Annotated in this window: 53 protein-coding genes and 3 pseudogenes (2 of these 56 only partly in view); 27 read left to right on the forward strand and 29 right to left on the reverse strand. The window is 56.5% G+C overall.

Annotated features, from left to right (window positions below; translation table 11 throughout):
- Positions 1–2,249: the 5' portion of a transcription-repair coupling factor gene (gene mfd, locus KGB28_RS02675; RefSeq protein WP_223442026.1), read on the reverse strand. 1,201 nt of this gene lie to the left of the window's left edge; 2,249 of the gene's 3,450 nt are visible here — the first part of the coding sequence; the start codon lies at positions 2,247–2,249; the stop codon falls past the left edge of the window.
- A 363-nt stretch (positions 2,250–2,612) separates the two neighbouring features.
- Here mfd and KGB28_RS02680 point away from each other — a divergent pair, with 363 nt between their 5' ends.
- From KGB28_RS02680 to sthA, 3 genes are all read left to right on the forward strand, one after another.
- A complete protein-coding gene (locus tag KGB28_RS02680; protein WP_046041409.1) occupies positions 2,613–4,076 on the forward strand; it encodes a glyceraldehyde-3-phosphate dehydrogenase in 1,464 nt (487 codons plus the stop codon).
- 220 nt (positions 4,077–4,296) lie between these two features.
- Positions 4,297–5,271, forward strand: a complete 975-nt coding sequence (locus tag KGB28_RS02685) for an FAD:protein FMN transferase (RefSeq protein WP_223442164.1) — start codon at positions 4,297–4,299, stop codon at positions 5,269–5,271.
- A gap of 207 nt (positions 5,272–5,478) precedes the next feature.
- A complete protein-coding gene (gene sthA / locus KGB28_RS02690; protein WP_007984277.1) occupies positions 5,479–6,873 on the forward strand; it encodes a Si-specific NAD(P)(+) transhydrogenase in 1,395 nt (464 codons plus the stop codon).
- Positions 6,874–6,915: 42 nt separating this feature from the next.
- On the opposite strand, the gene KGB28_RS02695 is transcribed toward sthA, so the two are convergent.
- Together KGB28_RS02695 and KGB28_RS02700 are read right to left on the reverse strand one after the other, a co-directional pair.
- Positions 6,916–7,638 carry a glycerophosphodiester phosphodiesterase gene (locus KGB28_RS02695; RefSeq protein ID WP_150724710.1) on the reverse strand — a complete coding sequence of 241 codons (723 nt, stop codon included), beginning with the start codon at positions 7,636–7,638 and terminating at the stop codon, positions 6,916–6,918.
- A gap of 14 nt (positions 7,639–7,652) precedes the next feature.
- Positions 7,653–8,234, reverse strand: coding sequence for a PilZ domain-containing protein (locus KGB28_RS02700; protein WP_150724711.1), 582 nt, complete (start codon positions 8,232–8,234; stop codon positions 7,653–7,655).
- Between the two features lie 94 nt (positions 8,235–8,328).
- Between KGB28_RS02700 and KGB28_RS02705 the strand changes: the two genes are divergently transcribed.
- From KGB28_RS02705 to KGB28_RS02715, 3 genes are all read left to right on the forward strand, one after another.
- Complete coding sequence (locus KGB28_RS02705; protein WP_223442036.1) at positions 8,329–9,579, forward strand: lipoprotein-releasing ABC transporter permease subunit; 1,251 nt, start codon at positions 8,329–8,331, stop codon at positions 9,577–9,579.
- A 7-nt stretch (positions 9,580–9,586) separates the two neighbouring features.
- A complete protein-coding gene (gene lolD, locus KGB28_RS02710; RefSeq protein WP_173677889.1) occupies positions 9,587–10,270 on the forward strand; it encodes a lipoprotein-releasing ABC transporter ATP-binding protein LolD in 684 nt (227 codons plus the stop codon).
- Between the two features lie 63 nt (positions 10,271–10,333).
- Positions 10,334–11,578 (forward strand): lipoprotein-releasing ABC transporter permease subunit, encoded by a 1,245-nt coding sequence (locus tag KGB28_RS02715; protein WP_223442039.1) that lies wholly within the window; start codon positions 10,334–10,336, stop codon positions 11,576–11,578.
- Between the two features lie 106 nt (positions 11,579–11,684).
- Here KGB28_RS02715 and KGB28_RS02720 read toward each other — a convergent pair whose 3' ends face one another.
- Entirely contained in the window at positions 11,685–13,034 is a 1,350-nt protein-coding gene (locus tag KGB28_RS02720; protein ID WP_223442042.1) for a heavy metal sensor histidine kinase, read from the reverse strand.
- Positions 13,034–13,714 carry a heavy metal response regulator transcription factor gene (locus KGB28_RS02725; protein ID WP_007995297.1) on the reverse strand — a complete coding sequence of 227 codons (681 nt, stop codon included), beginning with the start codon at positions 13,712–13,714 and terminating at the stop codon, positions 13,034–13,036. Before KGB28_RS02725 ends, KGB28_RS02720 begins: the two co-directional genes overlap by 1 nt.
- Before the next feature lie 155 nt (positions 13,715–13,869).
- Here KGB28_RS02725 and KGB28_RS02730 point away from each other — a divergent pair, with 155 nt between their 5' ends.
- Together KGB28_RS02730 and queF are read left to right on the forward strand one after the other, a co-directional pair.
- Positions 13,870–14,406 carry a plastocyanin/azurin family copper-binding protein gene (locus tag KGB28_RS02730; protein WP_150755188.1) on the forward strand — a complete coding sequence of 179 codons (537 nt, stop codon included), beginning with the start codon at positions 13,870–13,872 and terminating at the stop codon, positions 14,404–14,406.
- Between the two features lie 61 nt (positions 14,407–14,467).
- Positions 14,468–15,298, forward strand: coding sequence for an NADPH-dependent 7-cyano-7-deazaguanine reductase QueF (gene queF, locus KGB28_RS02735; protein ID WP_150717086.1), 831 nt, complete (start codon positions 14,468–14,470; stop codon positions 15,296–15,298).
- A gap of 172 nt (positions 15,299–15,470) precedes the next feature.
- Here the strand turns inward: queF and KGB28_RS02740 are convergent, their stop codons facing one another.
- Positions 15,471–15,734 carry a DUF4404 family protein gene (locus KGB28_RS02740; protein WP_008020667.1) on the reverse strand — a complete coding sequence of 88 codons (264 nt, stop codon included), beginning with the start codon at positions 15,732–15,734 and terminating at the stop codon, positions 15,471–15,473.
- A gap of 123 nt (positions 15,735–15,857) precedes the next feature.
- Positions 15,858–16,478 carry an HAD family phosphatase gene (locus KGB28_RS02745; RefSeq protein WP_223442045.1) on the reverse strand — a complete coding sequence of 207 codons (621 nt, stop codon included), beginning with the start codon at positions 16,476–16,478 and terminating at the stop codon, positions 15,858–15,860.
- A 202-nt stretch (positions 16,479–16,680) separates the two neighbouring features.
- Here KGB28_RS02745 and KGB28_RS02750 point away from each other — a divergent pair, with 202 nt between their 5' ends.
- The 3 genes from KGB28_RS02750 (at position 16,681) to rssC (ending at position 19,422) form a co-directional block, all read left to right on the forward strand.
- On the forward strand, positions 16,681–17,370 hold the full coding sequence (locus KGB28_RS02750; RefSeq protein WP_150758838.1) for a VacJ family lipoprotein: 690 nt from the start codon (positions 16,681–16,683) through the stop codon (positions 17,368–17,370).
- 388 nt (positions 17,371–17,758) lie between these two features.
- Positions 17,759–18,940, forward strand: coding sequence for a two-component system response regulator RssB (gene rssB / locus KGB28_RS02755; RefSeq protein ID WP_056722032.1), 1,182 nt, complete (start codon positions 17,759–17,761; stop codon positions 18,938–18,940).
- On the forward strand, positions 18,940–19,422 hold the full coding sequence (gene rssC / locus KGB28_RS02760; protein WP_008003418.1) for an anti-sigma factor antagonist RssC: 483 nt from the start codon (positions 18,940–18,942) through the stop codon (positions 19,420–19,422). The genes rssB and rssC overlap by 1 nt, the downstream gene beginning before the upstream one ends.
- Before the next feature lie 202 nt (positions 19,423–19,624).
- On the opposite strand, the gene tal is transcribed toward rssC, so the two are convergent.
- Positions 19,625–20,551 (reverse strand): transaldolase, encoded by a 927-nt coding sequence (tal, locus tag KGB28_RS02765; RefSeq protein WP_223442048.1) that lies wholly within the window; start codon positions 20,549–20,551, stop codon positions 19,625–19,627.
- Positions 20,552–21,021: 470 nt separating this feature from the next.
- Here tal and KGB28_RS02770 point away from each other — a divergent pair, with 470 nt between their 5' ends.
- Together KGB28_RS02770 and KGB28_RS02775 are read left to right on the forward strand one after the other, a co-directional pair.
- Positions 21,022–21,396, forward strand: a complete 375-nt coding sequence (locus KGB28_RS02770) for a hypothetical protein (protein ID WP_223442051.1) — start codon at positions 21,022–21,024, stop codon at positions 21,394–21,396.
- 116 nt (positions 21,397–21,512) lie between these two features.
- Positions 21,513–22,097, forward strand: coding sequence for a hypothetical protein (locus KGB28_RS02775; protein ID WP_223442166.1), 585 nt, complete (start codon positions 21,513–21,515; stop codon positions 22,095–22,097).
- A 38-nt stretch (positions 22,098–22,135) separates the two neighbouring features.
- On the opposite strand, the gene KGB28_RS02780 is transcribed toward KGB28_RS02775, so the two are convergent.
- The 5 genes from KGB28_RS02780 to KGB28_RS02800 all read right to left on the reverse strand — a co-directional run bounded on the left by KGB28_RS02780 (position 22,136) and on the right by KGB28_RS02800 (position 25,538).
- The gene (locus KGB28_RS02780; RefSeq protein WP_223442054.1) at positions 22,136–22,597 is read right to left on the reverse strand and encodes a mannose-1-phosphate guanylyltransferase; all 462 of its coding nucleotides are present in this window, start codon (positions 22,595–22,597) and stop codon (positions 22,136–22,138) included.
- Positions 22,560–23,033 carry a hypothetical protein gene (locus KGB28_RS02785; protein ID WP_223442057.1) on the reverse strand — a complete coding sequence of 158 codons (474 nt, stop codon included), beginning with the start codon at positions 23,031–23,033 and terminating at the stop codon, positions 22,560–22,562. The genes KGB28_RS02780 and KGB28_RS02785 overlap by 38 nt, the downstream gene beginning before the upstream one ends.
- Positions 23,034–23,303: 270 nt before the next feature.
- The gene (locus KGB28_RS02790; RefSeq protein ID WP_223442059.1) at positions 23,304–23,990 is read right to left on the reverse strand and encodes a transcriptional regulator; all 687 of its coding nucleotides are present in this window, start codon (positions 23,988–23,990) and stop codon (positions 23,304–23,306) included.
- 34 nt (positions 23,991–24,024) lie between these two features.
- Positions 24,025–24,768, reverse strand: a complete 744-nt coding sequence (locus KGB28_RS02795; protein WP_223442061.1) for an EAL domain-containing protein — start codon at positions 24,766–24,768, stop codon at positions 24,025–24,027.
- A gap of 29 nt (positions 24,769–24,797) precedes the next feature.
- Positions 24,798–25,538, reverse strand: a complete 741-nt coding sequence (locus KGB28_RS02800; RefSeq protein WP_223442063.1) for a winged helix-turn-helix domain-containing protein — start codon at positions 25,536–25,538, stop codon at positions 24,798–24,800.
- A 522-nt stretch (positions 25,539–26,060) separates the two neighbouring features.
- On the opposite strand from KGB28_RS02800, the gene KGB28_RS02805 reads away from it, so the two are divergent.
- A complete protein-coding gene (locus KGB28_RS02805) occupies positions 26,061–26,894 on the forward strand; it encodes an undecaprenyl-diphosphate phosphatase (RefSeq protein WP_223442065.1) in 834 nt (277 codons plus the stop codon).
- A 53-nt stretch (positions 26,895–26,947) separates the two neighbouring features.
- Here the strand turns inward: KGB28_RS02805 and dusA are convergent, their stop codons facing one another.
- Positions 26,948–27,958: a tRNA dihydrouridine(20/20a) synthase DusA gene (dusA, locus tag KGB28_RS02810; RefSeq protein WP_223442068.1), complete on the reverse strand. Its 1,011-nt coding sequence runs from the start codon at positions 27,956–27,958 to the stop codon at positions 26,948–26,950.
- 102 nt (positions 27,959–28,060) lie between these two features.
- Here dusA and KGB28_RS02815 point away from each other — a divergent pair, with 102 nt between their 5' ends.
- The 7 genes and pseudogenes from KGB28_RS02815 (at position 28,061) to KGB28_RS02845 (ending at position 37,202) form a co-directional block, all read left to right on the forward strand.
- Positions 28,061–29,170: a tyrosine-type recombinase/integrase gene (locus KGB28_RS02815; protein WP_223442169.1), complete on the forward strand. Its 1,110-nt coding sequence runs from the start codon at positions 28,061–28,063 to the stop codon at positions 29,168–29,170.
- Positions 29,171–30,059: 889 nt separating this feature from the next.
- Positions 30,060–30,194, forward strand: a pseudogene (locus KGB28_RS02820) (IS3 family transposase); the annotation flags it as partial.
- Between the two features lie 560 nt (positions 30,195–30,754).
- Positions 30,755–31,120 carry an HD-GYP domain-containing protein gene (locus KGB28_RS02825; RefSeq protein WP_411740569.1) on the forward strand — a complete coding sequence of 122 codons (366 nt, stop codon included), beginning with the start codon at positions 30,755–30,757 and terminating at the stop codon, positions 31,118–31,120.
- A 169-nt stretch (positions 31,121–31,289) separates the two neighbouring features.
- Positions 31,290–32,684, forward strand: a complete 1,395-nt coding sequence (locus KGB28_RS02830) for a diguanylate cyclase (RefSeq protein ID WP_223442071.1) — start codon at positions 31,290–31,292, stop codon at positions 32,682–32,684.
- Positions 32,685–32,769: 85 nt separating this feature from the next.
- Complete coding sequence (locus tag KGB28_RS02835) at positions 32,770–34,020, forward strand: glycosyltransferase family 2 protein (protein WP_411740570.1); 1,251 nt, start codon at positions 32,770–32,772, stop codon at positions 34,018–34,020.
- Position 34,021: 1 nt separating this feature from the next.
- Positions 34,022–36,148: a TolC family protein gene (locus tag KGB28_RS02840; protein WP_223442075.1), complete on the forward strand. Its 2,127-nt coding sequence runs from the start codon at positions 34,022–34,024 to the stop codon at positions 36,146–36,148.
- A gap of 7 nt (positions 36,149–36,155) precedes the next feature.
- Positions 36,156–37,202, forward strand: a complete 1,047-nt coding sequence (locus KGB28_RS02845; protein WP_223442077.1) for an HlyD family secretion protein — start codon at positions 36,156–36,158, stop codon at positions 37,200–37,202.
- Positions 37,203–37,276: 74 nt separating this feature from the next.
- Here KGB28_RS02845 and KGB28_RS02850 read toward each other — a convergent pair.
- Positions 37,277–37,442 (reverse strand): annotated as a pseudogene (locus tag KGB28_RS02850) (DUF3144 domain-containing protein); the annotation flags it as partial.
- A gap of 182 nt (positions 37,443–37,624) precedes the next feature.
- Here KGB28_RS02850 and KGB28_RS02855 point away from each other — a divergent pair.
- The 5 genes and pseudogenes from KGB28_RS02855 to KGB28_RS02875 all read left to right on the forward strand — a co-directional run.
- Positions 37,625–39,055 carry an IS1182 family transposase gene (locus tag KGB28_RS02855; RefSeq protein WP_223442079.1) on the forward strand — a complete coding sequence of 477 codons (1,431 nt, stop codon included), beginning with the start codon at positions 37,625–37,627 and terminating at the stop codon, positions 39,053–39,055.
- A gap of 293 nt (positions 39,056–39,348) precedes the next feature.
- Positions 39,349–39,651 carry an IS66-like element accessory protein TnpA gene (gene tnpA / locus KGB28_RS02860; protein WP_223442087.1) on the forward strand — a complete coding sequence of 101 codons (303 nt, stop codon included), beginning with the start codon at positions 39,349–39,351 and terminating at the stop codon, positions 39,649–39,651.
- A gap of 167 nt (positions 39,652–39,818) precedes the next feature.
- Positions 39,819–41,336 (forward strand): diguanylate cyclase, encoded by a 1,518-nt coding sequence (locus KGB28_RS02865; RefSeq protein WP_223442090.1) that lies wholly within the window; start codon positions 39,819–39,821, stop codon positions 41,334–41,336.
- Positions 41,317–41,517, forward strand: a complete 201-nt coding sequence (locus KGB28_RS02870) for a hypothetical protein (RefSeq protein ID WP_223442093.1) — start codon at positions 41,317–41,319, stop codon at positions 41,515–41,517. The genes KGB28_RS02865 and KGB28_RS02870 overlap by 20 nt, the downstream gene beginning before the upstream one ends.
- A gap of 335 nt (positions 41,518–41,852) precedes the next feature.
- Positions 41,853–42,074: pseudogene (locus tag KGB28_RS02875) on the forward strand (site-specific integrase); the annotation flags it as partial.
- A gap of 55 nt (positions 42,075–42,129) precedes the next feature.
- Here KGB28_RS02875 and KGB28_RS02880 read toward each other — a convergent pair.
- The 8 genes from KGB28_RS02880 to KGB28_RS02915 form a co-directional block, all read right to left on the reverse strand.
- Complete coding sequence (locus tag KGB28_RS02880; protein ID WP_223442095.1) at positions 42,130–43,773, reverse strand: hypothetical protein; 1,644 nt, start codon at positions 43,771–43,773, stop codon at positions 42,130–42,132.
- Positions 43,774–44,039: 266 nt separating this feature from the next.
- Positions 44,040–45,179 (reverse strand): dTDP-4-amino-4,6-dideoxygalactose transaminase, encoded by a 1,140-nt coding sequence (gene rffA / locus KGB28_RS02885; RefSeq protein ID WP_223442098.1) that lies wholly within the window; start codon positions 45,177–45,179, stop codon positions 44,040–44,042.
- Positions 45,180–45,193: 14 nt separating this feature from the next.
- Positions 45,194–45,946 carry a class I SAM-dependent methyltransferase gene (locus KGB28_RS02890; RefSeq protein WP_223442100.1) on the reverse strand — a complete coding sequence of 251 codons (753 nt, stop codon included), beginning with the start codon at positions 45,944–45,946 and terminating at the stop codon, positions 45,194–45,196.
- 17 nt (positions 45,947–45,963) lie between these two features.
- Positions 45,964–46,926, reverse strand: a complete 963-nt coding sequence (locus KGB28_RS02895; RefSeq protein ID WP_223442103.1) for a lysylphosphatidylglycerol synthase transmembrane domain-containing protein — start codon at positions 46,924–46,926, stop codon at positions 45,964–45,966.
- Between the two features lie 133 nt (positions 46,927–47,059).
- Positions 47,060–47,296 (reverse strand): acyl carrier protein, encoded by a 237-nt coding sequence (locus KGB28_RS02900; protein WP_200667110.1) that lies wholly within the window; start codon positions 47,294–47,296, stop codon positions 47,060–47,062.
- Positions 47,297–47,520: 224 nt separating this feature from the next.
- Positions 47,521–48,147, reverse strand: coding sequence for a hypothetical protein (locus tag KGB28_RS02905; protein WP_223442106.1), 627 nt, complete (start codon positions 48,145–48,147; stop codon positions 47,521–47,523).
- Positions 48,147–49,043, reverse strand: a complete 897-nt coding sequence (locus tag KGB28_RS02910; RefSeq protein ID WP_223442110.1) for a DapH/DapD/GlmU-related protein — start codon at positions 49,041–49,043, stop codon at positions 48,147–48,149. Before KGB28_RS02910 ends, KGB28_RS02905 begins: the two co-directional genes overlap by 1 nt.
- 2 nt (positions 49,044–49,045) lie before the next feature.
- On the reverse strand, positions 49,046–49,996 hold the full coding sequence (locus tag KGB28_RS02915) for a glycosyltransferase family 2 protein (RefSeq protein ID WP_223442113.1): 951 nt from the start codon (positions 49,994–49,996) through the stop codon (positions 49,046–49,048).
- A gap of 515 nt (positions 49,997–50,511) precedes the next feature.
- Here KGB28_RS02915 and KGB28_RS02920 point away from each other — a divergent pair.
- Positions 50,512–50,733 carry a hypothetical protein gene (locus KGB28_RS02920; RefSeq protein ID WP_150759122.1) on the forward strand — a complete coding sequence of 74 codons (222 nt, stop codon included), beginning with the start codon at positions 50,512–50,514 and terminating at the stop codon, positions 50,731–50,733.
- 68 nt (positions 50,734–50,801) lie between these two features.
- On the opposite strand, the gene KGB28_RS02925 is transcribed toward KGB28_RS02920, so the two are convergent.
- The 6 genes from KGB28_RS02925 to KGB28_RS02950 all read right to left on the reverse strand — a co-directional run.
- A complete protein-coding gene (locus KGB28_RS02925) occupies positions 50,802–51,563 on the reverse strand; it encodes a transporter substrate-binding domain-containing protein (RefSeq protein WP_411740571.1) in 762 nt (253 codons plus the stop codon).
- 105 nt (positions 51,564–51,668) lie between these two features.
- Positions 51,669–52,604 carry a copper homeostasis membrane protein CopD gene (copD, locus tag KGB28_RS02930; protein ID WP_223442117.1) on the reverse strand — a complete coding sequence of 312 codons (936 nt, stop codon included), beginning with the start codon at positions 52,602–52,604 and terminating at the stop codon, positions 51,669–51,671.
- A gap of 3 nt (positions 52,605–52,607) precedes the next feature.
- Complete coding sequence (gene copC / locus KGB28_RS02935) at positions 52,608–52,991, reverse strand: copper homeostasis periplasmic binding protein CopC (protein ID WP_223442119.1); 384 nt, start codon at positions 52,989–52,991, stop codon at positions 52,608–52,610.
- Between the two features lie 53 nt (positions 52,992–53,044).
- On the reverse strand, positions 53,045–53,908 hold the full coding sequence (locus KGB28_RS02940) for a copper resistance protein B (protein WP_223442121.1): 864 nt from the start codon (positions 53,906–53,908) through the stop codon (positions 53,045–53,047).
- Positions 53,909–53,918: 10 nt separating this feature from the next.
- Positions 53,919–55,625 carry a copper resistance system multicopper oxidase gene (locus KGB28_RS02945; RefSeq protein WP_223442124.1) on the reverse strand — a complete coding sequence of 569 codons (1,707 nt, stop codon included), beginning with the start codon at positions 55,623–55,625 and terminating at the stop codon, positions 53,919–53,921.
- A gap of 79 nt (positions 55,626–55,704) precedes the next feature.
- Positions 55,705–55,954 carry the 3' end of a murein L,D-transpeptidase catalytic domain family protein gene (locus KGB28_RS02950; protein WP_223442127.1) on the reverse strand. The gene runs 479 nt beyond the window's last position, so the window shows 250 of its 729 coding nt (coding positions 480–729); the start codon falls outside the window, past its right edge — the gene reads right to left on this strand; its stop codon occupies positions 55,705–55,707.

Consider the following 55,954-nt stretch of genomic DNA (forward strand, 5'->3'; position numbering starts at 1 on the left):
TCGCTGCGCAGGGCCTTGAGCTGTTCTTTCTGGCGCACGCCGAAACGGTGTTCCTCGTCGATGATCACCAGGCCAAGGTTTTTGATCTTCACGTCGTCCTGCAGCAGCTTGTGAGTGCCGATGACGATGTCGATCTTGCCTTCGGCCAGGTTCGCGACCGCCGCATTCACTTCCTTGGCCGACTTGAAGCGGCTCATTACTTCCACGCTCACTGGCCAGTCGGCAAAGCGGTCGCGGAAGCTGTTGTAGTGCTGCTGGGCGAGCAGGGTGGTCGGCACGAGAATCGCTACCTGGCGACCGCCATGCACGGCAATGAACGCGGCGCGCATCGCCACTTCGGTCTTACCGAAGCCGACGTCGCCGCACACCAGGCGATCCATCGGCTTGGGCGCAAGCATGTCTTCGCGCACCGCTTCGATGGTGGTTTGCTGGTCCGGGGTTTCTTCGAACGGGAAACCGGCGCTGAACGTGGCGTAGTCGGCTTTCGGATCGGCAAAGGCATAACCTTCGCGGGCGGCGCGGCGGGCATAGATGTCGAGCAACTCGGCGGCCACGTCACGCACCTGTTCGGCGGCTTTGCGCTTGGCTTTCTGCCAGGTCTCGGAACCGAGGCGGTGCAGCGGGGCCAGGGCATCGTCGCTGCCGGTGTAGCGGGCGATCAGGTGCAGGTTGGCCACCGGCACATAAAGCTTGGCGCCTTCGGCGTATTCCAGGGCGAGGAATTCGGCGGTCTGGCTGTCGATTTCCAGGGTCGCCAGGCCCAGGTAGCGACCGACGCCGTGGTCGATGTGCACCACCGGCGCACCTTCGCGCAGCTCGGTGAGGTTCTTGATCACGGCATCGTTGTTGGCATCGGCGCGCTTTTCGCGGCGACGGCGCTGCATTACGCGCTGGCCGAACAACGGGCTTTCCGCGACGAGGGCCAGGGCCGGGTCGTCGAGCAGCAAGCCTTCGTCGAGCGGGGCGATGGTGATAGCCAGGCGTTCTTTGCCGGCGACAAAGTCCGGCCAGCTGTCGACGGTTTTCGGTCGCAGCTTCAGACGTTCCAGCAGCTCCAGCAACACTTCGCGGCGGCCTGCCGATTCGGCGGTAAACAGCACACGACCGGGGAACTGGTCGAGGAAATCGGCCAGTGCCGCCATTGGCTGAGTGGCCTTGGCTTCGATGGCCAGGTTCGGCAGCTCCCGAGCGGGGAAGCGCTCGCGACCGCTACCGCTTTCCACGTCCTGTTGACTGGCCACCACACGCGGCCAGTTCTTCAGGCGCGCGAAGCAGTCTTCCACCGGCAGGAACAGCTCTGCAGGCGGTAATAAAGGACGGGACGGGTCGACGCGGCGTTCTTCATAGCGATTGCGCACATCGTTCCAGAAATTTTCCGCGGCTTGCTCGATGCCCGGCAGGGAAAACACTTGTGTGTCCTGGGGCAGGTAATCGAACAGCGTCGAGGTTTCTTCGAAGAACAGCGGCAGGTAGTACTCGATACCGGCCGGGGTAATCCCGCTGCTCAAGTCCTGGAAGATCGGGCAGCGGCGGAAATCGACATCGAAGCGCTCGCGGAACCGCGCCTTGAAACGGGTGACCGCTTCTTTCTGCAGCGGGAACTCCCTGGCCGGCAACAGCTTGACCGAGTCGACTTTGTCGATCGAACGCTGGTTCTCCGGGTCGAAGGTGCGCAGGGTTTCGATTTCGTCGTCGAACAGATCGATGCGATACGGCAGCTTGCTGCCCATCGGGAACAGATCGATCAGGGAACCGCGAACGGTGAACTCGCCGTGTTCATACACCGTATCGACGTAGCGATAACCCGTGGCTTCAAGCCGGGAGCGCATTTGCTCGACGTCGAGCTTCTGGCCGATATCCAGCACCAGGCTGCTGCCAAGCAGGAATTTGGTCGGTGCGAGGCGATGCAGGGCAGTCGTGATCGGCACCACCAGCACGCCATGGCTCAGTTCCGGCAGCCGGTACAGGCTGGCGATGCGCTGGGAAATGATGTCCTGGTGCGGTGAGAACAGGTCGTAGGGCAGGGTTTCCCAGTCGGGAAAGTGCAATACGGGCAAATCCGGGGCGAAGAAACCCAGCTCCTGTTCCAGCCGTTCGGCACTTTGGCTGTCGGCGGTCAGCAGCAGGGTAAAGCGCTTGGCAGCGCTGGCGGCCTCGGCAATGGCCAGGCTCAGGGCGGCACCGGGCAGGTTGCCCCAGTGCTGTTTACCTGCCGCGGCAGGGAGAAGCGGTAGACGCAGAACGGGCACGGAAGGTTGAGCTCCAAGCGTTGCGACAAAGTCGGCAATTGTAGCGGTCAACGATGCCGCCTGTCAGTTGCTGACTGCGTCTAAAGCGCTGGTTGGGCGAAATGTAGTGGTAAAGACAAAATTCGGCGGTTTTTTACCTAAAATTACTGAATATGTAGTGGCAAAAACAACGAGTGTTACGGAGGGTTACGGACAAGGAAGCGTGACCACCAAAAAATTGACTGCGCTGAAAGCCCCGGTTTTATTGGGCTGGCGCGATGCGTGATTTTTTTGAACGACGATTTGTTACGTAAAGCACGACGGGCGCGCATTGCTACGGCGCTCACTCGGCGGCATAATGTAGCCCCTTTTTTCTGCCCCTACATGTGGAAGGTTCCCGTGACTCAGAAGCCCGACCAGTGTCTTGGTGAATGGATCGACCGTGAAGCACTCGCAGAAGCGATGATTCCGCTTATCGGTCAGCTCTACCGCAATAACAACGTGGTGAGCTCGATCTATGGCCGCAGCCTGATCAATCGTTCAGTCATTGCGATTCTCAAAGCTCACCGCTTTGCTCGTCACCGTCAGTCCGACGAAAGCGAGCTGTCCGTCCACGAAACATTCCCGCTGATCAAGGCGATGAGCGAGCTCAAGCTCGGCGCCGCTTCGGTGGACCTGGGCAAGCTGGCGGCCAAATTCAAGGCCGAAGGCAATGGCCGTACTGCCGAGCAGTTCGTCCGTGAAGAGCTGGCTGACGTGGTTGGCCAGCAAAACGCATCCGCCCGCAAAGGTACCGACGTTGTCCTCTACGGCTTCGGTCGTATCGGCCGTCTGCTGGCGCGCATCCTGATCGAGAAGACCGGTGGTGGCGACGGCCTGCGCCTGCGCGCCATCGTTGTCCGCAAGGGCGCCGAGAACGACCTGGTCAAGCGTGCCAGCCTGCTGCGCCGCGACTCGGTCCATGGCCCGTTCGATGGCACCATCACTATCGATGAAGCCAACAACACCATCACCGCCAACGGCAACCTGATCCAGGTTATCTACGCCAAGAGCCCGGCCGAAGTCGACTACACCCAGTACGGCATCGAAAACGCTCTGATCGTCGACAACACCGGTGTATGGCGTGACGCTGACGGCCTGGGCCAGCACCTGGCCTGCCCGGGCGCTGCCCGCGTGATCCTCACCGCACCTGGCAAGGGCGCGCTGAAGAACATCGTGCATGGCATCAACCATGGCGAAATCACCCCTGACGACAAGATCATTTCGGCGGCTTCCTGCACCACCAACGCCATCGTGCCGGTGCTCAAGGCAGTCAACGACAAGTACGGCATCATCAACGGCCACGTCGAAACCGTTCACTCGTTCACCAACGACCAGAACCTGATCGACAACTTCCACAAGGGCAGCCGTCGTGGCCGCGCCGCGCCGCTGAACATGGTAATCACCGAGACCGGTGCCGCCACCGCAGCCGCCAAGGCGCTGCCAGTGCTCAAGGGCAAGTTGACCGGCAACGCGATTCGCGTTCCTACGCCGAACGTGTCGATGGCCATCCTGAACCTGAACCTGGAAAAGGCCACCACTCGCGAAGAGATCAACGAGTACCTGCGCCAGATGGCCATGCACTCGGATCTGCACAAGCAGATCGACTACGTGAGCTCCCAGGAAGTGGTTTCCACCGACTTCGTTGGTTCGCGCCACGCAGGCGTAGTGGACGCTGAAGCGACCATCACCCAGGATAACCGCGTTGTTCTGTACGTCTGGTACGACAACGAGTTCGGTTACAGCTGCCAGGTGGTTCGCGTGATGGAAGACATGGCCGGTGTAAACCCGCCAGCATTCCCGCGCTAAGCCTTTAGCTGCACATGAAGCGCCCCGACCTTGGTCGGGGCGTTTTTGTTTGTGCTGCTTTTGTCTGTTGAGGGGGTGTTGTTCGGACTGGCCTCATCGCGAGCAGGCTCGCTCCCACAGTTCTGTCGCATAATGGCTGGTCTTGGCGGCGTGTCAGGGATTCTTGGAGAGGCGGGATTTATTGAAATGGCGGCTGCATGGCCTTGGGGCTCTGATCATCATGCTGTCCGCCTGCGGCAACGGCGACACTCTGGAAACCTTCGGCGGCCCGACCATGGGCAGCACTTATTCGATCAAGTATGTGCGCCATGCCGGCCTTCCGGCGCCGGACGAGGTCCGCGTCCAGGTTGAGCAGATCCTCGCTGACATTGACCGGCAAATGTCCACCTACCGCAGCGACTCGGACATCGAGCGCTTCAATGTATTGCCGGCCGACGGCTGTCAGGCAATGCCGGCGTCGATCCTCGAATTGGTCCGGGTGGGCGAGTTAATGTCAGTGCAAAGCGACGGCTCCTACGATCTGACGGTGGAGCCGTTGCTGAACCTCTGGGGATTCGGTCCACAGGCCCGCGGGGAAAAAGTCCCGACCGCCGAAGCCCTCGCCGAAGCCCGCAAGCGCGTCGGCCATGAACACTTGCGCATCGACGGCGACCAGTTGTGCAAGGACGCCGCCGTCGAGGTCGATTTCAACAGCATCGCCGCCGGTTATGCGGTGGATACGATTGCCGCAAAACTTGAGGCGATGGGCATCCACGATTACCTCGCCGAAGCGACAGGCGAGCTCAAGGCGTCCGGCAAGAAGGCTGACGGCTCGCCATGGCGCATTGCCCTGGAAGAGCCGCGGGATGACCGGCAGGTTGCCGAGCGCGTGATTGTTGTCGACGGCTATGGACTGTCCACCTCCGGCGACTATCGTAATTACTTCGAGCAGGACGGCCAGCGTTTTTCCCACACCTTCGATGCGCGCACCGGTGCGCCGGTCTCACATAACCTGGCGTCGGTCACAGTGATTCATCCTTCGGCGTTGATGGCCGATGGCTTATCGACGCTGTTGCTGATTCTCGGCCCGGAGCGCGGTTGGGACTACGCAGAAAAACACGATATCGGCGCATTTTTTGTGATTCGTGCCGATACAGGTTTCGTCACGCGCAGCAGTCACGCTTTTGAACGCCTCAGTGGCGAAAAAACCGAATGATTTCGGCGATTTGAGCATTGAAAACTGGCGTTGTAGCGCAGTCAAAAGTAGCCTACGACGCGACCAAGGGTTAATGTGCGCGGCGTTGACGCTTCTATAGACTGTGTCCGGGTTCTGCACTGGCCCCAAATTGTTCCTTCATGCCACGCATTGGCGTGATTTAGCCGCAGGTGCCGAGGGTGCCGCGGCCTGTTCTGAGGAGTACGCATGGCTGTCTACAACTACGACGTGGTGGTGTTGGGTTCCGGCCCGGCGGGGGAAGGCGCGGCAATGAACGCCGCCAAGGCAGGGCGCAAGGTGGCGATGGTCGATAGCCGTCGCCAGGTCGGCGGCAACTGCACTCACTTGGGCACCATCCCGTCCAAGGCACTGCGTCACTCGGTGCGGCAGATCATGCAATTCAACACCAACCCGATGTTCCGGGCCATTGGTGAGCCGCGCTGGTTCTCCTTCCCGGACGTGTTGAAAAGCGCCGAGAAAGTCATCTCCAAGCAAGTCGCTTCGCGTACCGGCTACTACGCCCGTAACCGCGTCGACGTGTTCTTCGGCACCGGCAGCTTCGCTGACGAGCAAACCATTGAAGTGGTCTGCGCCAACGGCGTGGTCGAAAAACTGGTGGCCAAGCACATCATCATTGCTACCGGTTCGCGTCCTTATCGCCCGGCGGACATCGATTTCCACCACCCGCGTATCTACGATAGCGACACCATCCTCAGCCTCGGCCACACCCCGCGTAAACTCATCGTTTACGGCGCCGGCGTGATCGGTTGCGAATATGCCTCGATCTTCAGCGGTCTGGGTGTATTGGTTGAATTGGTGGACAACCGTGGTCAACTGCTGAGCTTCCTCGACTCGGAAATTTCCCAGGCCCTGAGTTATCACTTCAGCAACAACAACATCACCGTTCGCCACAACGAAGACTACGACCGCGTCGAAGGCGTGGACAACGGCGTGATCCTGCACCTCAAGTCCGGCAAGAAGATCAAGGCTGACGCCTTGCTCTGGTGCAACGGCCGTACCGGCAACACCGATCAGTTGGGTCTGGAAAACATCGGCGTGAAGGTCAACAGCCGTGGCCAGATCGAAGTCGACGAGGCGTACCGCACCTGCGTGCCGAACATCTATGGTGCCGGTGACGTGATCGGCTGGCCGAGCCTGGCCAGTGCCGCCCACGACCAGGGCCGTTCGGCCGCTGGCAGCATCGTCGATAACGGCAGCTGGCGTTTCGTGAATGACGTGCCGACCGGCATCTACACCATTCCGGAGATCAGCTCGATCGGTAAGAACGAGCAGGAGCTGACCCAAGCCAAGGTGCCGTACGAAGTGGGCAAGGCCTTCTTCAAGAGCATGGCGCGGGCGCAGATCGCCGGCGAGCCGCAAGGCATGCTGAAGATCCTGTTCCACCGCGAAACCCTGGAAGTGCTGGGCGTTCACTGCTTCGGTTATCAGGCGTCGGAGATCGTGCACATCGGTCAGGCGATCATGAACCAGCCGGGCGAACTGAACACGCTGAAGTATTTCGTCAACACCACGTTCAACTACCCGACCATGGCCGAAGCCTATCGGGTAGCCGCGTACGACGGCCTCAACCGGCTTTTTTGACGGGCTCCGGCCGGTGGCCTGAGCCGGCCGGGGAGACCGATTTCAGCAATTCTCGAGCGTGGCGGTGGCCAAACCGGGAAAGTCTGTAATCAGGCTGTCAACGCCGAAGTCGGCGAGTCTGCGCATCAGCGCAGGCTCGTTGACGGTCCACACCGACACATGCAGCCCCTGACGCTGCGCCCTTTGCAGGCGTTCCGGCGTGCACAGGGTCCAGTTCAGCGCCAGAATCTCACAGCCATAGCTCGCCGCGACCTTCAGCGGGTCGAGCCAGGCGTACTCGGCCACCAGCCCGCGGGACACGTCCGGCACCAGTTCCAGCGCGGCCTTCAATACTTCGCGTGAACTCGAGGTGATGGTCACCTTGTCCATCAGCCCATGACGCTGCACCATTTCGCGAATCGCCAGCACAGTGGTCGCGGCACGCATCCTCGATGCGCTTTTGACTTCCAGCTGCCAGTGATCGAAGTCGCATGTCTCGAACAGTTGTTCCAGCGTCGGAATCGGGCACGGCTTGACCCAGCCCGGGCCACCCTTGCGTGCGTCATAAGTTACAAGCTCAGCCGCCGTGTGTTCGACGACCTTGCCGCGACGGTCTGTGGTGCGCTTGAGGGTCGGGTCGTGGATGACCATCAACTCGCCGTCCATGGACAGGTGCAGGTCCAGTTCGCAGCGACGCACGCCGTGCTTGAGACATTCCTGAAAGCTGGTCAGGGTGTTTTCCGGTGCTTCGCCCTTGGCGCCGCGATGGCCGTAGATGAGGGTCACGGTTCTTCCTTAAATTAATTGCCTGATTCGAGTTGGTCGCGGGCCAGGCGTCGTTCCTGGGCCTGCTTCTGCAAGATGTGGCGGGCCAGGAGCTGGCGCTGGGCGTCGGTCAGGTGTTCGAACTCGGTGCCAACGTCATAGCCGTCGCCCTTGCGGTCGCAATGGGTGACGCGGGCGCGCAGCAGCAGGCCCAGGGCTTGCGGCATCAGCACCAGCTTGACCGACAGGCGTGCGCCGGCGGCAATGGGCGACGGATGCTGAAAGTCGATGCCGCCTTCGGAGATGATCACCGGCTGCGGTTCGCCGATCTGCCCGAGCACTGTCAGAGCGATGACCTGACTCAGCAAATCGATGCGTTTGTTCTGGGATTTGAGGAACGCCGCGAGGTTCCGGTCGCGTTCGCTGATCTGGCGCAACAGGTGTTGCGACTCGAATTCGCTCAGGTGCAGTTCGCTGAGCAAGTTGAAGAGTGGGGACGCATCCTGCAACACTTCTTGGCCAGCGGCTTCGGGAGCGGACAGGGGCCGAATTTCCAGTGCGATCGTATCCTCGATACGGTAGTATTCGCGGCGATCTTCTTCATCTAATGTCGACATGGCGAACCCATGGTAGCGGCGGTGGTCTGAGTGTAAAGCTGGTTATCGACCCCCGCCACAAGGACGTTCCTTTTCCCTCCGAACAAGCCCCGACATGTTCAGACCTCTCTTCGTATTTATCGGCACGCGTTACACCCGTGCAAAACGTCGCAATCATTTTGTGTCATTCATTTCCCTGACTTCGATGATCGGGCTCGCCCTTGGCGTGGTCGTGATGATCGTGGTGCTGTCGGTGATGAACGGCTTCGATCATGAGATGCGCACCCGCGTGCTGGGCATGGTGCCCCACGCGACCATCGAGTCCGGTGAGGCCATCAGCGATTGGCAAAGCCTGGCCGCCAAGGTCAAGCAGAACCCGCAGGTGACGGCCGTTGCGCCGTTTACGCAAATGCAGGGCTTGCTGACCAACAACGGCAAGGTCTCGAAAGTCCTGCTCAATGCCATCGACCCGGCGCAAGAGCGCCAGGTGTCGATCATCGATCAGTTCATGACCCAGGGAAAACTCGACGACCTGGTGCCGGGGGAATTCGGCATCGTCATCGGCGACAAGGCCGCGGCCAAGCTCGGGGCCGCGATCGGCGACAAGCTGACCTTCGTCGCGCCCGAAGTCACCGTGACCCCGGCCGGGATGTTCCCGCGCATGAAGCGCTTTACCGTGGTCGGCATCTTCCATGTCGGCGCCGGTGAGCTCGATGGCTATCTTGGCGTCACCAACCTGCAGGATCTGGCCCGGCTGCACCGCTGGAAACCGGACCAGGTCCAGGGCCTGCGCCTGAAGTTCGACGATCTTTTCCAGGCACCGCGTACCGCGTGGAGCATCGCCCGCGATCTCGGTGAAGACCGCTACTACGCCCGCGACTGGACCCGCACCCACGGCAACCTGTACCAGGCGATCCGCATGGAGAAAGCCATGATCGGCCTGTTGTTGCTGCTGATCGTCGCGGTCGCTGCGTTCAACATCATTTCCACGCTGGTGATGGTGGTGAACGACAAGAAGGGCGACATCGCGATCCTGCGCACGCTGGGCGCCACGCCAGGCACGATCATGCGCACGTTCATGGTGCAAGGCACCGTCATTGGCGTGGTCGGCACGGCCATTGGCGCCGTGGTCGGGATCTTCGCCGCGCTGAACGTCAGCGCCGCGATCTCGGCCCTCGAAGGCCTGATCGGGCACAAGTTTCTCAACGCCGACGTGTACTTCATCGATTACCTGCCCTCGCAAGTGCAGAGCCAGGACGTGGTGATGGTCTGTTCTGCGGCGTTGATCCTGAGTTTCCTCGCCACCCTGTATCCAGCCTGGCGTGCCGCGCGCACCCAGCCTGCGGAGGCGCTACGTTATGAGTGAGTCGGGCATGAGTGATAAAGCAATCTTGAGCTGCCGCAGCCTGGGCAAGTCCTACGAGGAAGGCCCGGAGTCGGTGGAAGTGTTGGCCGGCCTGCAACTGGAGTTGCACCCGGGAGAGCGTGTGGCGATTGTCGGCAAGTCGGGCTCGGGCAAAAGTACCTTGCTCAATCTGCTGGGCGGCCTCGATACGCCGACCAAGGGCAGCGTCTGGCTCGACGGCGAAGAGCTGTCTGCGCTGAGCGAGAAGAAACGCGGCCTGCTGCGTAATCGCGCCCTCGGCTTCGTGTACCAGTTCCACCACCTGCTGCCGGAATTCACCGCCCTGGAAAACGTCTGCATGCCGCTGCTGATCGGCAAGACCGCGATCCCTGAAGCGCGTCAACGTGCCACGGCGTTGCTGGAGCGGGTAGGGCTGGGCCATCGCCTGGAGCACAAACCGGCCGAATTGTCCGGTGGTGAGCGTCAGCGTGTGGCCATCGCCCGCGCCCTGGTGAACAATCCGGGCCTGGTGATGCTCGACGAACCGACCGGCAACCTCGATTCCCACACCGCCCAGGGGATCCAGGACTTGATGCTGGAACTCAGCACCTCGATGCGCACGGCGTTCCTGGTGGTGACCCACGACATGAACCTGGCCCGCCAGATGGATCGCGTCCTGCATTTGCAGGAAGGCTGCCTCACTCCTATCTGATTGGCTGAAACCCGATGCCTGAAAAGGCGTCGGGTCATTTATTTCCATACGGTGCCCCAGCGAATGTTCAGACCGTTATCGATCTTTATCGGCACGCGCTATACCCGCGCCAAGCGCCGCAATCGCTTTGTTTCCTTCATCTCGATGACCTCGATGATCGGTCTCGCCCTCGGCGTACTGGCGATGATCGTGGTGCTGTCGGTGATGAACGGCTTCCAGCGCGAAATGAGCTCGCGCATCCTCGGCATGGTGCCCCACGCCACCATCGTCGGCGTCAATCCGATTGATGACTGGAAGCCCGTGGCAGCGGCCGCGATGAAAAACCCGGAAGTGACGGCGGCGGTGCCGTTCACCGAGATGGAAGGCATGCTGTCCTACAAGGGCACGATGCAGCCCATCCAGGTCAGCGGTGTCGACCCGGCGCTGGAAGGCCAGGTGTCGATCGTCGCCAAGCACATCGTTCAGGGGAGCCTCGAAGCCCTGAAGCCGGGCGAATTCGGCGTGGTGATCGGTGAGATCACGGCGCGCCGCTTCCGCTTGAACGTCGGCGACAAGATCACCATGATTGTGCCGGAAGTCAGCAGTGCGCCGGGCGGCATTACTCCGCGCATGCAACGGCTGAATGTGGTTGGCGTGTTCAAGGTCGGTGCGGAGCTGGACGGCAGCATGGCGCTGATCCACATGGCCGATGCCGCGCAAATGCAGCACTGGGAGCCGAATCAGGTGCAGAGCGTGCGCCTGGCGGTGAAGGACCTGTATGCGGCGCCGCAAGTGTCGAACGACATCGCCACGGGGCTGGGCGCCGCCTACAAGGCTGACGACTGGACCCACACCCAGGGCAGCCTGTTCAGCGCAATGAAAATGGAGAAAACCATGATCGGCCTGCTGTTGCTGATGATCGTCGCGGTGGCGGCGTTCAACATCATCGCGACCCTGATCATGGTGGTGAACGACAAGGGGGCGGACATCGCGATCCTGCGCACCATCGGCGCCACGCCACGGCAGATCATGGCGATCTTCGTGGTGCAGGGCACGGTGATCGGCATTGTCGGCACCTTGATTGGCGGTGTGTTGGGCGTGATTGCCGCGCTGAACGTCAGCCAGATCGTGGGCTGGATCGAGCGGGTCAGTGGACAGCACATCTTCAGTTCCGACGTGTATTTCGTCAGCAACCTGCCGTCTGAACTGCAAGGCGCGGATGTGGCATTGATCTGCACGGCGGGCTTTGTCATGAGCTTCCTGGCCACGGTTTACCCGGCGTGGCGGGCGGCGAAGATCGAGCCGGCTCATGCGTTGCGTTATTCGTAATCTGATATACCGCTTTCGCGAGCAGGCTCGCTCCCACAGTTGACCGAGTTGATTCCGATCTAATGTGGGAGCGAGCCTGCTCGCGAAGGGGCCGGAACTGCCGGCCTCAATCCCCCCTTGGCAACTCGATCACAAACCGCGTCCACCCCTTCTCCGATTCACAACGAATCTGCCCGCCATGGGCGCGGATGATCGATTGAGTGATCGCCAGTCCCAGTCCCGCATGTTCGCTACTGCCTTCACGACGCGCAGGATCGGCCCGGTAAAACCGGTCAAACAAGCGCGGCAATAGATCTTCGGCAATCTGTTGGCCCGTGTTTTCAACGGTCAGGCGCAATTCCTTTGGCTGATCGACGATTCGCACCCGAACCTCGCCATCGGCCGGCGTGAACCGCAGCGCGTTGTCCAGCAGGTTCGACAACGCCCGCCGCAACATGCTGCGATCACCTTCGATGCGGGCATTGCCGTCACGACTCAGTTTTACCTGCGCGTCTTCGGCCAATGGCGCAAAGAACTCCAGCAGCAGATCCGCTTCCTCCGCCAATTCCAGTGGCTCGCATTTGGGCATTAACAAGCCGTGATCGGATTTCGCCAGATAGAGCATGTCGTTGACTAATTGCGCCATCCATTGCAGTTCCTCGAGGTTGCTGTGCAGGGCTTCGCGGTAGTCCTCGATGGGGCGCGGGCGGGTGAGGGTGACCTGGGTGTGGGTCAGCAGGTTCGACAGCGGCGTGCGCAGTTCATGGGCAATGTCGGCTGAGAATGCGGACAGGCGCTGAAACGAGTCGTCGAGGCGTCCGAGCATGGCGTTGAAGTTGTGGGCCATTTCCGCCAGTTCCGGCGGCATGTTTTCTTCAGGCAAGCGCGAGTTCAGCGATTGCGCGGAAACACCGCTGGCCACCGCACTGATCCGCCGCAACGGGCGCAAACCGCTGCGTGCCGCCCAGGCACCCAGCAGTGCGGTGGCCAGGGCTGACAGGCCGACGGTCAGCCAGATCAAATGCTGCATGCGTTGCAGAAAGTGCTGGTGGTGGGTGATGTCCAGCAGCAAGGTCAGTTGCGGTGACTCGGGTTTTCCCGCGAAAAGCGGCGCATTGAGGACTCGGTAATCCATGCCTTCATGGCTCACCGTCGACAACCCGGGCTGGCGCGGCAATGCCTGGGGAATGTTGGTCGAACTGTCATACCAGCGCTGGCCGTCGCTGCCGGTAATTCGCAGGGACAGGTCAGCCTGCCGGCTCAATTCCTCTGCCAGTTTCACCTCGCTGTCACTCGACTGAAGGTCGTGCAGGGCCCGACGCAAGCCAATCAACTTGCCGTCCAGCAGTTGCTGGTCGAGTTCAACGAAGTGCGCCTCACTGGCGCGGCTGAACAGCACCCCGGCGAACAACGACACCACGGCGGTGCACGCGGCAAACAGCAGCGCCAGGCGGCTGCTCAAGGACAGCTGGCGCATTAGGCGGGGCGCTCTTCAAGGACGTAGCCCATGCCGCGCACGGTGTGAATCAGTTTGTTGGGGAATTCATCGTCGATCTTCAGGCGCAGACGACGGATCGCCACCTCGATGACATTGGTGTCGCTGTCGAAATTCATGTCCCAGACCTGGGACGCAATCAGCGACTTGGGCAGGACTTCGCCCTGGCGGCGCAGGAGCATTTCCAGCAGGGCGAACTCCTTGGCGGTCAGGTCGATACGCTGGCCGCTGCGTTCGACCCGGCGCCGGATCAGGTCCAGGCGCAAATCGGCCAGTTGCAGGCTGGTCTCCTGGGGTGTGGCGCTGCCGCGACGCAACAGGCTGCGGACCCGGGCCAGCAGTTCGGAGAAGGCAAACGGCTTGACCAGATAGTCATCGGCGCCCAGTTCGAGGCCGTGAACCCTGTCCTCCACGGCATCACGGGCGGTCAGAAAAAGTACCGGCGTGTCCAGGCCGGCGCTACGTACCGCTTGCAGAATCTGCCAGCCATCACGCCCCGGCAGCATCACATCGAGGATCAGCAGGGCATATTCGCCGCTGAGGGCCAATTGCTGACCGGTGTTGCCGTCAGCCACCAGTTCGGTGTTGAACCCGGCCTCGGCCAGGCCCTGGCGCAGGTAATGGCCGGTTTTCGGTTGGTCTTCGACGATCAGCAGTTTCATGGGCGACTCTTGGCAAGTGGAACGAACGCTTTATACCGTGGGCAGCGTTCATACAGGGCAACCTGACAAAGTTGTAATCTGGCTGTCAGGTTGCGGGCAGTGGCAGCAGTTTAGAGTTTTGCCCATGCTGAGCCTTATCTTGTTGGAGTATGACGATGTTTTTACGCAAATCCGTGGCGCAAATCGTTTGTTTGCTGGCGCTGAGTTCACCGGTGTGGGCGGACGCCGGGCATACCTTCGATTTCGGTCAGCCGGCCCCGGCGGCCAAGGCGACCCGCAGCATCGAGGTGGTGATGGAGGACATGTCCTTCACGCCGCAGTCCATCGACATCAAGGCCGGGGAAACCGTGCGCTTCGTGCTGGTCAATAAAGGCCAGTTGTTGCATGAGCTCAACCTGGGGGATGCGGCGATGCACGCCAGACACCAGCAGGAAATGTTGCAGATGCAACAGAGCGGCATGCTGACGCCCACCGGCATGAAGGCAATGGACCACGGCAACATGGCCGGCATGGATCACAGCAAAATGGACCACGGCATGAAGCATGACGATCCGAACAGCGTGCTGGTGGAGCCGGGCAAGACCGCCGAGCTGACCTGGACCTTCAGCAAGGCCACCAATCTGGAATTTGCCTGCAACATCCCCGGTCATTACCAGGCCGGCATGGTCGGCAAATTGACTGTCAGTCAGTAAGCACTCAAAGGCGGGAGCAAAGGCTGATAGAATCCGCTGATTCTTCAGTCAGGTTTCCGCCATGCATCCCGCAGCCGAACACTCGCCGCTGGGCAAGTCCAGCGAATACATCGCCACCTACACGCCGTCCTTGCTGTTCCCGATCCCGCGCACCGCGAAGTGGGCGGAACTGGGCCTGACGGCGCAAACCCTGCCGTATAAAGGCGTGGACTTCTGGAACTGCTTCGAGCTGTCCTGGTTGCTGCCGTCGGGCAAACCGGTGGTGGCGATCGGCGAATTCAGCATTCCGGCGGATTCGCCGAACATCATCGAGTCGAAGTCGTTCAAGCTGTACCTCAACTCCCTGAACCAGACGCCGTTTGCCGATACCGCGAGCCTTGAAGCGACGCTGGCCAAGGACTTGTCGGCGGCTGCCGGCAAGCCGGTGGGCGTGCGTATTCGCAGTCTCAAGGATGTCGAGAGCGAAGGCGTCGTGGCCTTGCCGGGCGTGTGCATCGATGAGCTGGATATCAGCGTCAGCAACTACGAGCATCCACGGCCGGAACTGCTGCGTTGCGATGATTCGCGCATTGTCGAAGAGAGCGTGCACAGCCATTTGCTCAAGTCCAACTGCCCGGTCACCAGCCAGCCGGACTGGGGCAGCGTGGCGGTGGAGTACCGTGGCGCGGCGCTGGATCACGCGAGCCTGCTCGAGTACATCGTCAGCTTCCGCCAGCACTCGGACTTCCATGAGCAGTGTGTAGAGCGGATTTTCCTCGACCTGCAGCGGTTGCTGAAACCGGAGAAACTGACGGTGTATGCGCGTTATGTGCGTCGTGGCGGGCTGGATATCAACCCGTACCGTAGCACTGAAGAGGTGCAGCTGCCGAACCATCGCCTGGTCCGCCAGTAACGAAACCCTGTGGGAGCGAGCCTGCTCGCGAAAGCGTTATGACATTCAACATCAATGATGACTGACACACCGCTTTCGCGAGCAGGCTCGCTCCCACATGGGGCTGTATTACCAAGCGCAGAAATGAAAAAGCCCTGCTGGCGATAGCAGGGCTTTTTTGCATCAGCAGGGTTCAGATCCCCATGTTGGCCAAGGCCTGCCCGATGTTGCGCAGGGTGCCGGCAAGGGTAGGGTGTTCGAGTTCGAAACGTTCCACGGCCAGGTTGACGCCATCGGCGAGGCTGGAATCCTGGGTTTTGGTTTCGAGCTCAAGCTTCAACTCGATCTGTTGCATCAGTTCGTGTAGCTCGGCGCGTTCGGCATCAGACAATGGAGGATTCTGTTCCAATTGCTCGCGCAGGGCATTGAGCTGTTCTTGCAGTTCGCGGGCAGGCATGGCGTTCTTCCTTCTATCGATTGGCACTGGCATAGACCCTGGCGGCACGCCAAGGCGGCGCGCCAAAAGGTCGATGGCTGATCTTTAGATTAATCCACTCGCGCCCAATGTGCATGATCTCGATCAGGGCTTTTCGCCCTTGAGCCGACGCAAGCTGATATCGGCCAGGCAGGTGTCGAGTTCACCGAGGTGATCGATCACCGAATGCACGCCCAGGCCGAACAGTTGCATCGTCGCCTTGGCGCGTTTGATGTCGCGCTCCTGCGGGGTCAACATTTGCCATTGCTCGGGCGTCATCCCGCACAGCGAGCCGCAAGACGCCAGGCCGATGGTCCACAACCCGGCATTGAGACCCGCTTGCAGCAAGCGGGGTTCGCCGCTCACCAGCACGCAGCCGTCGAGTCGCTCGACGTTCAGGGTCATCAAGGCTTGCCAGCAGGCATTCGGGGCAGGCCATGGGGTATTTGTTGCTGGATGTTGCGAGGGTTTGATCCATTCCGGCAGCGCAGCGGCCAGGGATTGGCTGAGGGCAGGGGGCAGCTCATCGAGCCAGGCGCAGGGGATTTGCTGGCGCTGCAAGCTGCGCAGGCTATCCAGTGCGCCGGGTGTGGCCTCGGCGTGTTCGGCCGAGTGGCTGCCGTGCCGGTGCGTGTGCGCGCCGAAATCCACCAGGCAGCCACTCAGGCCGAACAGTACGGCGGTCAGGCTGGGTGCGGTTTGGGGCAAGGCTTCGGCGAGCGGCATGTGGACGTCCCTGAAATAGCCTGAAGGCTAGTGGGTGACGGTGACAGTTGAGTGACATGGATTTGAATCGCCCACTTTGGGCACGATTCCTTCGGTGTGGATTCCGTGCAAAGTGCCTTAAACGGCGTTTACGCCTTATACTTGCCAACTTATTGCCTGGGCCAAGTGCCCGAGCCGGTACAAACCAAGGAGTTTTTTTTCTATGCGCTGGAGCAATCATCTAGCCAGGATTTGTGTATGCGCCAGTGTGATGCTGGTTCCGTTCGTTGCCCAGGCAGCCACGGAAGAGGATCCTTGGGAAAGCGTCAACCGCCCGATTTACAAGTTCAACGATGTGCTCGACACTTATGCGCTGAAGCCCCTGGCCCAGGGCTACCAGTACGTGACGCCGCAGTTTGTCGAAGACGGTGTTCATAACTTCTTCCGCAACATCGGCGATGTGCGCAACCTGGCCAACGATATCCTGCAGGCCAAACCTCACGCCGCAGGCGTTGATACCGCACGAATCATTTTCAACACCACCTTCGGTTTGCTGGGCGTCATTGATGTCGGCACCAAAATGGGCCTGCAGCGCAATGACGAAGACTTCGGTCAGACGCTGGGTTACTGGGGTGTCGGCAGTGGCCCTTACGTGATGCTGCCCCTGCTGGGGCCAAGCACCTTGCGTGATGCGCCGTCCAAGTACGTCGACAGCTATACCGGTGCTTATCGTTACGTAGACGACGTTCCGGTGCGTAACTCGTTCCACGCACTGGACATCGTCGATACCCGTGCCAACCTGCTGTCGAGCGAGAAGCTGATCACCGGCGACAAGTACACCTTCATCCGTAATGCGTACTTGCAGAACCGTGAATTCAAGGTGAAAGACGGTCAAGTTGAAGACGATTTTTAACCTCGACCGGTAAATTGAGAGGGCGGCCATCAAGGCCGCCTTTTTTGTCTGCGAAGACCTGCATGCGGATAAAACCGCGCTTTTCGCTGCAGTCCCGAGCGGTTTGACTCATGGGTTCCATCCTTCCATTGGGTTACGGATTTGCCTGTTCTTATAACTCTCGGTGATTTGACAAATAAAGACGTCAAGCGACCATCGGCGTGAGCTTGAAACGCCCCGCGGATGGGAGTACCGTCTGCGCCTTAGAAGGGCACCTCTGGAGTACATGTGTGTAGGGCAAATGCTCGAAAGCGGTGCGACAGAGAGGCTAGAAAGCGAATCCAGTAGTCAGTGCCGGGCCAAAGTCCCCGCCTGCTACGCCAACCTAATTCTGGCGCCGTTTGCCCACATGCCAAAAACCAGTGCCACGCTGCTGATAATCGATGATGACGAAGTAGTGCGCGCGAGCCTCGCCGCCTATTTGGAAGACAGTGGTTTCAGCGTCTTGCAGGCCAGCAATGGTCAGCAGGGTCTTCAGGTATTCGAGCAAGACAAGCCCGACTTGGTCATCTGCGATCTGCGCATGCCGCAGATGGGCGGACTCGAACTCATTCGCCAGGTGACCGAACGTTCGCCGCAAACGCCGGTGATCGTAGTGTCGGGTGCCGGCGTGATGAACGACGCGGTCGAAGCCCTGCGCCTGGGCGCAGCGGACTACCTGATCAAGCCTCTCGAAGATCTGGCCGTGCTCGAGCACTCTGTGCGCCGGGCCCTGGATCGTGCGCGCCTGTTGCTGGAGAACCAGCGCTACCGCGAGAAGCTGGAGAAGGCCAACCGCGAGCTCGAAGCCAGCCTGAACCTGCTCCAGGAGGACCAGAACGCCGGTCGCCAGGTGCAGATGAATATGCTGCCGGTCAGCCCCTGGACCATCGACGAGTTCAAATTTGCTCACCAGATCATCCCGTCGCTGTACCTGTCGGGTGATTTCGTCGACTACTTCCGGGTCGACGAGCGCCGGGTCGCCTTTTACCTGGCGGACGTTTCCGGTCACGGCGCCTCTTCAGCCTTCGTCACCGTGCTGTTGAAGTTCATGACCACGCGCTTGCTGTTCGAATCCAAGCGCAGCGGCACCTTGCCGGAATTCAAGCCTTCAGAGGTTCTTGGTCATATCAACCGGGGCCTGATCAGTTGTAAGCTGGGTAAACACGTCACAATGGTCGGTGGAGTCATCGACGAGGAGACCGGTTTGTTGACCTATAGCATCGGCGGTCATCTGCCGTTGCCAGTGTTGTACACGCCAGACAGTGTTCGTTATCTGGAAGGGCGTGGTCTGCCGGTGGGCCTCTTCAACGAAGCCACCTACGAAGACCACGTGCTGGAACTGCCACCGACGTTCAGCCTGACGCTGATGTCTGACGGTATTCTGGACCTTTTGCCAGAACCCACACTCAAAGAAAAAGAGGCAGCGTTGCCCCAACGGGTCAAGGCTGCGGGCGGCACCCTGGATGGGCTGCGGCAGGTTTTTGGATTGGCCACGCTAGGGGAGATGCCGGATGATATCGCCCTGTTGGTGTTGAGCAGGAATCTTTGATGAGTACCGGTAGAATCCAGTTCGCCGAGCAGGATGGCACCTTCGTCCTGAAGTTCGTCGGTGAAGTTCGCCTGACCCTGTGTTCGGCGTTGGATGCGACTATTGAGCGGATCTTCAGCGCGTTGAATTTCAACACGATCGTGATCGATCTGACCGAAACCCGCAGCATCGACAGCACCACACTTGGCCTGCTGGCCAAGCTGTCGATCCTGTCGCGGCAAAAAGTCGGCCTGCTGCCGACCGTCGTGACCACCCACGAAGACATCACCCGTCTGCTGCAGTCGATGGGCTTCGAGCAGGTGTTCAACATCGTTGATCAGCCGGTGCCGTGCCCGGAATGCCTTGACGACCTGCCAGACCAGGATCAATCCGAAGAAGTGGTGCGGATCAAGGTGCTCGAAGCGCACAAGATCCTCATGGGCCTGAACGATACCAATCGTGAAGCCTTCCATGACCTGGTGAATGCGCTGGAGCGGCACTGATCCCCTGAAGTGATGTGGCCTTGGCTGGCCCCATCGCGAGCAAGCTCGCTCCCACAGGTTCTTCGTTCAGCACACGACCAAAGCCATCCCGCAAATCCCTGTGGGAGCGAGCTTGCTCGCGATGGCGTCCGCAAGAACCCCGCATCAACAAAAAAGGGCGAACCCACCAAGGTTCGCCCTTTTTGCTCTACACTCACTCAGATCACAGCTTGGCCTGCAACAGCGCCTCAAGCTTCTCCTGATCCCGCGCGAACTGACGAATGCCTTCAGCCAGCTTCTCGGTCGCCATCGCATCTTCGTTGGACAGCCAGCGGAACTTCGATTCGTTGAGGCTCAGGCGCGCTTCACCGGCATGGCCTGGCACCAGTTTGCGCTCCAGCTTGCCGGTATCTGCGGCGAGCTTGTCGATCAGGTCCGGACTGATGGTCAGGCGGTCGCAGCCGGCCAGCTGCTCGATCTGGCCCAGATTGCGGAAGCTCGCTCCCATGACCACGGTCTTGTAGTCATTGGCCTTGTAGTAGTTGTAGATGCGCGTCACCGACTGCACGCCCGGATCATCGGCGCCGGTGTAGTCGTTGCCATTGGCTTTCTTGTACCAGTCGTAGATGCGGCCCACGAACGGCGAAATCAGGAACACCCCGGCGTCGGCACAGGCGGCCGCCTGGGCGAAGGAGAACAGCAGGGTCAGGTTGGTCTGGATGCCTTCCTTTTCCAGGATCTCGGCAGCGCGGATGCCTTCCCAGGTGGAGGCGATCTTGATCAGCACGCGGTCGCGGCCGATACCGGCCTTGTCGTACAGCTCGATCAGGCGATGCGCACGCTTGAGCATGGCATCAGTGTCGAACGACAGGCGCGCATCCACTTCGGTGGAAATGCGGCCCGGGATCACTTTCAGGATTTCTTGCCCCACGGCCACGCCAAAACGGTCGCTGGCCAGGCCCACATCGCCCTTGCAGTCATTGACGCAGGCGTTCAGCAGCTCGGCATACGCAGGAATGGCCGCGGCCTTGAGCAGCAGGGAAGGGTTGGTGGTGGCGTCCACGGGTTTAGCGCGAGCGATAGCTTCGAAGTCGCCGGTGTCGGCAACCACGGTGGTCATTTGCTTAAGTTGTTCCAGCTTGGAAGTCATGGGCGTGCTCTGTCCTATGGGTCTGATGACATTACCCGAGCGCTGACAGCCACTCAAGGGCATGTACGTGTATCGATGGCCCCTGTGGCAACAACCTGAAAACAGGTGTTTGAAAGGTCGGGCGCCGTATAGATGAATAGGATGCCAGGCGGGCTCACAGGTTCAACTGATCTGACGGTCAGCGCCTGGCAATCAGATCATCTGACACCCGAGTCCTCTGATAACGCTCGCGGCACCTTACGTGTAATTACCGATATCGTTGAAGTCTATCTAGTTCGGTTGCGGGCTGAATAATTGTTATAAAAAGTCAATTAACACTCTGGCCAAGTTAATCTCAGTGGTAACAAATGTAATGTTATTTGGCGGAGATTTTGATCGTTAGAATACGTCCAGTACATATATAAAATAAAGTGTAATGTGATATTGAGAATTTTTGTTTCTAGAAATAACTTCACAGCGTGAAGAGGTATATGTTTTTGGATGCGTTTGATGATTTGATGCTCGGCTACGCACTAAAAAAGTTGACCGGCGTGTTTGAAGAAATCGTGGAGGTTTCGAAAAACACCGCTTCGGACAAGGCAACGGGCGTGCTGGATATCAGGCCATCCAAAACCGCAAAAAAAATCCCCGTCTGGCTGGGGCGTCTGAGAGTCAACACCCCTTATCAAGTGACGCATGTTCTGATCGATCAGATGCACGCCTCTCGAAAATTCAACCGCGACCTGCGCTTCGCGGCACAAGCTGCCTTGCTGGATGCGCTGGTAGAGGACGGACTGGCAATGCACATCGCCAGTTATTCAGTGGTTGTCGTAGAGAATCGTCTGAAGTGCTTTGTTGATCGATGAACGTGGTATCTACTGTGCACGCGGCCAGTGTCCATCACACTGGGAAATTGCATGAGACGTGAGAAAGTAGATTGGTGTCAAAACTGTACATCGCACAATACGCCGGAATCACCGTCATGCTTCCAGCGGCCATGGTCGTCGCAGGTTGGTTATGGAGCATGGCATCCAGAAAACTCGCCCTCCTATGGCTAGGCGTACTGTTCGTAGCCTATTTTGTCGTAGGTCTCAGTAAAGTGCTGTTCAAGGGCTGGGGAATCGGCCTGGAAAGCCTGGATATCGCGGTCATCAGCGGTCACGCGATGAATGCCTGCCTGGTGTCGACCGTAGTCCTGAGTTTGCTATTGCGCCAACTGGATCATCGCCTTCGATGGCTGGCACTGGGTGCGGGGCTGCTGTCGACCTGGTGGTTCAGCGTGCAGTATGTCGGGCAGACGATTCACCCTCTGCCGGAAGCGATTGCGGGGGCGGTTGTGGGGTCAGCCGCGGCTTGCGTGTTTCTTTTCAGGCTGGAGAGAAAGGACGTCCGCAAAATTCCTCGGACGGCCCTGGCGCTGGGGCTGGCGGTAATTCTACTGAGTACGAGCATTCCCAAGTATACCGCTGAGGGGGTATTGAACTCGCTAGCAGTGACCCTGTCAGGGGCAGAAAAGGCTTTTATGCAGCCTCATTGGCGCACTTCTGACAGGCCGTCACGGTTATAGAGATTGGCTTGATTTTGAGTCCTGGCAAGAGGGTGGGGCTAGGACTCACTACTGCTTTTCTCATCAATCCGGTCCAGCAACTCTGCTGTTTTCAACTGCATCAGTGCAACATCACCACGACTCTCTACGTTCAACACGATTTCGGGCTCGGTCTGCGAGAGGTGGATCTTGAAGCGCCATTCCGCGAACGTCAGGCTTAGGCCACCGCTCTCGTCTACATCCAGCGCTTTACTGGCATACAACGACCGAAGATGCGTCAGTACGGCAATCGGATTACCGACTGCACATCGAATTTCCCCGGAGGAGGGGAAAAGCCCGATGCGTTCCACCAGCAACCTGGGTTGAGTGGCAGACGAGGAGGGTGCGCTTTCGTATGTCCGCAACCAGGCCATCAATCCACTGTTGCCCTCGGTGAACTTCTGCCCCAAAACCATATTGCCGGGTGCAAAAGGGTCCAGCGATTTATAGACAGAGTCGATCGGTGATCTGGAAGCGTTCATAGTGGTCTGCCTTGCCGATGTAGTTGCAGAAAGCCCATGTCAGAATGATTTGACGGGAAAACAGTTCGTTGGCCTTGCAGAGGAAGGCGACAATAGCCAGCGCTGCCAGTGTCATGGACCAACCCATCAGAAGTCTTACCAAGCCCTCCAGGTAATTGTCCTTCTTTGCATAGACGCCGCACCATGTATAGGCTGGAACCGATGCAAGCACAGTGAGCGTTGCGCACGCTCGATAATAGAACTCTACCGTACCCGTCTGGCAGTAAACCAATATTAATAACAGGGCAACAACAAAGCCTTGGCCAAGTGCCCACTGTCCCCAGAAGGTCAGTCCTTTGAGGGTGGTATTTCGATTGAATACGGTATCCCCAAAATACGTCCATTCGCGTTTCGACAGGCAAGAGCCAAAATACGTGCGGCAAGAGTTATTGTTCATATCAGATGGCGAAGCATTGACGACCGAAACGCCACGCGGGCGGCGCTGTCATCAGTGCATAGGTTAAATTATTAGTGTGAGCGCTGTCTGACGACTTTTAACGAGTGGGTGGTGTATCTGGTTGATATGTCTGGACAAGAGGTGCGTTATAAATAGTCTGGATTCAACTTTTTAACGTGGCTTTACAGAGGGGTGGCGAGGGGGGCGGGGGTAAAATGGCGTGCTTTTTTATTGTTGTATTGCACTGCCGGGGCGAACAATTTGAATTGTTCAGGCCAGATTTTTTACGCGTACGATTTTTTGTGTTGCGCAGTACCCACGATTCCTTACTGCGCGAAAAAGGCGTTCGCCGTTACTGGCGTTTTTAAATTTTTCCTGTAATCGGCTTAGGCACATTTCGAGACCCCGATAATGTTCGGGTTCTCTGCCGATGCTACGGATAAGGTCGTCCTTACTGACCACGCGATCATCATGGTGCAGCATTTTTTTAAGCAGCGTGGCTTCCAGGTCAGTCAAGGCAATTTCCACCTCATCTTTGATCAGTACGCCGCTCACATCGTTCAGTCGCCAGGTTTCAGTCGGCGGGACGTGCGGTTTGGTCGGCTGGGAGACGCATTCCCTGGTGTCATCCCTGGAGTCGTTTGCAGTTGATGTGAAATGAGTAAATTTCGTTATGGATTGGGTAGCTTGCCATTCAGACTTGAGCGTCGAAAGTATGCGCTGCGTATCATGCTTGATAACCGGAGGAGCCATTTTGGCTACATGCGGGGAAATAAATTCCATAAGCTTGGGGGCAGAAGTGGGTGGGGCAACGCCTTCAAAAAACATCTTTGCCTGCGACGTGCCGTAAGTGTTAAATCGCTTGCTGGACAGTAATGCCTCAAGCTCTAGTTGTAGTGCGGGGTTGTGAGTAACCACGACAAAGTATTTTCTGGGGAGGTTTGTGCTGCTATCCATGGCTCTCTCCTGAGTTGCGCGTCTGGGTCTTGGTTTAAAGGTTGTCAGCAGGGGAGTAATGACTCCCTTGGAAGTAATCAAAGGGCAGCGCGCGTGCCAGTATATGGCTAGCAGCATGCTCGACTCTGTCCGCTATAAAGGCGACTTTTGTGTTGTGAGTGAGCATGGTCATGCGTTCGTGGAGACGATTGAATAACTCTGGGTTGCCACTGAGCTTGAGGCTCAAGTCTAGGGAGGAGGTGGAAATCTTTATATAGTCGAATAGATTCAGGGTTGTAAAGATTTCGATACTCTCATCGTCGATGTTGTAGTCGTCGAGCGCGATTTCTATGCCGTGATCTTTCAAAAGATATACGTTGTGAAGGATTTTCTTTTTTTCTGCGAAGCTGATTGCCGAGAGGGGGAGCTCATTGAGCGCGACAACCAGTGTCTGGCCAAATTCGCGCAGAGCAGCGCCGGACTGTATCAGCTCTTCTGTGAGCGCAGAGTTGGCGAGATCTGACTGTCCTACGCAAACAAATCTACGGCTTAAGTATTTATTTCCGTTAGTGGTGTTGTGATCTTTTAGCGAAAATGCAATCAGCCTGGTTTGCATTAGTACTTCACTGTAGATCCCACTCATCTGATGCGCCTCTGGTGCGCAGGACACGGAAGCGGAGTCGTCAAAATGTATTCTGATCTCGCTGCCAAACGGGCGGTCATCCCGAGTGAGGATCAATTGTCGAGACAGGTAATGCTCTGCGTGATCGTAGAGTTGCACGCTCCCTGTTGCGTTCATAAAACAGAAACTCCCTTCTACATTAAGAATCAGGATGTCAAGATCAGACCCCTGATTAAACGATATCCATGCCCACGGATACTTTGAATGGCGTTGCTGCCATACATGCCTTTTATTTTGACGCGAAGGCGACTGATCGACTTTTCCAAGGCTCTTGGGTCATAAAAATTTATATTCAGCCCCATGATCCTGGCGATTTCATCATGGCTCAATATTTGGTTTTTGGTTTGAGAAAAAGCCTCAAGAATTTTCATTTCTGCAAACGATACATCCAGTTTTTTATAGTCGCCAATAAGGCACATGCGAGTGGGGTCCAAAAGCAGATTATGCTTTTTTTGCCATTCCGGACTGTTAAAAAACTCGGACAGTGCGTCAGTATTTTCGCCTGCAAAAGTGTCGCAATTAATGCAGTGGTCGGCCCCCGCCAGATAATATTTCATCTTGTTGTAGGTGCCTCTACCGGTGATGGCTACAAAAATTATTGACGCCAAATTATCGGCGCGAATATTTTCTACCAGGGCAAGGCTTTCAACAAACGCTTGGGGGTTGTCGATAACGATAAAAATTGCACGGTATGAATTGGTACTCTTGTTCCTTTTGAATGAGTTGCTATAGCTCATTGCATCAGCGGCAATATCCTTGCCTGCGTGGCTTGCGACTAATTCCCTAAAGCCCTCAGCTAGCGTATCGGTTCGCCCAATGGTGAGAATACCTGTCTCCTCCTTCACGTCGCTGTGGCCTGTAGTCGTTATTTTCCCTGTAAGCATCATGCTTTGACTCGGATGGGTGCGGGCATTTGAATGTTAAATCACCAATTCTCGTTTGTAACTGACAATTTGTAATATTTCACTGTTTTTTTAAGCGGTCGTCTCGTTTTTTAACATCGCCGGTGATTCTGGCGTGATCGGTTGCCCGCCTGTGGTTCGAGATGCCTAATGAACGATGGCAATCTCATGGGTTGATATGGCATGGCATTGTGCCATCTATTGCCCCGATGTCCCGCATTTTCGCATCCATATGACCCTGCATGTCGCTAAAGTTTCAGCTGCCTGATTTTTTTGATTGGGTGCCACGAGGCTGCGGGGGGTGTTGCTTTAAGTGCGAGTTATCGCTCTTGTTTGGCCCCGCACTCTCCAATATTAACTGTTATATAACGTTCATGTTGGTGAAGTCGGTCATGGACATTTCATAACATCGAGTTTTATTAATCGGTCTGATGCGCTTTACTATTGTGTTGGCGTTGAGTTAGAGCGTAGTCGACGCATTGGTATCTGTCGTTGAGGGGGGGATTAATGGATCTTTGGACAACCATAACCGTGTTGATTTTAGGGATGGTCGAAGGTCTGACGGAGTTTTTGCCTATATCAAGTACAGGGCACCAGATTGTTGTCGCGGACCTGCTCAGCTTCGGTGGCGAGCGAGCCATGGCCTTTAACATCATCATTCAATTGGGCGCGATCCTGGCGGTTGTCTGGGAGTTCCGTCGCAAGATTCTCGAGATCGTTACCGGCTTACCGACTCAACGCAATGCGCAACGTTTCACCATGAATCTATTGATCGGTTTTCTTCCGGCAGTGGTCTTGGGGGTGTTGTTCGCCGATAAGATCCATGAGTATCTGTTTAACCCGATCACGGTAGCGGTAGCGTTAGTGGTGGGTGGCATCATCATGTTGTGGGCCGAGCAGCGGGAACATGTGGTGCATGTCGAGCATGTTGACGATATGCGCTGGAACGACGCTCTTAAGGTCGGTTTCGCGCAATGCCTGGCAATGATTCCGGGTACTTCGCGCTCTGGGTCGACCATTATCGGTGGGTTGCTGTTTGGTCTGTCGCGTAAGGCTGCCACGGAGTTTTCGTTCTTTCTGGCGATGCCGACCATGGTCGGTGCTGCAGTGTATTCAGGCTATAAGTATCGGGATCTGTTCCAGGCCGGTGACCTGCCAGTGTTTGCGCTGGGTTTCGTGACGGCGTTCTTTTTCGCCATGATCGCCGTGCGTGGTTTGCTCAAGTTCATCGCCAGCCACAGTTACGCCGTGTTCGCCTGGTATCGGATCGGATTCGGATTGCTGATTCTGGCAACGTGGGTATTCGGTTGGGTTGACTGGGCCGGGGCTGCAGCGCACTGACACTCGCACCAGGCTGCAGGATATGCAGCCTGGTCGCAGGAGGCGGCTAACCGCTAACGCCCCTCAAGCAGCTCCGCGGCTTGATCCAGCAAGACCAAAGGTTCTTTGGCCTTGTGAATATCCACCGACAGTAACTGCCGAAATTTGCGTGCTCCCGGAAACCCGGTGCCCAGCCCGAGCACATGCCGGGTGATGTGGTGCATCGAACCACCTGCAGCGATGTGCGCCGCTACATAAGGACGCAACTGCGCCAGTGCCTCGGCGCGGCTGATCACCGGCGCCGTGCTGCCGAACAGTTGCTGATCCACCTCGGCCATCACATAGGGGTTATGATACGCCTCGCGGCCCAACATCACGCCGTCGAACGTCTGCAAATGTTCGTGGCAGGCTTCCAGCGTCTTGATCCCGCCGTTGAGAATAATCTCCAGCTCAGGAAAGTCCGCCTTCAGCCGCGCCGCCACGTCATAGCGCAGGGGGGGGATGTCACGGTTCTCCTTCGGCGACAACCCCTCCAGAATCGCAATCCGCGCGTGCACGGTAAAACTGGTGCAGCCGGCATCCCGCACCGTGCCGACGAAATCACACAGTTCTTCGTAACTGTCGCGCCCATTAATGCCGATACGGTGCTTGACCGTCACCGGAATCGACACCGCATCACGCATCGCCTTCACACAATCGGCCACCAACTGCGGATGCCCCATCAGGCACGCGCCGATCATATTGTTCTGCACCCGATCACTCGGGCAGCCAACATTCAGGTTCACTTCGTCGTAACCATGCTCCTGAGCCATGCGCGCACACGCGGCCAGGTCCAGCGGAACACTGCCGCCGAGTTGCAGGGCGAGCGGGTGTTCGGCTTCGTTGTGACGCAGGAAGCGCTCCTGGTCGCCGTTGAGCAGCGCGCCAGTGGTGACCATTTCGGTGTAGAGCAGGGCGTTTTTTGACAATAGGCGCAGGAAAAAACGGCAGTGTCTATCGGTCCAATCCATCATAGGTGCAACGGAGAACCGCCGAGACAGCGTAGAGCTTGATTTTACTGGGGATGTAGCTGATTTCTGTACCATTTTACTCTACGTGTTTTATGCCGATTTTCGGGGGTAAATGGGCGTTTTTGAGAGGTCATTGGTACAATGTACCAACCCCTTTCACAATTGTACCAGTTGACTATGGCCACGATCAGAGCACGGAAACGCACCGACGGTAGCATCAGTTATACGGCACAGATACGCCTGTTTCGCGATGGAGCGCAAGTTTACCAAGAGAGCCAGACCTTCGCCCGAAAACAGGCCGCCCAGGCTTGGGCGCGAAAGCGCGGCGCGGAGCTGGATGAGCCTGGTGCAATTGAGCGGGCGAACCGAACGGGGGTCACGGTCAGCGACATGATCACCCGCTACCTGGATGAAATGGAGAAAGCCCGATCGCTGGGGAAAACAAAGAAGGCCACGTTGAACGCCATTGCGGAAACGGACTTTGGTAAGTTGGTTGATTCTGACCTAAACAGTCAGCAGTTGGTGGACTACGCACTCTGGCGTATGAGCAAAGCAGGTGGTCGGGTGCAGCCTCAGACCGCAGACAATGATCTTGCCCATCTTGGCGCGGTGTTATCAATTGCCCGGCCCGCCTGGGGTTATCAAGTTGATCCGCATGCAATGGGTGACGCGCGTAAGGTATTGCGAAAGCTCGGTTACAACTTGAAGAGCCGGGAGAGAGGCCGTCGTTCGTCGTTGGCTGAGTTAGGAAAGATACTTAGTTACTATGAGGAAATGCAGGGGCGCCGGCGAAGTTCCATCAATATGCTCAAGGTTGTGGGCTTCGCGATCTTTTCCACGCGGCGACTCGATGAAATTACGCGCATTCGCTGGGCTGATGTTGATGAGGCCGGTCAGCGGGTGATGGTCCGGGATATGAGGAACCTTGGCCAGAAGATCGGCAATGATGTTTGGTGTTGCTTGCCGGATGAGGCGTGGCGGATACTTCAGGCAATGCCCAAGGCTGGCGACGATATATTCCCGTATAGCCCTGAATCTATTTCTACATCGTGGGCGAAAGCCTGCAAGTTTACAAGCATTGAAGACTTGCACTTCCATGATCTGAGGCACGACGGTGTTAGCCGATTGTTTGAAATGGATTGGGATATCCCGCGTGTAGCGAGTGTTTCAGGACACAGGGACTGGAACTCTCTGAGGCGCTATACCTATCTGCGTGGCAGAGGGGATCCTTACATTGGCTGGGAGTGGCATGACAAAATATTGAAGGCGCCTGTACAAAGGGAATGATCGCCAGGCCGTTATATTGTGCCATGAGAACAAATAGGGTTTTCATGGTCTTGCTCCTTGTAGATGGCTAATTTTGGCGAGCTGTATGTTCGTTGTAGACTCGATAGCGCCACCGTTGCGGGTTTGAGCTTGCATGGTTCTCTCCTTTCAAAGATGTTCGGTGTCGGGGGGTTGCACCTCCTCGACATCTCTTTTTTTCATCAGCGGCCGTAAGAGCGCTTAACCAAGTGAAAGACTTGATCTGCTAACCAGGTGAATCACCAGGTCGTCGAAACGCTACTCATCCTCAACGCACGCTCGCCATTCCAGAAAGCTAACGATCTGCTCAGGTGCGCGATCCAACATGCTCACTCCATAAAGTGCATTGCTGAATCGACGTTATTGGATTGAAGCGGAGTACGTGTGCGGCTTTGATGCGAATATTTGTACAACTACATAATTTGTTACAACATGGCGCGCATCGCGCGCAGCGTCGGCTCCAAAGCATTTAGAAAACGGCGGACAGTTTTTGGGTCATCCTCAGGAATTCTGCGGTATTGCGTTATCAGCTCCTTTTCTTCGTTACTTAAAGCTCCGACAGGCGTAGGCGTTCGGACCCCAGTAACCACGAACAACACATCAATGGATCTGCTGTGGCCTGCAGGTTACTCATAGGTGCACTATTTCGAAAATCGCACGGTCCCTTCATATTGAAAGGCACCTAAGAGTTCCTCATAGGTGTCCGTCAGTGATCAGGGAGTCGTTTTTGCAGATCGAGAAGAACCTACGAGTAACTCGTAAGCGAATTGAAAAGTCCGTTTTCGCCAGAAAGCTGGACACCTCTGAGCCTGATAATGAGGCCCAAATAGGAGATGCTATGAGTCGACAGCGTTACCCCTAAGAATTCAAGATCGAAGCGGACAAGCAATTGACCGAACGCAACCTATCCGTTGCTGAAGTAGACGCATGGCTGGGCGTGTCAGTGCACAGTCTGTATGCCTGGATCAAGCTCTATAGCAAGCCCCAGACGCAGCGGCAGCAAAACGAGTAGGCTGAGCTGCGCCCGGAATTCAAGCGGGTCGCGCCCAGACCAATGGCAAGGCCTTTGTCATGAGCTGTCAAGCTGCGATTTTCGTCGAAGGTATTTCAGGAGCTGTCTCCATTGATCAATGCACTGTTATCACCAACTGATCACGGAAAGCCGAAGCGTTAACCGCGAAAGGCGTTTGGCGTCGGCTTGTCAGGCGTCCGCGCTCGATACCACAAGATATAAGTGAATTCCGCGTCAAGACCAGGAGCCCTATGTACTGGGAGAAAGCGCCCGGTTGGAGCGACTGAGTAATATCGGCATGGAGGTTCAGAGGTTTGGGGCTGAGGAATTTGCCGCTCACCAAGTAGGGACACAGACCACGCTATCCGAAGATTTGACCGGAAGCCGTCCTTAGTCGAACGGCTCCTCTTGGCCGATACCTGCACATCGCCATCGTCAGCTTTGGATCAGATACAGCCCTTCACGACGGGCAATTATCGGCTAAATCATCAGTCGCAGCTGTTAAACGCTCATCATTTGACCCTCTCAATATCGGTCATATTCTAGGATTTTGAATGTCGCCGTTCCCCAAGGAGCTTCGCCAGGCACCGGAAATGGCCGGTAATCATCACGAGAAGATGGATGGCACTGGATATCCCCGGCAATTGCGTCGGGAAAAGATGAGCCCGCTTGCAAGAATGTTGGCTATTGCGGATGTCTTCGTGGCGCTCACGGCAGCAGACCCGCCGTACAGGCGGGCGAAGAGCCTGTCCGAGGCGGTCCAGATCATGTCGATAGCCAGGGCGCAGCAGCACATCGATCCGGTATTGTTCGATCTCCTTCTGACATCCGGGGTGTACCGCCGCTATGCCGAGCGCTTCATGCAACCGGAGCAGATTGATGAAGTTGATATTGCACAGTACCTAGGGATGAACGCATGAACGTGCCGCAGGTCATCCGGCGCAACTCGGCAGCACACATCCGGAATCAGCCACGCCTCTGAAATGATCTTATGAGGCTCGTTTTGAAATAGACGATATTATAGCGAAATGCTATCATTCTCGATTTTTCTGGCTGCGAGCTATTTGTCTGCCGCTTAGGGACCACATCATGCCCACTTCAACTCCACGCATTGCTGTTCTTGGCAATTTCACTTCGGGTTTTGGTTCCTTGGAACTGAAACGCTTTGGCGATCTGGACAGCCTTTTGGCCGTTCCAGCGTTTGATGTGTTGTTGCTTGACATGCCAGGTGCCTCTGCTGGGCAATTGCTTCGTAAGCTGCGTGTAGATACTGCTTATCGATTCAGTTTGATTTACTGCTGCCGTGATTTGGACGGTTGGTGCGAAGCGCTGGGCGATGGTGCTCCCCCTGCTGATCTGCAGGAAGTAACGCCACTCTGGAGATTGTGGAGAGCACGGTTCAGACTCTTTGATAGCGGGGGGGCGTCTGATCGATTTGAAAGCCGGGTGCTTTCGTGGTTGTGGTTTCACCCCAGCGCAGAAGTGCATGCACTGCGCGACCCAGAGGTGCCTCAGCATTATCGCTACCCATTGCTGGAGGTTTTGGCCGAAGACGAGAAAGTCAATACGTTCGTCTGGTTGACGCTGATGGCCCAGCAAAACTGGCTGGAAGAAGGGGTGCTGGTCGATCGCGTCCGACTCTGTTCAGGCTGCGGTTCGGGCCGTTTGAACTATGTTGATGTATGCGCCGAATGCCAGGCCCTGGACATTTCCCGTCAGCCTTCACTGCACTGCTTTACCTGTGGCCATGTGGGTGCCCAAGAGAACTTTCTGAAAGACGGGATGTTACTTTGCCCTAACTGTCTGAACCGATTGCGACACATTGGCAGCGACTATGATCGACCACTGGAGAACTACCGCTGCCGGTCATGTCAGGCATTTTTCGTTGACGCCGATGTTCAGGCGCGTTGCCTGGATTGTGGCTTGGCACATGCACCCGACAAGCTGCGCGTACGCGAAATCAGGCACTACCGCTTGACTGAAGCAGGTCGTTTACGCTGCCGCCAAGGCTTTGACAATGAGCTTGGCGGGCTCAATCACTTCGGCCAACTCAATTTACTGGGTGGCAAAGATTTCTATGACCTGCTCACTTGGCAAATTCAGATCGTACGACGCTATCAACAGCCGGCGTTTTCACTGATTGGCCTGCGCTTCGTCAACATGACCGATACGTTGCTTCGACTTGGCGAGCACCGCGGGCATGCCTTCGTCGACAGTCTGGTCGATCGTTTACAGGAAACAGTCAGGGAAACCGATCGATGCTCTCGAAGCTCGGAAGAGTTCCTCTGGCTCATGCTCCCGCACACGGGGGCCGAAGGATTGCTGAGTGTCAAACAACGTCTGGCAAAGGTTGCCGAGTTGTTCTCGGGACCTGAGGTCAGCCAGATATCTCTTCGTATCGTCAGCTTCACTGCGCCGCAGGATCTGCTTGAACAAGAGGACGGCGAATTGTTGTTGGCCCGTCTGGCCAGCGAACTGGCTTGAGGCTGCAATGAATCCACTCTTCGATCAGACTCAGGAAATACTCAATCAACTGGCGGGACCAGGTGGTGTGAGTCGATTGTTCTATATGCTCTTTCCGTATTTCCTGCTGCTTGAATTACCGTTCAATACTCTGGTGTTGCTGGGCGTATTGCGCTGGTTCGTGCGACGCCAGTCCTATCGCCCACAACACAGCCTTTATCAACCGAAAGTCTCTTGCATCATCACCTGTTACAGCGAAGGGATGGATGTGCAGCAGACGCTGTTGAGCCTGTGCGAACAAACCTATCCCGGACACATCGAGATGATACCGGTGGTGGACGGCGCTACCCTGAACCAGCCGACGCTGCATGCGGTACGGGACTTTCGGGTAGATCCTGCTTTGTATCCACGGCGGCATCTTCGTCCGATTGCCAAGTGGCAGCGTGGCGGCCGAGTGTCTTCATTGAATGCCGGTCTGGCGCATGCTAGCGGTGAGATTGTGATGGCCCTGGATGGTGACACGTCGTTTGACAACAATATGGTCAGTGCCATCGTGCGGCATTTTGCGGACCCGACGGTGCCAGCGGTGGCTGGCAGCTTGCGAGTCCGTAATGCCTGGAGCTCCCTGACCGCGGCGATGCAAGCGCTGGAGTACTTGCTTTCGATCCATATGTCGAAAATCGGTTTGGCCGAGTGGAATCAGGTCAATAACATCTCCGGTGCCTTCGGCGCGTTCCGTCGCAGTTTTCTGATAAAAATTGGTGGCTGGGACACTCACACCGCGGAAGACCTCGATATAACTCTGCGCATCAAAAGTTATTTCGGGCGTCATGATTTAAGAATCCCATTTGAACCAGAAGCCATCGGCCATACCGATGCTCCAACGACATTCAAGCAGTTTCTCATGCAGAGGCTACGTTGGGATGGAGACCTTTTTTTCCTCTACGTTCGCAAGCACAGCCACAGTATTAATCCGACGCTATTAGGTTGGCGGAGCTTCTTGATGATGCTCGTCAGTGGCTTCTTTTTCCAGTTGGTGCTGCCGTTCATCATTCTTGGCTACACCTTGGTGGCATTGTTCACCCTGCCTGGCTCGACGCTGTTGGTCTTGTCGTCTCTGGTCTATCTGCTGTATCTGACGATCACCGCAATATTGTTCGGGGCCTTGCTGTTATTAGTTTCCGATCGACCTCGGCAGGACCTGCGCTTAGGGTTGCTAGTGCCGATTTATCCTCTATTCATGTTGATCATGCGCTGCTGGAGCGCAGTTGCCATGCTCAATGAGGTGTTCCGTCGTGGCCATGAGGAAAGCAGCATGGCGCCATGGTGGGTCTTGAAAAAAGCCACAAGGTTTTAAAATGCGATCGGTACTACTGGCTCTAACTTTATCGCTGTTAGCTACTTCGTTGCAGGCTCAACCGCTGACTCTTCAACAGCTGATAGATAAGCAACAATCAGATCCTCTGCTTCGTGCAGGCCAAGCTGACCTTCGAGCCCTCGAAGCAGAAGCCAAACTTCACCAGGACCGGACCGGATGGCAAGTGTTCGCCGGTGCTGGCGTCGGGCATTTTGACGAGTTGGTCACTTCAGACGTGCGCGATGATTATAACGGTCGAAATTTGAGTCTTGGTGTACGCCATCCTCTGTTGGGCAGCCTTAAGCGTCAGCTCGACCTACTGCAAACCAATCAGTACGAACGCCAACGACAGCAATCGCGGGTTGCTTTAGAGGCTGCTAGCCAGCGTCTGGCATTGCGTAGTGCTTACGCTGATTGGTGGCGCGTGCAACAGGAATCAGCTTTTTGTGATGCGCTCGTTTCTGCGGCCAAGAAGGCTGGTCAGGCGATTCGCCTGCGCATGGTAAAAGGTATGTCACGCACTTCCGAAGGTCAGTTGCAGTTGGATGAGTGGGAAGGGCTTTCAACACGATGCATGGCGCTGCCCAGGATCGAAGTCGATGTACGCGAAGACTTGGCTGGCATCAGCATGAGCGGGTTACCTGCAGGTGCCCAGGCGGTAGCCGAGCCTCTCGCGCCACAACCACAGCCATTGGTTCAATGGCAGGCGCTGTTGAATCAGCATCCAAGGGTCACGGAAAAGCAAAGCCTTCGTGATCTGGCCGACAAAGAGCGAGACAACCCCTGGTATTCGTCTATTGATTCCGATGTGGCTCTGGCCAGCACTCGGGAGTATCGCAGTGATTCGAATAAAGCGGGCAGCGGCTTGGTGGCCAGCCTCAATTTCTCTACGCCTTTCGATTTGGTCGGTAATACGCGGGCTCGCCAACAAGTCGCCGACGCACGCTACGAATCGGCGACCAACCGTGTTGAGGCCGAACAGCGCTCGTTGGGTCTGGAGCTGAGCAAGGCATTGCGCGCCCAAAACACCGCGCAAGCGTTGATCATGCAGCGCAGTCAGCAATGGCATACCGCCGCGTTGGCCCTCAATGAGGAAAAGGCTCGGAGCACGGTGGACGCGAATGGAAACTTCAATGCCCTATTGACCACCGAACGCGTTTATTTCCAGTCAGGATTCGAATTGATTGCGGCGTGGCATGCCGCCTGGTTGCGTCAGGCCGAGTTGAATCTCTTCACCGACGACAGTCCACAATTTGCTGCATTGTTGGGTGACGAACGTTTGGAGTGGTCGCCGATGATCAAGCCACCACTCTCTGCAACAGGTGCTGCCTCAACATCTGCGGCACGGCGTCAAAATGCTCCGATGGAGCCGAAAAAATGGCTTCAGGCCACCTATGTCTGGAACAGCGAAGCGTTACTGGATCCCATGCATCGTCAGGCGGAACTGCACGCATTGCGCACAGCCGGGATGCAGAAAATCTATCTCGGCCTGAACGCCGTCCAAGTCACCAATCTGTCGGCGACCCGCCAATTGCTTGAACAATTGCTCCAGGATGCTGTACGCAGTGGTCTGCAAGTGAGTCTGCTACTCGGCGACCCCAGCTGGATTCAACCGCAGCATCGCAAGCAACTGACGGATTTACTGGGAAAGCTTAATGGACTTCCGTTTGCAAGCCTTCATCTGGATCTCGAAGTCGAACAGCTCGGTATGCCGGTACCCGATCAACGCCTGAAAGACTGGCTCGACACGTTACGTGCGGCATCAGTGGCAAGCCAATGGCCAGTCGAAATATCGAGCCACCATCGCTGGTTCGTTGCGGCTCAGACCGGGCACCTCTGTGTGCCTTGTGCGCTGCCGACCATCGGGGTGCGTCAGGTCAGCCTGATGATTTACACCCATAACCCGCAACGCAGTGCACAACTGGCAGGGGAGATTGCGCAACGTTGGCCTGATCTGCAATTTCGCCTGGCTCAGAGCACTGAGCCTCAGTTGCCATCCACCGAAAGCTGGGCCGGCGCCTCCGCTGAACAATTGCAACGCCAGGTAGCGGTGTGGCGTGACCAGCTACAACCTCAGGGTCTTGCCGGTATCGATTGGCAAGCCTGGCGCGACTTCCCCAAACGGTGAGAGGCTCATGAAGATTCGTTTCGATAGTCAAAAAGAGCAAAACCCCACTCAGGAGCAAGGCCTGAATGTGCTCTACGCTCCGGGCAAACGTATGGCCTTTCGCCTACGCTGGTACCTGATCCTGTTCCTGGTGGCCAGCCCGTTACTCTGGCTTGTCGGCAAGCTGTTGTATGGCCTCTTGATGATTGACGCGCCGGCGCAGTTGCTCTTGCCTATTCAGGAGGTGCGCGCACGAGATGCCGGTCGGGTCGAGCAGCTATTCGTCACGGCGGGGGAGCACGTGCAGGCGGACCAACCGCTGGTCAACCTCGACAATCCGGAGTGGCGTGCCCGACTGTTGCAACTTGCCGCAATGCCCGTTGAAGCTGCGCGGCTTGGCGATTCCGATTTGGGCATGAAAGAGCGCCAAATGCTCAGAGCCAAGGTGGGCAGGGCAGAGCAACGTGTTCAGCAGTTGGACAGTCTTGTACAGCAAGGCGCTGCCACTCGAGGTGAGGTGCTGGCCGCACAGACCGAGCGCGATGGGTTTCGAGCGGATTTGTTGGCTTTCGAGCGTCGTGAGCAGTTAGCTCATCAATCGCCTCAAGGATTTGATCGGGAGGTGATCCAGCAAAATGCTGAACAGCAATGGCTGAAGACACGGCTGTCAGCCTTGTCAGTGACGGCGCCGCAGAGTGGTCGGATAGCAGAAGTGCTTGTTACTCAAGGAGAGAACGTCGGCCCAGGAACGTTGCTGATGCGTCTGGAGCGGGTGGCCGACCCGTTACTGTGGATTTATCTGGAGCCGCTCAACATCAACTACGCACAGATAGGTCAGCCACTGAAAGTGCACATGCCGGACGGAGAATGGCTGGATGCTCACGTGGTGCAGGCAGTAGACAGTGCCGCTCGCACGCCGACAGCTCTTCGCGGGCCATTCGCCGCGAACGAGATGGGATTGCAGGTTGCTGCCAGGTTTGATCAACCACTGCCGGTTCGCTGGAGAATCGATCAGCTGCCGTTGAGTGTTAATTTTCCCTTTGATTGGCAGCGAATACTGGGGATCAACAAATAAGCGGTCGAAACCGAGTTTTCAACCTAGGGTGGATAGAGAGGACGGGGAATCAGGGATCAGGTTACTTCGTCTACGCCCGATTTGAAGGCGCGAGTGCTCACCCAGCATTGAATCGTGCAGTGCCAAACATCATCGATGCGCTTACTTTCCAAGGTTTTCGAATACCCTAAGCTGTTCGCTTGATAGGTTTAAATGCGCATCTGCGAGATCAAAGAAAGTATTGTCGGTGACTTCTGGCATTGCTGCTTACCTTTCTGATCATTGTTAAATTGTTTCTTAATTTGAACATGTCTGAATTCTGCTTGCTACAAAACGGAATGAAGAATGCCATTGGTTGATGTCCGCTTTTGGCCCAGAGTGTGTAAAAACGCCTTCGTGAACCCTTGCTATGATTTCTGAGGATTTCATCGTAGGGATCGCCCATGAAGCGCTTTATCCAAGGTGAACATCGAGGCCAAGGCACCTTACTTCCCGAGAGCCTCGACGACTACGTCAGCGATACCAACCCGGTGCGCGTAGTCGACGTCTTCGTCGATGAACTTGACCTGGTCAATTTGAGTTTTGAAGGTGCCATCCCGGCGGATACTGGCCGGCCTGCTTACCACCCCGCGATCTTGCTGAAGATCTACATCTACGGCTATCTCAACCGCATCCAGTCGAGCCGACGTTTGGAGCGAGAAGCTCAACGCAACGTCGAGCTGATGTGGTTGACCGGACGTTTGATGCCGGATTTCAAGACCATCGCCAACTTCCGAAAAGACAACAGCAAGGCCATCCGAGGCGTCTGTCGCCAGTTCGTCGTGCTGTGTCAGCAATTGGGACTGTTCGGAGAACATCTGGTCGCCATCGATGGCAGTAAATTCAAAGCAGTCAACAACCGCGACCGCAATTTCACCAGCGCCAAACTGAAGCGGCGAATGGAAGAAATTGAATCGAGCATCAACCGTTACCTGACGGCACTCGATGCTGCTGATCGGCAAGAACCAACCGCTTCCGAGCCCAATGCCGTGCGGCTGGAAGAGAAAATCGTCAAGCTCAAAACTCAAATGAAGGAGCTTCAGGCGATCGAAATCCAGCTCAATGAATCGCCGGATAAACAGGTCTCACTGACCGATCCAGACAGCCGCTCCATGATGACGCGCGGCACGGGAATCGTTAGCTACAACGTGCAGACGGCGGTCGATACGCAGCACCATTTGATCGTTGCACATGAGGTGACCAACGTCGGTTCCGACCGCGATCAACTCAGCTCAACGGCCAAGCAGGCCCGCGAGGCGATGGCGTCAGAAACGTTGTCGGTAGTGGCTGACCGAGGTTACTTCAAAAGCGAAAAAATCCTGGCTTGTCACGATGCAGGCATCATCGCCTACGTGCCCAAGCCAATGACCTCTGGAGCCAAGGCTGACGGGCGTTTCAATAACGATGCGTTCGTCTATGACGCGGCAAAAAACCAATACATTTGCCCGGCTGGAGAGGCGCTGATCTGGCGCTATTCCAACATTGAAAAAGGCCTGAAGTTGCATCGTTACTGGAGTTCGAAATGCCAGGGCTGCGCGTTGAAAGCACAGTGCACGCCGAGCACGGAACGACGAGTTCGACGCTGGGAGCATGAAGCCGTATTGGAGGAGATGCAGCTTCGGCTGAGCAACGCGCCAGAGATGATGCGAGTCCGAAAACGGACGGTTGAGCATCCCTTCGGGACGCTCAAACAATGGATGGGTGCGACGCACTTCCTGACGCGGAAGCTGGCCGGGGTGGGTGCGGAGATGAGTTTGAATGTGCTCGCCTACAACATGAAACGGGTCATGAAAATCATCGGTGCTAACGGTTTGATGAAGGCGCTGTCGGCATAAAAAAGGCTGATTTTGGCCCATCCCAGAGGCTGTAAAAACAGCATTGACGTGTTCCAGGTCGCGACCGATGCGGCCCGCAGTATTGACCGTGCGATCGCTCGGTCAACGAACCTCGATGATCCAAGATGATGAGGCCATGAGCGTTTTTACACACTCTGGGCCGATTTCTGCCCTCGGCGAGAGGCAGAAAACGGTAAGCGTCCTGGGAACACACCTTCCGAACTCCAGCTTTAAGGGCGATGGTGTCCGCGTATTTTTAAGCGGACGCGATAGCCCTTAACGTCAGGATTTCCATGCGCCAACGAAGCTCTTATCCGAAACCCTTCAAGGCCCAGGTTGTTCAGGAATGCCTGCAACCGGGCGCAACGCTATCCAGCGTCGCCATCAGCCACGGCATCAACGCCAACGTGATCCGCAAGTGGCTGCCGCTTTACCGAGAACAGCCGCCAGTGGCTTTGCCGGCTTTTGTTCCTTTGAGAGCCGCCCCCAAACGGCCAGAGGAAGCGTCGGCGACTATCGAGCGGCGCACTCAGTCTTATCGCTGCGTCGCCATGTGTGAGCCTACTTTCTCGAAGTCTCTGAATCGCATCGCCTAGACACCTTGATGCGAAGCAAAATGTACCTTTTCCTACCTCATAATCACTTGCTGCAGCGATCCACCACTACTTGTATCCTTGTTCAATTAGAGGACGAATGGCTGCAGCTATTGGCTTGGCCCAATAGTCGCTGGAACGGAAAAATGGACTTTCCATAAGGTAGTAACGTGAAGCGTGATACCCATCTTGCTGTGCTTTTGCTGTTGGTTATCGGTTGTTCCCTGGCGTCACTGACTGTCTGGAAGGTATTGGCCTCTCGAGATCGAGCACTGGAGGACGTGGATGTCCATGGCTTGAACCTTACCCAGGCGCTTGCCACTTACTCCGAAGGCATTGTCCGGCAAAGCTCGCTGCTTTTGCTCGGGCTTGTCGAACGCCTGGAAACCGAAGGTAGCGGCCCTGCGCAGATTCAGCGGCTCAGTGCATTGGTCAACCGCCAGGTGCCGCTGATGCCACAGCTCAGTGGTATCACGATCTACGATAATCAGGGACGTTGGTTGATGTCCTCCAACCGGCCGATTCCAGCCGGGGTGAACAGCACTGATCGTGCCTATTTCACTCATCACCGCGACGATCCATCCCGTGAGCCCTTTATCGGTCCGCCAATCCAGAGCCGTTCCAATCACGAATGGGTGATCACCGTCAGCCGTCGTTTCAATGGTCCTCGCGGCGAATTTGCCGGCGTAGTGGCGGTCACCTTGGGGATCGAAAACTTCCTGCGGTTGTTTGGAAAGATCGACGTAGGGCAGGAGGGGGCTATCGGATTGTCCTATACCGACGGTACGTTGCTGGTTCGCTATCCTTTCCGCGAGCAGGATATGGGGCGCAACTTTTCCAAGTCGCCCATCTACGTAAAGTATCTCGTCGATCGATCAGTCGGCACCGCATCGTTTACCTCCAGCCTGGACGGCGTGGAGCGGCTATACGCCTTCCAAAAGAGTGACCGGCTGCCGCTGGTCACTACTGTGGCACTCGGCAAGCGCGAAGCCCTCGCCGCGTGGCGAACGGAGGCATTGCTGTCCGCGGTGGTGGTGACGGGGCTGCTGGGACTTACCGGACTCATCGGTTGGTTTTTGATCCTGGATATCCGTCGACGTACCAAGGCAGAAGATCAGTTGCGTGGGACTCAGCAGCAGTTGCTCTCATCGAATCGGCAACTTGAACTGCTTGCGATGAAGGATGCCCTTACCAGTTTGGCAAATCGGCGCTGTTTCGATGAGAGCCTTGCCATGGAAGCTCGGCGAGCACAGCGTGAGGGAACGACGTTGGCATTGCTGATGATTGATATCGACTACTTCAAGCGCTTTAACGACTCGTTCGGGCATGTGGCTGGAGACGCATGCCTGCAGACGGTTGGCAGGATTTTCGAGGCGTGCGTAAGGCGACCGTCAGATCTGGTGGCGCGTTATGGCGGAGAGGAGATTGGTATCATTATGCCTGACACCGACAGTGACGGTGCCGCGGTGGTGGCGCAATTTATTCTCGACCGTTTGAAGCAAGAGAATATTGCGCACAACTCCAGCCCGTTCGGACGGCTAAGTGTGAGCATTGGGATTGCTACAGCCACGGGTTCCCAACTGAACCATTTGCAAGGGTTGATCGAGGTGGCAGATCAGGCTCTGTACAACGCCAAGGCGTTGGGACGTAACCAGTTTGTGAGGGGGGATGGTGACGAAAGGCAGTGATCGGCCGATTCTGTTGAAAAAGTCGGCCATTGTTTCCGCAGCTGAAAAGTACGCGTTCGAGATTGAAATCTTTGCTTTCGGCAGAGGTTTCCAGGCGCAGATTTCACGCAGCAGCGTGCAAAAAAAGCGTTTTCACCGGTCAATGATCAGGCCGTTTTGGATGACCGACTTTTTCAACTGAATCGGCCGATTTCTGCCCGTCGCCAAGGGACTAGGGGGCTGAGCAATTTGAGGGGGGGGGCCTAACAAATAGCGTTGGTACGAAAGTGGTACGAAGAAAATTTTGTGGCTCTGGAGGCCTTTGTTTGCTTTCTTTTTCGTCTTAGTAGTTCCAATCCATCATGGGTGCAACAGAAAACCTCCTGGATACCGAATCTGCTGGATAGGCCAGGTTTTCTGTGGTTTTCATCGGCATTTAGCTACTTCTCATTTGCTACGGTTTGCTACGGTTTTTGCTTAATATTGAGAGAGCCTTGCTGCTATGTAGCAACGCAAACCACTCGTGTAGCAAAATCCATGGGGTCGATCACCGTTCGCAAGCGCAAGGATGGCTCTGCAGCGTACACCGCACAGATCCGCATCATGCAAAAGGGTGTGACAGTTTATCAGGAAAGCCAGACCTTCGATCGCAAGACCGCGACCCAGGCCTGGCTCAAGCGGCGCGAAGCTGAGCTGGCCGAACCTGGTGCAATTGCCAAGGCTCATCGCAAGGGCGTGACGGTCAAGGAAGTGATCGAGCCCCCTCGGCCTCCCGTTTCCGGGGTGCCGAGGGCACTAATGCCGGTAACGCTAGTCAGATCTTGCCGAAATTGACACAGCAGTAGCCCATATCGTCCTTCTCTTGCGCCTGCCGGAATTCATACGGCACCCATTCGCAACGCGTGATCAGGCCTGGGCTATTCAGCCCTTTGAGAAATGGCAGCAGCCTGCCGTTGCTCAAGTCGCCACCGTAGCCGAACTCAGACACGTAGAGCACGTGGATCGGTTGCTTGTCGCGCAAAAAGGCGAAATATGTCATGTGGTCCACTACGACATTTTCTGCCGACTCCGCAGGAATACCACATGACACCCCCAGCTTACTGATTGAATCCAGGTGAAGCAGAGACCCCAGCACCGGAATCGAAAGCGGCTGCCCGGGCAAACTCGATTGCGCGAAGGAGGAGTTGCGTGTGATGCCAGGGGTCACGAGGGTTAACAGTGTCACCATCGATGCCATGGAAAGCAGCATTAACAGTGAATAGGCTAATAGTGTGGGTGTGTTACTCAGCTTCACTGCGCGCCGGGAGTGCATCAACAGGGCTGCGATGATGATCGACACAGGCATGAATTGATTAGCTGCATAAAAATTCTGGATGTTGTAAAAAAACGCATTGATTAAATCTGCGCCGACCAACAACAGCGCCAGCACGACAGACGCAGACACTTGGCGGCGAGCCAGTTGCAACAGAAATACCGGGATGCTTACAACGTGGATTCCGATAATAAACGCGTACAGAAAATAATAAATGGCAAGATTGAGGTACGGTAACGCTTCAAAGCTACCGACCATAGGAGGCAGCCAGCCCGATTGAAAAGTTTCATTAAAGGTCAGATGTATCAACAACCGGTCAGGAAAGCTTATTAAGTTGTTGTATGCGGCGCTGAGAAACTCAGCCGGTGCAGAGAACAGCAAACCCGGTAACAATGTGTTGAACGCCAGCATTTTTTGAATGTTCGGCGCATCCTGACAGCCCGCCAGCGCGCTGAAATAGTGAAAGGTCTGAACGCACAGAACCACGACGAACAGCCACAAGCCATAGCGAATCGCTTTGTGGTACGTTGCCGTCGCGAACCACACGGCCGCTAGCGCGAATGGCGCATAGAACAAGCTCTTCGGGTGAGCATAGAAAAATAATGTCAGCAACAATGCAAGCCCAACAGTCATTGCCACCTGCGCGCGCGCAGACTTCTGCTCCTTGAAGAAGAGTGCCAACAAACAAAGCACCAGGATCAGCAGCATCAGAAGTTGTTCAGGGCGCGACAAGGCCCACAGATAGGGTAGGACGCCCAGTGAAGCCACCGCCACCAATCCAGCGAAACGCTGAAGAGCCCCTCCAACATCACGCGCCTGCGCCAAGCACCAATACGCGAGCAAGGCAAACCAGATCAGCGATAAAGAAATCCCGCTCACTCTCAAGCCAAAAGGACCCAGGTGGGCATAGATCGCCGACAGTAATATACCGGCCGGATAAAATACCCATGAAACTGTCCGCCCTGCAGTTGTTGTGCATTGTGGAAAAAGGGTGACCGCATTTCCGCCCTCCAGAAAGAGCCGCGCAACCCTGAATTTTGTCATGACTTCATCGGAGTAAACCGGAAGAAATACCCCGCTCAGTAATACAGCAAAGAACAATGCCAGAACAATTATTGGAATTTTATTTGTTAAAACATCTCTCATTCTTCAACACCCAGTCGATTTAAAAATCGATTATTCTATCTTCGTCAGTAAAGGCTTATTAATCGGCGCCAATGATAGCCCAATCCCAGCATTGAGCCTGCATTGTATCCATCGAACCTGAAAGCTCTCTGGAAACTCCGGGTAAGCCCTCGGATGTGCTGAGCGGTTAGTTCATTTATCTACTGGTAACGATATACCGTGCGTCCAATGTCATGGGTGCAGCTACGCAGTGTGTAGATCAGCATTTGCACGCCGCGTGTTCCCCTTCAGGAAACGGCGCGCTGTAGCGAGTCGACGACACCTGCCTGTTGTTCCGTTGTCAGCCCCACCCACAGTGGCAAGCGAATCAAGCACTCCGACAGGGTGTCTGTATTTGTCATCGCGCCATGTTGTCGGCCGTAGCGCAGTCCTGCCGGTGAGGAGTGCAGCGGTACGTAATGGAACACCGGGTGGATATTGTCGTGTTTGAGTTTCTCTAGCGTGCGTTGGCGATCGATGCCGGGAGCAAGCAAGACATAGTACATGTGTGCATTGTGTGTGCATTCTGCGGGAATGATCGGGCGGCGTACTGCGCCTGCCAATTCAAGCCCTTCGAGCGCTTGGTGATAGTGGTTCCAGCTGTCCAGGCGATTTTGTGTAATCGACTGTGCCTCTTCCAGTTGCGCCCAAAGAAAAGCGGCGGTCAATTCACCTGGCAGGTAGGATGAGCCGACTTCCTGCCAAGTGTACTTGTCCACTTCACCTCTGAAGAAACGGCTGCGGTCCGTACCTTTCTCCCGAATGACCTCGGCGCGTAATGACAGTGTCGGGTCGTTAACCAATAGCGCGCCGCCTTCGCCGGATATCACGTTCTTGGTTTCATGGAAGCTATATGCGCCCAGATCACCAATACTGCCCAAGGCTCTTCCTTTATAGGAGGCCATGACCCCCTGCGCAGCATCCTCAACCACGCGGAGACCGTGCCGGCGGGCGATCTGCATAATCGTGTCCATTTCGCATGCGACGCCAGCGTAGTGAACCGGAACGATTGCCTTGGTGCGAGGGGTAATCGCAGCCTCAATCAAGCGTTCGTCCAGGTTCAGTGTGTCTTTTCTGATATCGACAAACACCGGTACTCCACCGCGCAATACAAAAGCGTTAGCAGTGGAGACGAAGGTGTAAGAGGGCATGATGATCTCATCCCCAGGTTCAATATTGAGCAATAGGGCTGACATTTCCAGGGCAGCAGTACATGAGTGCGTCAACAGTACCTTTTCGCTGGCGGTGTACTGTTCAAGCCACTGATGGCAACGTCGAGTGAAGGGGCCGTCACCAGCAAGCTTATTAAGGAACTTTGCTTCTGCAATATAGTAAAGTTCCTTTCCCGTCATGAAAGGGCGATTGAAGGGAATTTTAAAGTCGCTCACTGTAGGTCTCCAGATTATGGTTTTTTGGCTAACAGCAAGAGTGAACCACCGAGAGGAAAGGTGATGCCTGCCTTCAAAAGGCCGAGCTCTATCTTCATAACGAACTCAAGGAGCCGATTGGTCCGGTCAGAAATATCGAACTCGCTGTTTACTTGCGCATTTTTTTGACCGGGGCGCTGTCGTGCCAGCCACATCAAGGAGACGAGCAGGGTGACAAAGGATGTGACGTATTGAACCTCAAGGCCGGCGCGGCCTACCTTGTCGACAAGCTCGCGGCGCGTGTAGCGGCGCACATGACAGGCGCGTTCATCCGCAGCGGACCACAGCCAGCGGTGCTGGGGAACGGTCAGCAATAGATGACCATCCTTATGCAGTGCGCGGGAAAGATTCGCCAGTACCTGTTCATCTTCATCGATATGTTCGATGACATCAAAAGCGCCAATTACATCAAATCGCTCTGCATCGTTCATGGCGCGCGCGTCCAGCTTTTCAAAGCTTGCGCTGGGCACGCGTCGACGTGCATGCATCAGGCCTTCTTCGAAAAACTCGGTGCCGGAGAGTGTCGTTTCGGGAAATTCCTGGTGAATCCCTTCCAGCACAAAGCCGGTACCGCAACCAATCTCCAGGAAATTCCGGATTTTGCCGATGCGAGATTTCAGCACCCAAATGATCACGCGGTTACGGGCGCGAAACCACCAGTGGCGTGCCTCTGCCTGGGCAAGCGCCTCAAAGGCGGACTTGGGGAACGGGGTGCGATCTGGGGACATCAATCTGGCTCTCTGTTTTAGTTTTTATCTTTCAGGCGATTTTCCTGAATAGTATCCCACAAGTAAATAAAGCCACCGCAAGCGGCAGGGATCAGGACCATTAGAATGTAATTTGCCAGGGAGGCGCCCACGGCTATATTGGCTGGGACGTCAAGTAGACCATAAAAATAAACAAAAAAACCTTCGCGTACCCCAAGCCCACCCACTGTTATTGGAACCATGGTCAGGATGGCGATGACCGGATAGAGAGCAAAGTGCTGAATGAAGGGGATGTCATAGCCGTAGGCACGAAATACCAAATACACTACCGATATCAGGGATATTTGATAGCAGCAGATAAAAAGCAGGGATGACGTGAGCGCCTGCCGGTAGGGGAAGTTAATCGTGCTGGCATGAAGTTTCTGAATATACCCCAGCAATAGAGAAAGTAACGGGTTATTGACGGTGCGGCCGCTATAAAGTGTATGGATTTTTTCGCTGGTCAATATTATTTGGGCCACTACGGCTATGCTGCTGACGGCGCCGACGGTCATGATGAGCAGCGCGTAGTTGTCTGATGCAGGCAAGAAGGGCAGGGCAAAAAGGGTAAAGGTACATAACACCAATAGTCCAATCATGCGCTCAATGATTACCGTACTGCCTGCGGTACCCCGCTTTTTCGGGTGGCGTCGTTCGATGTGAAACATACGAAAGGCATCCGCTCCCTGTGATGAGGGCAAAATCAAACCTTGAAATTGAGAAACCAGGTTTATTTTCCAGAGGCTTGCTAACGCTTCGTCAATCGAATTGAGCCGCAGGAACACTTGCCAGCGGTTGACAGAAAAAAAAGAACTCAAAGTGATTGGGATAACAGCCGCCAGCGCAAGGTAGTGCCATGCTGTAATGTCGCTGATTAATGCCGTTAGTTTAAGATCAAATGTGTGTATAAGAAATGCACAGATAAAAAACGCGATCAACAATTTCAAAAACGTCAAAGGCATGCAGGGTGCTCAACGTAGGAGGGTGAGGCTAACGCTGTGTAGATAATAGGTAGGCGAACCCTGTCACGGTCGAGAACGGCATGAGGGAGAGTGGACATGCTGTCTGCCTCCCCTACATGACAAGGGATGTCGGTTATTGCAGTTTTGATTTTATGTAATCGGCCAGGTCATTGATGGTTTTAAGGCCTTCAATATCCTCGTCAGGTATCTCGATGACGTAGTGATCCTGGATAGACAGAATGATATTGAACATGCCGAGAGAGTCAACACCCTGGTCGCTGAGGCTAATATTGTCACGTAGCGTTGAGGCATCTGCTACAACATCAGCCTGGGAAATGATGTTGATAAGTTGTTCTTTTGTCTGGGGCATGGTTAGTAATTCATCGTATAGGTGTTGAAGTTACCCCGGCCGGTACGTTTGTACTGCGGGAGGGAAGCTTTGTGGCATTGCTGGCAGTTGACGAGGTTGGCTGCTTCAAAAAGATGTAGCACATTAGCAGCTGTCGAGAGAGGCGTGTAGTGTTGATCGTCGAGCCATAAGCCTCGCTGAACTGGCACCTCGCCTTGCTGCAAGGTTCGTGTGCCAGCGGTAGGCTACTCGACCTTGAGGGCGCTGAAGTAGAGCATGCCGATATGTTCTGCATTGAGCTCAATGCGACTACGGGTCAATCGAGTGCCGAGCGTCTGCTCAAGTGTCAGCCCTACCCCGCTCAAGTCAGAACACGGCGGCCACTTCGGGCTTTCCCAGCGACAGAAAACCCACTGGCTGCCACTGGGTATGCTCAATTCCTTGAGAAGCAGTGCCTTGTTCATGGATACCAGCACTTCGATCGGTGAGAGGTCATCTGGCATGGTCGTCAGGCTCACTGACCGATGGGCGGGTGTGAAAACACATTGTTTTTCAACCAGCGACTCGTCGTAAGCACGTCGTGTATTGGCGCAACCTTCGGCTTGAATCAATTTGCCTTCATGATCAATGCCATCGAGTTGAAAGGTGAAGGTAGCGACAGCCTCACCTGACAATGATCGAGGGGCTGGTCTCGGCCACCAGTGACAGGTGAGTAGGTGGTTGGTCATTCTACTGATTCTGAAGTCCAGCTTTTCGATCCGTGCGTGCGGCGCATGGCGAGTGATGGCCTGCATCGTGGCATTGAGCATGTCGGACCCGTGTATGTAGGTTCGTTCGCCTTTGAATCCCAGTGATAGCTCGGTGAAGTGCATCACTTTTGTTTCCTGAGGTGGGCTGTCATGTTAGCCCTGTGATTGATTGCGAAGTTTCCAGAAACGACGCTGTTTGGCGCGATGTCGCTGATGACAACCGAGCCCATTTTTATTTGTACCGCGTCGCCAATCACAAGGCCCTGTGCGATGGAGCAAGAGGCGCCAACCCATGCGCCGGCCCCCAGGCGTGTGCGTCCTGCAATAACGGTATTGCCAGAAATCACAGAGTTCTTGCCAATCACGGCGCCATGACCAATGTTGGTCATGATGCCGATCTGGCAGTTTTCGCTGATGGTTGTCGGCTGCTGGAACAAGGACCTCGCGATTACTGCGCCAGCCAGTATCTGGCAACCCGATTCAATGCGTACACCGCCCTGATGTTTGACCACCATCAGCGTGCCGTTGTCGTTGCGTAGCGTGATCAAGCCCTCGGCGCCTACAACGGCATTTGAACCGATGTAGACATTGTCTCCGATCTCGACAGGGCCTTCGATCACCACATTTGCTGAAATTTCGACATTGTTACCCAGTGTGGCCAGTGGCGAGATAACGGCGCTGGGGTGCAGGGTGCAATTGTCGCCGATGCTCGGTGACTGCGCAGTTGCGCACTTTGTCTCCTCACTCAAGCGGTTGTAGAGGCGGAAAAAAGAGGTGCGTGGGTCGGCACAGAATACAATTGATTTTTCAGTCGCTAATTCTTCATTTTTTAAACTTTCGGGGCACAGGACACACGCGACGTTGGGCGTAGCCAAAGCCTTTTGCAAATAGTGCAAGTTCTGACAGTACACCAGTGCGCCTGGTGTTTGCGCATCGATTTCGTCGAGGTGTGCAAAGACCCCATTGTTTAAAATGTGTTCAGCAGGGAAATAATCCACGACGCGGTAAGCGGATGTCATCTTTACTCCACATGCTCTTCAATAATGGGGAATTGGCTAAGGTGGGTTGCATTTTCGACCAGTCTTCCGAGGTACTCGCCTTGCACACCTAGTGCCAGAAGGATGTTACCGGCGAGGAATGACAGCAAGATCGCCAGCGACGCCCAGCCTGGCACTACATGATCGGTCAGGAGGGTGCGCAACAGAACATACATAGCGAATAAAATGCTCGACGCGCTGACCAAAAAGCCCCAGATCGACACGTAGCGAAGTGGCAACAGGGAGTAATTGACGATAAGGAACGAAAGCGTTTTGAACATCTTGCCAAGGGTATAAGTGCTCGGGCCGCCATCGGCGCGCGGCGCGTGGCGAATGCTCACGTTCGCCATCATGCTGACGGGCACCGAATTAAAAAGCATCGCGGCGATATGTGGGTGTGAACCCTGGTATCTGGCGAGCTGTCTAGCCACCTGTTGACTCATGGCCCTGTAGCTCGAGAGGCTGAAACCGGTCGGTTTGCCCATGACCTTGCTAACCAGTTTCTGGTTGATGCGCGAAGCAATGTTGCGCCAGGCGCTGTGCTGTTTTTCAGCCTTCGGGATCTTTCCGATGACGACATGCTTGCCGGCTTGAAGTTGATCAATAAACAGGGGGAGGTCTTCGGGGAAGCACTGCAGGTCATCGTCGATTGTCACGACATAGCGTTTGCAGGCATAGCCGATGCCGCACAACGTAGCATGCTGTTGCCCCTTGTTCTTCGCGAAGCGAACGACTTTGACTCTGCGGTCTTGTTCGTGCAGTGCCAGAGCGGCAAGCCACGTCTGGTCCGGGCTCGCGTCATCGACAAGAATAATCTCCCAGTCGTCGCAAATCTGATCAAGAGTCGCGCGCGCGCGCTCGTAAAATTGCGGGAGCGTACTTGCGCTTTTGTAAACGGGTACCACCAAGCTTACTGAGACGGTTTTATCAATCACCTTGAGCCTCATCCTGATCATTCGATTGTGCGATGACGCATGCTGCTAACGCGTCCTGTCTGGATTTTACAGGCTTGTAGAGTTGTTGTTTGCTACTTGGCATCACGTGCAGCGGGGTGGCATGCCATATGCCAACCGATTGGCAGTCCTCAGGGAACCGGCCACCGAACGAAGCAGGTTGATAGGTCGGTTAAAGGCGCGGATTTTAAGCTAAGGGGGGGAGAGGTGTCACGGTGCTGGAAACTTTACCTCTCGTTTTCAATCTGGTCGGGGTGTAGTGGTCTTCAGTCTGGCGTTGTCGATTCAGCAACTGGCTGTGGTGGGGGAGTTGTTAGTGAATCGAACATTGGACAATGTCGATCCGCAAGGTGTTGGGGGGTGAGATATCGCCAGGTGCACACGGTTCCTGAACCAACGCTGACTTGGCGAAAAGTTTCATGATGTGTCGTTGAAGTGAGGCATAGGATGACCGCCAAAGGTCACGTCCCCGCGCCTCAACCCACAGGATTAAAAAAATGATCGCAAACCTGGTCAAAGTTTCGCTGATGGCTGGTGCTTTGTTGTTGAGCGCCTGTTCGGGTGTGAGCTCTCATAGCGATTATTCGACCGACTCGGTGCAGCCGGCCGGCTTTGGCCCGGGGCCGACCAACAGCAACCCCGACAAGATGAGTTTCCATGGCAGTGCGCTTGGCAATAGCTTTGGCGAATACGGTTCAGGTTTGCTGCACGACGATTGATACGCGGTCCGCAATGAAAAAGGGCGCTCCTTTGGTAGCGCCCTTTTTTTGTGAGCAAAAACGATCCGTTACTTGGCGTCAGGCACCGCCAGCCATTGGCGCAGGATCTTCTGGTAGTTGCCCGTCGCCTTGGCCAAATGCAGCCACTGATCGACGTACAGCTTCCAGGTGATGTCGTCGCGGGGCAGCAAGTAGGCTTTTTCGCCGTATTGCAGGTAGTGCGTGGGGTTGACCGCGCACAGGCCCGGCTTGAGCTTCTGCTGATACAGCGCCTCCGAGGCGTCGGTGATCATCACGTCGGCTTTTTTATCCAGCAGTTCCTGAAAGATGCTCACGTTGTCGCGCAACTGCAATTGCGCCTTGGGCAGGTAGGCGTGGACGAACGCTTCGTTGGTGCCGCCGGCGGGTTCGACCAGGCGAACCGAGGGTTGGTTGATCTGTTCGACGGTCTGGTACAGCGCCTGGTCTTCGCAACGCACCAACGGGATTTTGCCGTCGACGTCCAGGATGCTGCTGAAGAAGGCTTTTTTCTGCCGTTCCAGGGTGACCGAGATGCCGCCCATGGCGATGTCGCACTTGCCGGCAAGCATGTCGGGCATCAGGGTTTTCCAGGTGGTGGGCACCCACTCGACCTTGACGCCAAGGCTGTCGGCCAGGGCGCGGGCCATGGCGATGTCGATGCCGGAATGCTCGCCGTCCTCGGCTTTGAGGGTGTAGGGCTTGTAGTCGCCGGTGGTGCAGACGCGCAGTTGTCCCTGTTGCATGACGCTGTCCAGATGCGACGGTTCTGCCTGGGCGCCAAGGGAGAGTGCGAGCAAGCCGCCGAGCATCATTGCTCTTTTGATTTTCGTCATTGTTATCGGGCTTTTGTGCTGGAGTGGTTTTGAAGCGGAGAGTGTAGTGAAACTTTCACCGGTGTGAAAAATCAACGCAGCCTAAAGATTGCTCATTTCCACTTCCGGACTCAACGTCCCCAACCACGCCACCAACCCCACAATCAATACCGCCGCGGCCATTTCCACCACCACACTGCGCCGAAGTGCGTGGGCTGCCGCGCGATACTGGCCCTTTCGCAACGACCGCTCCAGCAAGGGGCCAAGATGAAAGCGGTTCAACGCCGCCAACACCAGCATCCCGGCAAACAGCAGCACCTTGATCGCCAGCAAAATTCCGTAGTGGCTGAGTAAAACCTCATCGAGCTTCGGCCCGACGATGAACAAGTAGTTCACCACGCCCGTCACGGTGATGATCACAACGATCAGCGCACCGACAGGTTCGAATCGCTTGACCGCACGAGCCAGCAACCGTATGTGAGCTTCGGTTTGCAGGGCCCGGGTTTGTGCCATCAAGGCAAACGCCAGCAACGCGCCGAGCCAGGCACCCGCTGCCATCAGGTGCAGGATGTCCGCTGTAAAGTGCCAGAAACGGCGACTGCCTTCGTCCATGGCGCCATGCCCGCTCCAGGCCAGGCTGGCGAGGGCGATGCCGCCGGCCGTGGCGGCGATCACCAGGCTGATGCCGGGGGTGCGTGGGTTGAGCATCAACGCCAAACCCGCGACCGCTAACGCAATCATCCGCACGGCCCAGGCCAACCCGACGTCTGTCTCGAACAGCATCATCTCGAGGTGAGGGCGCAACTCGGTAACGTCTGATTCGCCGCTCATGGCGCGGACCATCAGCACCATGCCGGCGATGGACAGCAGCGCGCCGAGCCCGGCTGTTGCCGTCAACAACCGGCGAAAGGGCAACACGGTGCCGGATAGCCGTTCCTGTCCCTTGAAGCTGTAGAGCCCGAACAGCGCCACGCCAAACAACAGCATCAAATCCACATACAACACAAACCGCAGCACGACGTTGGCCGAGTCGCTCATCGATCATTTCACTTTGAAGGTGACGTTGCCGGTGATCGGGTGGGTGTCCGACGACACCGCGCGCCATTCGACCTTGTAGGTGCCGGCAGTCAGGGGTGTTGTCGGGGTGATGAACATGGTCTTCGGATCGCTGCCGCCGCTGACTTTGGCCTTGACCGGCATCGGGGCGTGGGCCATGCCGGACATTTCGGTCATCAGCAGTTTGGCGCCGGAAAACTGGGTGACGAGGTTTTCGGAAAAATGCAGTTCGATCTTTTCGGGTGGCGCACCTTCCGCGCCTTCCGCTGGTGTGGAAGTGAGCAGTTTGGGGTGCGCTTGAGCGAGGGTGCTCATGAGCAGGCCGCTGAGCAATGCGATTGCGACGGCGGTGGGTTTGATGATGCGCATGCAAGGTCCTTTACCGCTTGAAGCGGTTGTTGTTGGTTTGGGGGTGAGTCTGTTCAGAACCACAGCCGAACACCGAGCACGAGGCGGGTTTCGCTGCGGTCCTCGCCTTCGTCGTTGGCGTAGTCGGCGGTGTTGCCGTAGGTGCGGTTCCAGGTCACGCCGAGGTAGGGCGCGAATTCCCGGCGGATTTCGTAGCGCAGGCGCAAACCCGCCTCGGTGTTGGACAGCCCCGCGCCGATGCCCCGTTGTGGATCGTTTTTGCCGTAGGCGTTGAGCTCGACGGTTGGCTGCAGGATCAGCCGATTGGTCAGCAGGATGTCGTAGTCGCCTTCCAGCCGCACGGCGCTCTGGCCGCCTTCGCCGATGAAGGCCGTGGCTTCGGCCTCGAAGTTGTACAGCGCCATGCCTTGCACGCCGAACGCAGCCCAGGTTTGCGGGGCGCCGGGTTTGAAGTCCTGGCGCACGCCGCTGACGACGTCCCACCACGGGGAAATAGCGTGGCCCCACAGGGCCTGGATTTCTGCGTCTTCGGTCACGCCGTTGGTGCGTTCACCTTCGGAGCGCAGCCACAGGCGATCAATGTCACCGCCGACCCAACCGGATAAATCCCAGGCCAGGGTGCTGCCGTCATCGGCGTCCTGCCACTCGAGTTTGTCGGCGAGGAAAAAGGAATTGAGCGTGCTGTCATGTACGTGGTGGCCGGCGGGATCGGCGTACACCGCCGCGCGATCGGCATCGGTCAGCACCGGGATCGGCGTGCGGCTTTCGCTGGGGGCAGCGGGCTGCATCTGGCCGTCGTCCATGCCTTGCATCTGGCCGTGGTCCATCTGGCTGTGATCCATGCCTTGCATGTCATCGCTGGCGGCCATCGCCGTCGAGGTCGCGAGTGCTAAAAAAAACGGGGTGAATCGAATCATGGGGTGCGCCTCATTCTTCCACGCGAACTTCACGGAACATGCCCATTTCCATGTGGTACAGGAGATGGCAGTGATAGGCCCAGCGGCCGAGCGCATCGGCAGTGACCCGATAGGTGCGCCGGGAGCCCGGTGGCATGTCGATGGTGTGTTTGCGCACCATGAACTGGCCGTTCTCGTCTTCGAGGTCGCTCCACATTCCGTGCAGGTGGATGGGGTGCATCATCATCGTGTCGTTGACCAGCACGATCCGCAGCCGCTCGCCGTACTTGAGGCGCAGCGGCTCTGCATCAGAGAACTTCACGCCGTTGAACGACCAGGCGAATTTTTCCATGTGCCCGGTCAGGTGCAGTTCAAGGGTGCGGCCAGGCTCGCGGCCGTCCGGGTCTTCGAAGGTGCTGCGCAGGTCGGAATAGGTGAGCACGCGGCGACCGTTGCTGCGCAGGCCCATGCCGGGGTCGTCGAGTTTCGGTGAGGTGGACATGGCTTGCATGTCCACCAGCGGGTTGTCGGTTTCCGAGGCCGGGTGCGACTGCATGCCGGGCATGTCGCCCATGGCCATGTTGCTGTGATCCATGCCCGCCATGCTGCCGTGGTCCATGCCGCCCATGCCCATGTCATCCATGGTCACCAGGGGGCGCGGGTCCAGTGGCGGCAGTGGCGCAACCTGTCCCGCCTTCACCGCCAGGGTGCCGCGTGCGTATCCGGTGCGATCCATCGCCTGGGCGAACAGGGTGTAGGCCGCTTCGGTCGGCTCGACGATAACGTCGAAGGTTTCCGCCACGGCGATGCGAAACTCGTCGACGCTCACCGGTTTGACGTGCAGGCCATCGGCGGCGACCACGGTCATTTTCAGGCCGGGGATGCGCACGTCGAAGTAGGTCATGGCCGAGCCGTTGATGAAGCGCAGCCGCAGCTTTTCCCCTGGGCGGAACACCCCGGTCCAGTTCATGTCCGGCGCCTGGCCGTTCAACAGGTAGGTGTAAGTGGCGCCGCCGACGTCCGCAAGGTCGGTGGGGTTCATCTTCATCTCGGCCCACATCTTGCGGTCGGCGACGGTCGACCCCCAGCCTTTTTCGCTGACGTCGTGGATGAAGTCGCCCACGGTGCGCTTGTTGAAGTTGTAGTAATCGGACTGTTTTTTCAGGGTCTTCATCAGGCCGACCGGGTCCTCGTCGGTCCAGTCGCTGAGCATCACCACGTAGTCGCGGTCGTACTGGAACGGCTCCGGGTCCTTGGCGTCGATCACCAGCGGGCCGTAGACGCCGGATTGTTCCTGAAACCCCGAATGGCTGTGATACCAGTAGGTGCCGTTCTGCCGCACGGTGAACTGGTAGACGTACATGCCGCCGGGCTCGATGCCCTTGAAGCTCAGCCCCGGCACGCCGTCCATGTTGGCCGGCAGCAAGATGCCGTGCCAGTGAATGGACGTGCTGTCCTTGAGTTTGTTGCGCACCCGCAGTGTCACCGTGTCGCCTTCACGCCAGCGCAGCAGTGGGCCGGGGATGCCGCCGTTGATGCTCATCGCGGTGCGTGGGCTGCCGCTGAAGTTGACCGGGGATTCGCCGATGTACAGCTCGAAATCATTACCGGCCAACACCTGCGGTTCGCCGGGACTGCTGATCGCCCAGACCGGCGTGCGCCATAACCCGAGGCCGCCGAAGAGCCCGCCGATGGCCAGGCTTTTGACGAAGGTGCGTCTTGAAGTGTGGGAGTGCATGCCGTGTGTTCCGCCCGTCAGCCTGTTGAACTTGTCGACGAGTCTAGCGGGCGGTGCTTTCAGCAGGCTGAGGCGAAGATTACAGTTTTGACAGGTTGGGCGTCGTTTTCTGGCTTGAAGTGGACTTTTCCCTTGAGGCCACGGTGTCGCCGCCGCAGTTGATGTAGGAAGAGGACTTCAGCCAGCGTTGGTCCGGGTAGTAGGAAAACAACAACTGCCCGTCCTTCATCGAATCAATCAGCCGATGGGCAATCGCCGGCCTGACGGCCGGGCATCCCAGACTGCGGCCGATGCGGCCATTGGCACGGGCCAGCACCGGGCTGACGTAG

Source organism: Pseudomonas sp. BF-R-19, from assembly GCF_019956445.1.
Classification (GTDB): Bacteria; Pseudomonadota; Gammaproteobacteria; order Pseudomonadales; family Pseudomonadaceae; genus Aquipseudomonas; species Aquipseudomonas fluorescens_BH.

What these genes read in the sequence shown, in the direction of transcription:
- KGB28_RS02680 (WP_046041409.1), top strand. Translation starts at nt 2,613, where the DNA reads ATGTGGAAGGTTCCCGTGACTCAGAAGCCCGACCAGTGTCTTGGTGAA.
- KGB28_RS02685 (WP_223442164.1), top strand. Translation starts at nt 4,297, where the DNA reads ATGCTGTCCGCCTGCGGCAACGGCGACACTCTGGAAACCTTCGGCGGC.
- sthA (WP_007984277.1), top strand. Translation starts at nt 5,479, where the DNA reads ATGGCTGTCTACAACTACGACGTGGTGGTGTTGGGTTCCGGCCCGGCG.
- KGB28_RS02700 (WP_150724711.1), bottom strand. Translation starts at nt 8,234, where the DNA reads ATGTCGACATTAGATGAAGAAGATCGCCGCGAATACTACCGTATCGAG.
- KGB28_RS02705 (WP_223442036.1), top strand. Translation starts at nt 8,329, where the DNA reads ATGTTCAGACCTCTCTTCGTATTTATCGGCACGCGTTACACCCGTGCA.
- lolD (WP_173677889.1), top strand. Translation starts at nt 9,587, where the DNA reads ATGAGTGATAAAGCAATCTTGAGCTGCCGCAGCCTGGGCAAGTCCTAC.
- KGB28_RS02715 (WP_223442039.1), top strand. Translation starts at nt 10,334, where the DNA reads ATGTTCAGACCGTTATCGATCTTTATCGGCACGCGCTATACCCGCGCC.
- KGB28_RS02720 (WP_223442042.1), bottom strand. Translation starts at nt 13,034, where the DNA reads ATGCGCCAGCTGTCCTTGAGCAGCCGCCTGGCGCTGCTGTTTGCCGCG.
- KGB28_RS02725 (WP_007995297.1), bottom strand. Translation starts at nt 13,714, where the DNA reads ATGAAACTGCTGATCGTCGAAGACCAACCGAAAACCGGCCATTACCTG.
- KGB28_RS02730 (WP_150755188.1), top strand. Translation starts at nt 13,870, where the DNA reads ATGTTTTTACGCAAATCCGTGGCGCAAATCGTTTGTTTGCTGGCGCTG.
- queF (WP_150717086.1), top strand. Translation starts at nt 14,468, where the DNA reads ATGCATCCCGCAGCCGAACACTCGCCGCTGGGCAAGTCCAGCGAATAC.
- KGB28_RS02740 (WP_008020667.1), bottom strand. Translation starts at nt 15,734, where the DNA reads ATGCCTGCCCGCGAACTGCAAGAACAGCTCAATGCCCTGCGCGAGCAA.
- KGB28_RS02745 (WP_223442045.1), bottom strand. Translation starts at nt 16,478, where the DNA reads ATGCCGCTCGCCGAAGCCTTGCCCCAAACCGCACCCAGCCTGACCGCC.
- KGB28_RS02750 (WP_150758838.1), top strand. Translation starts at nt 16,681, where the DNA reads ATGCGCTGGAGCAATCATCTAGCCAGGATTTGTGTATGCGCCAGTGTG.
- rssB (WP_056722032.1), top strand. Translation starts at nt 17,759, where the DNA reads ATGCCAAAAACCAGTGCCACGCTGCTGATAATCGATGATGACGAAGTA.
- rssC (WP_008003418.1), top strand. Translation starts at nt 18,940, where the DNA reads ATGAGTACCGGTAGAATCCAGTTCGCCGAGCAGGATGGCACCTTCGTC.
- tal (WP_223442048.1), bottom strand. Translation starts at nt 20,551, where the DNA reads ATGACTTCCAAGCTGGAACAACTTAAGCAAATGACCACCGTGGTTGCC.
- KGB28_RS02770 (WP_223442051.1), top strand. Translation starts at nt 21,022, where the DNA reads ATGTTTTTGGATGCGTTTGATGATTTGATGCTCGGCTACGCACTAAAA.
- KGB28_RS02775 (WP_223442166.1), top strand. Translation starts at nt 21,513, where the DNA reads ATGCTTCCAGCGGCCATGGTCGTCGCAGGTTGGTTATGGAGCATGGCA.
- KGB28_RS02780 (WP_223442054.1), bottom strand. Translation starts at nt 22,597, where the DNA reads ATGAACGCTTCCAGATCACCGATCGACTCTGTCTATAAATCGCTGGAC.
- KGB28_RS02785 (WP_223442057.1), bottom strand. Translation starts at nt 23,033, where the DNA reads ATGAACAATAACTCTTGCCGCACGTATTTTGGCTCTTGCCTGTCGAAA.
- KGB28_RS02790 (WP_223442059.1), bottom strand. Translation starts at nt 23,990, where the DNA reads ATGGATAGCAGCACAAACCTCCCCAGAAAATACTTTGTCGTGGTTACT.
- KGB28_RS02795 (WP_223442061.1), bottom strand. Translation starts at nt 24,768, where the DNA reads ATGAACGCAACAGGGAGCGTGCAACTCTACGATCACGCAGAGCATTAC.
- KGB28_RS02800 (WP_223442063.1), bottom strand. Translation starts at nt 25,538, where the DNA reads ATGATGCTTACAGGGAAAATAACGACTACAGGCCACAGCGACGTGAAG.
- KGB28_RS02805 (WP_223442065.1), top strand. Translation starts at nt 26,061, where the DNA reads ATGGATCTTTGGACAACCATAACCGTGTTGATTTTAGGGATGGTCGAA.
- dusA (WP_223442068.1), bottom strand. Translation starts at nt 27,958, where the DNA reads ATGGTACAGAAATCAGCTACATCCCCAGTAAAATCAAGCTCTACGCTG.
- KGB28_RS02815 (WP_223442169.1), top strand. Translation starts at nt 28,061, where the DNA reads ATGGCCACGATCAGAGCACGGAAACGCACCGACGGTAGCATCAGTTAT.
- KGB28_RS02825 (WP_411740569.1), top strand. Translation starts at nt 30,755, where the DNA reads ATGTCGCCGTTCCCCAAGGAGCTTCGCCAGGCACCGGAAATGGCCGGT.
- KGB28_RS02830 (WP_223442071.1), top strand. Translation starts at nt 31,290, where the DNA reads ATGCCCACTTCAACTCCACGCATTGCTGTTCTTGGCAATTTCACTTCG.
- KGB28_RS02835 (WP_411740570.1), top strand. Translation starts at nt 32,770, where the DNA reads ATGCTCTTTCCGTATTTCCTGCTGCTTGAATTACCGTTCAATACTCTG.
- KGB28_RS02840 (WP_223442075.1), top strand. Translation starts at nt 34,022, where the DNA reads ATGCGATCGGTACTACTGGCTCTAACTTTATCGCTGTTAGCTACTTCG.
- KGB28_RS02845 (WP_223442077.1), top strand. Translation starts at nt 36,156, where the DNA reads ATGAAGATTCGTTTCGATAGTCAAAAAGAGCAAAACCCCACTCAGGAG.
- KGB28_RS02855 (WP_223442079.1), top strand. Translation starts at nt 37,625, where the DNA reads ATGAAGCGCTTTATCCAAGGTGAACATCGAGGCCAAGGCACCTTACTT.
- tnpA (WP_223442087.1), top strand. Translation starts at nt 39,349, where the DNA reads ATGCGCCAACGAAGCTCTTATCCGAAACCCTTCAAGGCCCAGGTTGTT.
- KGB28_RS02870 (WP_223442093.1), top strand. Translation starts at nt 41,317, where the DNA reads ATGGTGACGAAAGGCAGTGATCGGCCGATTCTGTTGAAAAAGTCGGCC.
- KGB28_RS02880 (WP_223442095.1), bottom strand. Translation starts at nt 43,773, where the DNA reads ATGAGAGATGTTTTAACAAATAAAATTCCAATAATTGTTCTGGCATTG.
- KGB28_RS02890 (WP_223442100.1), bottom strand. Translation starts at nt 45,946, where the DNA reads ATGTCCCCAGATCGCACCCCGTTCCCCAAGTCCGCCTTTGAGGCGCTT.
- KGB28_RS02895 (WP_223442103.1), bottom strand. Translation starts at nt 46,926, where the DNA reads ATGCCTTTGACGTTTTTGAAATTGTTGATCGCGTTTTTTATCTGTGCA.
- KGB28_RS02900 (WP_200667110.1), bottom strand. Translation starts at nt 47,296, where the DNA reads ATGCCCCAGACAAAAGAACAACTTATCAACATCATTTCCCAGGCTGAT.
- KGB28_RS02905 (WP_223442106.1), bottom strand. Translation starts at nt 48,147, where the DNA reads ATGCACTTCACCGAGCTATCACTGGGATTCAAAGGCGAACGAACCTAC.
- KGB28_RS02910 (WP_223442110.1), bottom strand. Translation starts at nt 49,043, where the DNA reads ATGACATCCGCTTACCGCGTCGTGGATTATTTCCCTGCTGAACACATT.
- KGB28_RS02920 (WP_150759122.1), top strand. Translation starts at nt 50,512, where the DNA reads ATGATCGCAAACCTGGTCAAAGTTTCGCTGATGGCTGGTGCTTTGTTG.
- KGB28_RS02925 (WP_411740571.1), bottom strand. Translation starts at nt 51,563, where the DNA reads ATGCTCGGCGGCTTGCTCGCACTCTCCCTTGGCGCCCAGGCAGAACCG.
- copD (WP_223442117.1), bottom strand. Translation starts at nt 52,604, where the DNA reads ATGAGCGACTCGGCCAACGTCGTGCTGCGGTTTGTGTTGTATGTGGAT.
- copC (WP_223442119.1), bottom strand. Translation starts at nt 52,991, where the DNA reads ATGCGCATCATCAAACCCACCGCCGTCGCAATCGCATTGCTCAGCGGC.
- KGB28_RS02940 (WP_223442121.1), bottom strand. Translation starts at nt 53,908, where the DNA reads ATGATTCGATTCACCCCGTTTTTTTTAGCACTCGCGACCTCGACGGCG.
- KGB28_RS02945 (WP_223442124.1), bottom strand. Translation starts at nt 55,625, where the DNA reads ATGCACTCCCACACTTCAAGACGCACCTTCGTCAAAAGCCTGGCCATC.